The organism is Variovorax sp. GW821-FHT10D07 (assembly GCF_059415325.1).
Genome location: NZ_JBWKMZ010000011.1, coordinates 57,385 through 112,974, shown reverse-complemented (window position 1 = coordinate 112,974; position 55,590 = coordinate 57,385). Strand labels below are relative to the sequence as shown.

At 68.4% G+C, this 55,590-nt stretch carries 50 protein-coding genes (2 of these 50 cut by a window edge); 13 read left to right on the top strand and 37 right to left on the bottom strand.

The window, feature by feature from the left end; translation table 11 throughout:
• Positions 1-584, bottom strand: the 5' portion of a protein-coding gene (locus AC07PU_RS28185; RefSeq protein WP_495321709.1) for a TetR/AcrR family transcriptional regulator. The gene continues 43 nt to the left of window position 1, outside the view; 584 of the gene's 627 nt are visible here — the first part of the coding sequence; the start codon lies at positions 582-584; its stop codon lies off the left edge, out of view.
• Between the two features lie 384 nt (positions 585-968).
• On the opposite strand from AC07PU_RS28185, the gene AC07PU_RS28180 reads away from it, so the two are divergent.
• The gene (locus AC07PU_RS28180; protein ID WP_296783146.1) at positions 969-1,604 is read left to right on the top strand and encodes a TetR/AcrR family transcriptional regulator; all 636 of its coding nucleotides are present in this window, start codon (positions 969-971) and stop codon (positions 1,602-1,604) included.
• Positions 1,605-1,752: 148 nt separating this feature from the next.
• Positions 1,753-2,922, top strand: a complete 1,170-nt coding sequence (locus AC07PU_RS28175; RefSeq protein ID WP_495321708.1) for a calcium:cation antiporter — start codon at positions 1,753-1,755, stop codon at positions 2,920-2,922.
• A gap of 14 nt (positions 2,923-2,936) precedes the next feature.
• On the opposite strand, the gene AC07PU_RS28170 is transcribed toward AC07PU_RS28175, so the two are convergent.
• The 3 genes from AC07PU_RS28170 to AC07PU_RS28160 are packed head-to-tail and all read right to left on the bottom strand — an operon-like array spanning position 2,937 to position 5,313.
• Positions 2,937-3,929 carry a polysaccharide deacetylase family protein gene (locus tag AC07PU_RS28170; protein ID WP_495321707.1) on the bottom strand — a complete coding sequence of 331 codons (993 nt, stop codon included), beginning with the start codon at positions 3,927-3,929 and terminating at the stop codon, positions 2,937-2,939.
• 14 nt (positions 3,930-3,943) lie between these two features.
• Positions 3,944-4,330, bottom strand: a complete 387-nt coding sequence (locus tag AC07PU_RS28165; protein ID WP_495321706.1) for a 5-carboxymethyl-2-hydroxymuconate Delta-isomerase — start codon at positions 4,328-4,330, stop codon at positions 3,944-3,946.
• A gap of 11 nt (positions 4,331-4,341) precedes the next feature.
• Positions 4,342-5,313, bottom strand: a complete 972-nt coding sequence (locus AC07PU_RS28160) for a Bug family tripartite tricarboxylate transporter substrate binding protein (protein ID WP_495321705.1) — start codon at positions 5,311-5,313, stop codon at positions 4,342-4,344.
• A gap of 105 nt (positions 5,314-5,418) precedes the next feature.
• Between AC07PU_RS28160 and AC07PU_RS28155 the strand changes: the two genes are divergently transcribed.
• On the top strand, positions 5,419-6,381 hold the full coding sequence (locus tag AC07PU_RS28155; RefSeq protein WP_296783158.1) for a LysR family transcriptional regulator: 963 nt from the start codon (positions 5,419-5,421) through the stop codon (positions 6,379-6,381).
• Here AC07PU_RS28155 and arsH read toward each other — a convergent pair.
• From arsH to AC07PU_RS28135, 4 genes are read right to left on the bottom strand one after another with little or no spacing between them, the layout of a single operon-like run.
• Positions 6,378-7,097, bottom strand: a complete 720-nt coding sequence (gene arsH / locus AC07PU_RS28150) for an arsenical resistance protein ArsH (protein ID WP_495321704.1) — start codon at positions 7,095-7,097, stop codon at positions 6,378-6,380. The two genes, AC07PU_RS28155 and arsH, sit on opposite strands and share 4 nt — an antisense overlap.
• Entirely contained in the window at positions 7,081-7,512 is a 432-nt protein-coding gene (gene arsC / locus AC07PU_RS28145) for an arsenate reductase (glutaredoxin) (RefSeq protein ID WP_495321703.1), read from the bottom strand. The genes arsH and arsC overlap by 17 nt, the downstream gene beginning before the upstream one ends.
• Positions 7,513-7,545: 33 nt before the next feature.
• On the bottom strand, positions 7,546-8,832 hold the full coding sequence (locus AC07PU_RS28140; protein WP_495321702.1) for an arsenic transporter: 1,287 nt from the start codon (positions 8,830-8,832) through the stop codon (positions 7,546-7,548).
• Positions 8,833-8,861: 29 nt separating this feature from the next.
• Positions 8,862-9,188 carry an ArsR/SmtB family transcription factor gene (locus AC07PU_RS28135; protein ID WP_495321701.1) on the bottom strand — a complete coding sequence of 109 codons (327 nt, stop codon included), beginning with the start codon at positions 9,186-9,188 and terminating at the stop codon, positions 8,862-8,864.
• A gap of 205 nt (positions 9,189-9,393) precedes the next feature.
• Here AC07PU_RS28135 and AC07PU_RS28130 point away from each other — a divergent pair, with 205 nt between their 5' ends.
• Both AC07PU_RS28130 and groL read left to right on the top strand, forming a co-directional pair.
• Positions 9,394-9,684 carry a co-chaperone GroES gene (locus tag AC07PU_RS28130; protein ID WP_057597714.1) on the top strand — a complete coding sequence of 97 codons (291 nt, stop codon included), beginning with the start codon at positions 9,394-9,396 and terminating at the stop codon, positions 9,682-9,684.
• A 29-nt stretch (positions 9,685-9,713) separates the two neighbouring features.
• Positions 9,714-11,366, top strand: a complete 1,653-nt coding sequence (gene groL, locus AC07PU_RS28125) for a chaperonin GroEL (RefSeq protein ID WP_057597713.1) — start codon at positions 9,714-9,716, stop codon at positions 11,364-11,366.
• A 102-nt stretch (positions 11,367-11,468) separates the two neighbouring features.
• On the opposite strand, the gene AC07PU_RS28120 is transcribed toward groL, so the two are convergent.
• Positions 11,469-11,987 (bottom strand): Lrp/AsnC family transcriptional regulator, encoded by a 519-nt coding sequence (locus tag AC07PU_RS28120; protein ID WP_057597712.1) that lies wholly within the window; start codon positions 11,985-11,987, stop codon positions 11,469-11,471.
• A gap of 91 nt (positions 11,988-12,078) precedes the next feature.
• Here AC07PU_RS28120 and AC07PU_RS28115 point away from each other — a divergent pair, with 91 nt between their 5' ends.
• A complete protein-coding gene (locus tag AC07PU_RS28115; protein ID WP_495321700.1) occupies positions 12,079-15,741 on the top strand; it encodes an indolepyruvate ferredoxin oxidoreductase family protein in 3,663 nt (1,220 codons plus the stop codon).
• A 134-nt stretch (positions 15,742-15,875) separates the two neighbouring features.
• Here the strand turns inward: AC07PU_RS28115 and xylB are convergent, their stop codons facing one another.
• The 11 genes from xylB to AC07PU_RS28060 form a co-directional block, all read right to left on the bottom strand.
• Positions 15,876-17,333 (bottom strand): xylulokinase, encoded by a 1,458-nt coding sequence (xylB, locus tag AC07PU_RS28110; RefSeq protein ID WP_495321699.1) that lies wholly within the window; start codon positions 17,331-17,333, stop codon positions 15,876-15,878.
• Positions 17,334-17,369: 36 nt separating this feature from the next.
• Positions 17,370-18,323, bottom strand: a complete 954-nt coding sequence (locus tag AC07PU_RS28105) for an AraC family transcriptional regulator (RefSeq protein ID WP_057594072.1) — start codon at positions 18,321-18,323, stop codon at positions 17,370-17,372.
• Between the two features lie 47 nt (positions 18,324-18,370).
• Positions 18,371-19,321 carry a carbohydrate kinase family protein gene (locus AC07PU_RS28100; RefSeq protein ID WP_495321698.1) on the bottom strand — a complete coding sequence of 317 codons (951 nt, stop codon included), beginning with the start codon at positions 19,319-19,321 and terminating at the stop codon, positions 18,371-18,373.
• 23 nt (positions 19,322-19,344) lie between these two features.
• A complete protein-coding gene (locus tag AC07PU_RS28095) occupies positions 19,345-20,016 on the bottom strand; it encodes a transaldolase family protein (protein WP_495321697.1) in 672 nt (223 codons plus the stop codon).
• Positions 20,017-20,129: 113 nt separating this feature from the next.
• A complete protein-coding gene (locus AC07PU_RS28090; RefSeq protein ID WP_057594075.1) occupies positions 20,130-20,918 on the bottom strand; it encodes an L-iditol 2-dehydrogenase in 789 nt (262 codons plus the stop codon).
• Positions 20,915-22,297 (bottom strand): D-arabinitol 4-dehydrogenase, encoded by a 1,383-nt coding sequence (dalD, locus tag AC07PU_RS28085; RefSeq protein WP_495321831.1) that lies wholly within the window; start codon positions 22,295-22,297, stop codon positions 20,915-20,917. Before dalD ends, AC07PU_RS28090 begins: the two co-directional genes overlap by 4 nt.
• 88 nt (positions 22,298-22,385) lie before the next feature.
• Positions 22,386-23,426 (bottom strand): ABC transporter ATP-binding protein, encoded by a 1,041-nt coding sequence (locus tag AC07PU_RS28080; protein ID WP_495321696.1) that lies wholly within the window; start codon positions 23,424-23,426, stop codon positions 22,386-22,388.
• Between the two features lie 17 nt (positions 23,427-23,443).
• The gene (locus AC07PU_RS28075) at positions 23,444-24,277 is read right to left on the bottom strand and encodes a carbohydrate ABC transporter permease (RefSeq protein WP_093352143.1); all 834 of its coding nucleotides are present in this window, start codon (positions 24,275-24,277) and stop codon (positions 23,444-23,446) included.
• A 149-nt stretch (positions 24,278-24,426) separates the two neighbouring features.
• Positions 24,427-25,284: a carbohydrate ABC transporter permease gene (locus AC07PU_RS28070; protein ID WP_093352146.1), complete on the bottom strand. Its 858-nt coding sequence runs from the start codon at positions 25,282-25,284 to the stop codon at positions 24,427-24,429.
• Between the two features lie 151 nt (positions 25,285-25,435).
• On the bottom strand, positions 25,436-26,746 hold the full coding sequence (locus AC07PU_RS28065; protein ID WP_296783187.1) for an ABC transporter substrate-binding protein: 1,311 nt from the start codon (positions 26,744-26,746) through the stop codon (positions 25,436-25,438).
• A 174-nt stretch (positions 26,747-26,920) separates the two neighbouring features.
• Positions 26,921-27,856 (bottom strand): LysR family transcriptional regulator, encoded by a 936-nt coding sequence (locus tag AC07PU_RS28060; protein WP_256222905.1) that lies wholly within the window; start codon positions 27,854-27,856, stop codon positions 26,921-26,923.
• Positions 27,857-27,981: 125 nt separating this feature from the next.
• On the opposite strand from AC07PU_RS28060, the gene AC07PU_RS28055 reads away from it, so the two are divergent.
• Both AC07PU_RS28055 and AC07PU_RS28050 read left to right on the top strand, forming a co-directional pair.
• Positions 27,982-28,971, top strand: coding sequence for a Bug family tripartite tricarboxylate transporter substrate binding protein (locus AC07PU_RS28055; RefSeq protein ID WP_495321695.1), 990 nt, complete (start codon positions 27,982-27,984; stop codon positions 28,969-28,971).
• Positions 28,972-29,006: 35 nt separating this feature from the next.
• Positions 29,007-30,065 carry a 4-hydroxythreonine-4-phosphate dehydrogenase PdxA gene (locus tag AC07PU_RS28050; protein ID WP_495321694.1) on the top strand — a complete coding sequence of 353 codons (1,059 nt, stop codon included), beginning with the start codon at positions 29,007-29,009 and terminating at the stop codon, positions 30,063-30,065.
• Positions 30,066-30,138: 73 nt separating this feature from the next.
• Here AC07PU_RS28050 and AC07PU_RS28045 read toward each other — a convergent pair whose 3' ends face one another.
• The 3 genes from AC07PU_RS28045 to tal all read right to left on the bottom strand — a co-directional run bounded on the left by AC07PU_RS28045 (position 30,139) and on the right by tal (position 33,102).
• Positions 30,139-30,471, bottom strand: coding sequence for a DUF805 domain-containing protein (locus AC07PU_RS28045; RefSeq protein WP_093352153.1), 333 nt, complete (start codon positions 30,469-30,471; stop codon positions 30,139-30,141).
• Positions 30,472-30,577: 106 nt separating this feature from the next.
• Positions 30,578-32,143 carry a glucose-6-phosphate isomerase gene (gene pgi, locus AC07PU_RS28040; RefSeq protein WP_495321693.1) on the bottom strand — a complete coding sequence of 522 codons (1,566 nt, stop codon included), beginning with the start codon at positions 32,141-32,143 and terminating at the stop codon, positions 30,578-30,580.
• 2 nt (positions 32,144-32,145) lie between these two features.
• Complete coding sequence (tal, locus tag AC07PU_RS28035) at positions 32,146-33,102, bottom strand: transaldolase (protein ID WP_398501015.1); 957 nt, start codon at positions 33,100-33,102, stop codon at positions 32,146-32,148.
• Between the two features lie 265 nt (positions 33,103-33,367).
• Here tal and AC07PU_RS28030 point away from each other — a divergent pair, with 265 nt between their 5' ends.
• Positions 33,368-34,039: a lipocalin family protein gene (locus AC07PU_RS28030; RefSeq protein ID WP_398501017.1), complete on the top strand. Its 672-nt coding sequence runs from the start codon at positions 33,368-33,370 to the stop codon at positions 34,037-34,039.
• On the opposite strand, the gene AC07PU_RS28025 is transcribed toward AC07PU_RS28030, so the two are convergent.
• Genes AC07PU_RS28025 through AC07PU_RS28010 form a run of 4 tightly spaced genes read right to left on the bottom strand, consistent with a single transcriptional unit; the run spans position 33,985 to position 39,013 of the window.
• Positions 33,985-34,647 (bottom strand): HAD family hydrolase, encoded by a 663-nt coding sequence (locus AC07PU_RS28025; protein ID WP_495321692.1) that lies wholly within the window; start codon positions 34,645-34,647, stop codon positions 33,985-33,987. The genes AC07PU_RS28030 and AC07PU_RS28025 overlap by 55 nt on opposite strands.
• Positions 34,648-34,670: 23 nt before the next feature.
• Positions 34,671-35,717 (bottom strand): ABC transporter ATP-binding protein, encoded by a 1,047-nt coding sequence (locus AC07PU_RS28020; RefSeq protein ID WP_495321691.1) that lies wholly within the window; start codon positions 35,715-35,717, stop codon positions 34,671-34,673.
• Positions 35,714-37,999, bottom strand: a complete 2,286-nt coding sequence (locus tag AC07PU_RS28015) for an ABC transporter permease (protein WP_495321690.1) — start codon at positions 37,997-37,999, stop codon at positions 35,714-35,716. Before AC07PU_RS28015 ends, AC07PU_RS28020 begins: the two co-directional genes overlap by 4 nt.
• Positions 38,000-39,013, bottom strand: a complete 1,014-nt coding sequence (locus AC07PU_RS28010) for an ABC transporter substrate-binding protein (RefSeq protein WP_495321689.1) — start codon at positions 39,011-39,013, stop codon at positions 38,000-38,002. It abuts the gene before it with no gap.
• A 152-nt stretch (positions 39,014-39,165) separates the two neighbouring features.
• On the opposite strand from AC07PU_RS28010, the gene zwf reads away from it, so the two are divergent.
• The gene (gene zwf / locus AC07PU_RS28005) at positions 39,166-40,635 is read left to right on the top strand and encodes a glucose-6-phosphate dehydrogenase (RefSeq protein ID WP_296783216.1); all 1,470 of its coding nucleotides are present in this window, start codon (positions 39,166-39,168) and stop codon (positions 40,633-40,635) included.
• A gap of 1 nt (position 40,636) precedes the next feature.
• Here the strand turns inward: zwf and ygiD are convergent, their stop codons facing one another.
• The 8 genes from ygiD to AC07PU_RS27965 form a co-directional block, all read right to left on the bottom strand.
• Entirely contained in the window at positions 40,637-41,563 is a 927-nt protein-coding gene (ygiD, locus tag AC07PU_RS28000) for a 4,5-DOPA-extradiol-dioxygenase (protein ID WP_495321688.1), read from the bottom strand.
• A 103-nt stretch (positions 41,564-41,666) separates the two neighbouring features.
• Positions 41,667-42,695 (bottom strand): ABC transporter ATP-binding protein, encoded by a 1,029-nt coding sequence (locus tag AC07PU_RS27995; protein ID WP_495321687.1) that lies wholly within the window; start codon positions 42,693-42,695, stop codon positions 41,667-41,669.
• Positions 42,692-43,762 carry an ABC transporter ATP-binding protein gene (locus AC07PU_RS27990; RefSeq protein WP_093355490.1) on the bottom strand — a complete coding sequence of 357 codons (1,071 nt, stop codon included), beginning with the start codon at positions 43,760-43,762 and terminating at the stop codon, positions 42,692-42,694. The genes AC07PU_RS27995 and AC07PU_RS27990 overlap by 4 nt, the downstream gene beginning before the upstream one ends.
• An 18-nt stretch (positions 43,763-43,780) precedes the next feature.
• A complete protein-coding gene (locus AC07PU_RS27985) occupies positions 43,781-44,692 on the bottom strand; it encodes an ABC transporter permease (RefSeq protein ID WP_093355487.1) in 912 nt (303 codons plus the stop codon).
• A gap of 72 nt (positions 44,693-44,764) precedes the next feature.
• A complete protein-coding gene (locus AC07PU_RS27980; RefSeq protein ID WP_093355484.1) occupies positions 44,765-46,348 on the bottom strand; it encodes an ABC transporter substrate-binding protein in 1,584 nt (527 codons plus the stop codon).
• A 32-nt stretch (positions 46,349-46,380) separates the two neighbouring features.
• Positions 46,381-47,691 carry a M20 aminoacylase family protein gene (locus AC07PU_RS27975; protein WP_256223084.1) on the bottom strand — a complete coding sequence of 437 codons (1,311 nt, stop codon included), beginning with the start codon at positions 47,689-47,691 and terminating at the stop codon, positions 46,381-46,383.
• Position 47,692: 1 nt separating this feature from the next.
• Entirely contained in the window at positions 47,693-48,673 is a 981-nt protein-coding gene (locus AC07PU_RS27970; RefSeq protein ID WP_093355481.1) for an ABC transporter permease, read from the bottom strand.
• Positions 48,674-48,895: 222 nt separating this feature from the next.
• Positions 48,896-50,176 (bottom strand): porin, encoded by a 1,281-nt coding sequence (locus AC07PU_RS27965; protein WP_093355478.1) that lies wholly within the window; start codon positions 50,174-50,176, stop codon positions 48,896-48,898.
• Between the two features lie 280 nt (positions 50,177-50,456).
• On the opposite strand from AC07PU_RS27965, the gene coq7 reads away from it, so the two are divergent.
• Complete coding sequence (gene coq7, locus AC07PU_RS27960; protein ID WP_495321686.1) at positions 50,457-51,086, top strand: 2-polyprenyl-3-methyl-6-methoxy-1,4-benzoquinone monooxygenase; 630 nt, start codon at positions 50,457-50,459, stop codon at positions 51,084-51,086.
• A 12-nt stretch (positions 51,087-51,098) separates the two neighbouring features.
• On the opposite strand, the gene AC07PU_RS27955 is transcribed toward coq7, so the two are convergent.
• Positions 51,099-51,548 carry an OsmC family protein gene (locus tag AC07PU_RS27955; RefSeq protein ID WP_495321685.1) on the bottom strand — a complete coding sequence of 150 codons (450 nt, stop codon included), beginning with the start codon at positions 51,546-51,548 and terminating at the stop codon, positions 51,099-51,101.
• A 276-nt stretch (positions 51,549-51,824) separates the two neighbouring features.
• On the opposite strand from AC07PU_RS27955, the gene AC07PU_RS27950 reads away from it, so the two are divergent.
• Positions 51,825-53,114, top strand: coding sequence for a porin (locus AC07PU_RS27950; protein WP_495321829.1), 1,290 nt, complete (start codon positions 51,825-51,827; stop codon positions 53,112-53,114).
• A 205-nt stretch (positions 53,115-53,319) separates the two neighbouring features.
• On the opposite strand, the gene AC07PU_RS27945 is transcribed toward AC07PU_RS27950, so the two are convergent.
• Entirely contained in the window at positions 53,320-54,450 is a 1,131-nt protein-coding gene (locus AC07PU_RS27945; protein ID WP_490876587.1) for a hypothetical protein, read from the bottom strand.
• A 70-nt stretch (positions 54,451-54,520) separates the two neighbouring features.
• Between AC07PU_RS27945 and ilvA the strand changes: the two genes are divergently transcribed.
• On the top strand, positions 54,521-55,590 hold the 5' portion of the coding sequence (gene ilvA / locus AC07PU_RS27940; RefSeq protein ID WP_093355467.1) for a threonine ammonia-lyase, biosynthetic. Its footprint extends 523 nt past the window's final position; only the first 1,070 of its 1,593 coding nucleotides appear in the window; its start codon is at positions 54,521-54,523; its stop codon lies off the right edge, out of view.

The window sequence follows — 55,590 nt, the reverse complement described above, 5'->3', positions numbered from 1 at the left end:
GGGACCAGCTCGGCCACGAAGCGCCGGACGCTTTCGCGGACCACATCGAGGTCCATGTCAGGCTCGCGCGACGCGCGCAGCACCACGCCTTCGACGAAGCATTGCAACGCAAACACCCGGCCGCGAATCTCCGCCTCGGGCAAGGAGCGGTTGGCCTGGCGCAGGCGGGCCTGCAACAGGGCGACGAGCGCCTGGCGTTCGCGAATCACGGCCTGCGCGTTGGCGCCGGCCACGCGTGCCCGGCGTGTGCCCTCCGCGACCGCTTCCAGCATGAATGCCGCGTTCGCCGCGCCGGTGGCGCGCCAGCAGCGCATCCGGTCGCAAACGAAGTCCGCCACGGCCTCGGGGGTGAGCTCCGTCAGGCTGCCGAGCCCCAGCCCCTGCAGACGGTCGAGCAAGGCCAGCACGATGTCGTCCTTGGTCGCGAAGTGGCGACGAATCTCGTCAGGACTCGTTTCGGCCGCATCGCAGATGCAGACCATCGATACGGCCCGGATGCCACGCTGCGCGAAGCACGTGGCCGCCACCGAAAGAATGCGGTTGCGCGATGAACTTTCATCATGCGCACCGCCCGCTTGCTTCATCCCTGTTTCCTGTACCACTTGAATCCTTTCGACGCATGCTGAACAGACAGAATCTGTTGCATTGAAGAGAGTGAATATTCATTTTTTCTTAGGTTAACCTACTGGCTCTTTCTGGAGGGCCCAGTCCGCCCGATTCCTAGGGGAAAGCAACAACATTCACGCGAAAAACCGGAACTAGTTCTCGATACTTTGCTTCTGCGTCATCAAATTGTCGGCAACGTCCCTCTTCGTGAAAGATGGCTTGGTCCGGTGCTGGGAATGGCGCCAATCCCCCTTGTCAGCGGCCGGCACCCCTCACAACATGAATGAATGTTTATACTTTCAAGACTTTCATGAACGTCGACGCCACCCTCTCATGCAACACCACCCTCAAGGAATTCCCGAGTGAATAGCACGACCAAGCGCTCGTCCCCCAAGAGCGAACTGCGGGCGGAGTCGCAGCGACAGAGGATCCTGAAGGCCGCCAGGGAGTGCTTCATCGAGGACGGGCTGCATGCGGGCACCATCGCCCGCATCAGCGAAGCGGCGCAGATGAGCCCGGGGCTGATCTATCGCTACTTCGCGAGCAAGGAAGAGATCGTTCTCGCGCTCATGCACCAGCAGATCAGCACCGGCAACGGGGTGAACCTGGTGGGCCTGCCGCCGAAGGTCGTGACCACGCGCATCTGCGAATACCTGCGCCGCTGGCTGGCGGGCGATCCCGACGTGCCGAGCGCCACGCTGATCCTCGAGATGAGCGCCGAGAGCACGCGCAACGAAGCGATCGCGCAGCAGATCACCAAGGTGGACGGAGAAGCCAGGACATCGCTGGCGGCCTGGCTGAGCGACCTCCTCGGCAAGTCCGGCGCGGCCTTGGGCGAGCAGGAGATCGGGATCAGAGTCCTCACGCTCGAATGCTTCGTCGAGGGCCTGTTGATTCGCGCGGTGCGCGAGCCGAAGCTCGACATGGAACGCGTCGAGAAGAGCCTGGACGGCCTCATGGCCACCCTGGTGCAGCCTGCGCTCGGCAACGCAACTTGATGGCGTTGGGCCGCGGACGGTGCACCTTTCACCCGGTGTTGCCTGTGATAGAGTGCCTCCAGCGCGCCTGCCGCGCTCGCCTTTGGGGACGACTCCAAGACGCGATCACCGTTCGGGGACGACCCTGCGCTTCTGCTGAAGTTCAACCATGGTCACTCCTCGCAAACTGCCGCCTCCGGGCGCTGCCCTCCGACCTTCCGTTCCGCCGTCGACCTGGCTGCTGCTGATCGCCGCCTGGGCCGTCGTCGGCGCGTTCACCGTCTTCGGCGCCGGCTGGCTCGGCCCCTCGATGACACCGGTCACGGCGGGCATCGCGTTCGCCGGGCTGTTCGTCACGATCCTGGCCGCGTCCTTCGGCGTGGTGAAGGAGGCCGACCATCTCGCGCATGCGCTGGGCGAGCCCTACGGCACCCTGATCCTCACGCTGTCGATCGTGCTGATCGAGGTGGTGCTGATCGCCTCCGTGCTGCTGGGGCCGGGCGACTTCCCCACCATCGGCCGCGACTCGATCTTCGCCGTCATGATGATCATCATGAACCTCGTGATGGGCCTGTGCCTGATCGCGGGCTACGGCCGCAACGGCCATCAGGCCTACAACGCGCAGGGCACCGCCTCGTACCTGTCGATGGTGGTGCTGCTCGCCAGCATCGCGCTGGTGCTGCCGAAGTACCTGAGCGGCGCGGGCGAGTTCACGACCTTCCAGGCCATCGGCATCACGGCGGTCACGGCCGTGGTCTACGCGGCCTTCCTCGGCCTGCAGATGCGAAGCCATCGCAAGCTCTACATGGAGCCCGCACCGGGCCTCGATGCCGACCTGGCCCGCCATGCCGTCGGCCTGCTGCCCCAGCCCGCGCGGACGGACACGAAGTTCCTCGTGCTGCGCTCGGCCCTGCTGATCGCGCTGATCCTGCCGATCGTGCTGCTCGCCCACCATCTCGCGGTGGTCACCGACTACGGCATCGCGGCGGCGGGCGCGCCCACCGCCCTGGGCGGTGTCCTGATCGCCATCATCGTGTTCACGCCCGAGTCCATCACGGCCGTGAAGGCCGCGATGAACAACGAGATGCAGCGCGCCATCAACCTGTGCCTCGGTGCCTTCGTCTCCACCGTGGGACTGACGGTGCCGGCCGTGCTCGTGATCGGCCTCGTGACCGGCAAGCAGGTGATCATGGGCATCTCGAACATGGAGACGGTGCTCTACATCGCCACCGTGGCGCTGGGCATGCTGAGCTTCAACGGCCAGAAGACCTCGGCGGTCCAGGGCTGGATGCACCTGGCGCTGTTCGCGATCTTCGGGCTGCTCCTCTTCAGTCCCTGAGCCGGGGCTCCCGCTCAGTAGGTGCGGCTCGGCACGCCCGACATCGACAGTGCCCACTGCGCGATCCGGTCCTTGCGTTCGAAGGCCACGCCCGGGTGCTTGTTCGCATAGGCCAGGAACTCGCCCAGCGCCTTCACGCGCGCGGGCGTGCCGCCGATGCGGTCGTGGGTGGAGATCGACATCATCCGCCGGCGGCCGGCCGCCTCGGCATAGAGCTGGTCGAACTCGTCCTTGAGCTCCTGGCCGAAGGCCGCGGCCGTGAGCGGCCCCTCCGCGCCGAAGCGGGCGATGTCGTTCATGCGCAGCGTGTAGGGCACGACCGCGAAGGGCTTGCCGTTGACCTGCGTGGTCATCGGCTCGTCGGCCGAGAGGTCGTCGATGTGGTACGTGAAGCCCAGTTCCTGCAGGATGCCGAGCGTGCGTGGCGTGCCGCGCAGCCAGAACGCGTTGTAGCCCGCGGGACGGGTGCCGGTGGCCTTCAGTAGCGCATCGATGTTGGCCTGGTAGGAGGCGCGCTCCTGCTCGGGCGAAATGTCCCAGTGCGGGGTCCAGGTCTGGCCATGCGCGGCGGCTTCGTGGCCGCGCTGCACGATCTCGCGCGCGAGCTGCGGGTTGCGCTCCACGGCCTGGCCGGTCATGTGCGAAGTCACCTTCACGCCATGCCGGTCCCACAGGTCGAGCAGCCGCGGGATGCCTTCGCGCACGCCGTATTCGAACCAGGTGCGCGCCGGCAGGTCCGGGTACTTCGCATCCATCGGCGGAAACGGCGAGCCGTTCTCGTGCTCGCTCTGCGCGCCCGACTCGAACTGCATCGACACCGAGATCACGAGCCGCGCACCGTTCGGCCAGTGGCGGCCGGTGCCGGCCGTGGCGGCGGCCTTCGGCCGCGCCTGGGCCCGCGCTTGGCCAGCCGCGAGGCCGGACAGCGCGGCGGCCGCCACCGTGCCCGCGCCGCCGCGCAGGATGTTGCGGCGCTCGAGGCTGCCGATGGAGGGGTTGGCGTTCATCTGGAGGATCCCTTTCATGGATGGTGGGGGTTCGACGGCGGGTTCCACTGCTGCTTCCAGTAGTTCGCCTTGGGGTGCTCGCGCAGGAACACGCAGCACTGAACCCACTGGCCGGGCGACAGTGCCTCGACCGCGCGGGACAGCACCGTGAACGCGGTGTCGGCCATCCGCTGGCTCACCTCGCTCGCACGCGGATTCGTGAGCACCAGCGTGGCGATCAGTTGCTGCGCGCCGGGCTCGTCGCCGCAGAGCTCGGCCACGATGGGTTGCACGCGCGATTTCAGATCGCCGAGCGCGGCCGATCCGCTGTCCGCGAGCGCGCGGTGCAGCGTCCGCAGGGTCCGCGGCCAATCGATGGCCGCGAGCAGAAGAGGCGATGCCTCGACAACGATGTGGGGCATGGCGCGCGACCTCAATCCAGCTTGATGCCGGCCTCGCGGATCAGTTGCTGCCAGCGGATGCGCTCGCCGGCCATCATCCGCGCGAAGGACTGCGGCGAGCTGTCGACGGCGATCGATCCCAGTTCCGCGAGCTTGTCGCGCGTGTTCTTCTGCGCCAGCGCGCGGCCCATGTGCTCGACCAGCCAGGCCTGGCGTTCGCTCGGCGTGGCCGTGGGCGCAACGAAGCCGTACCAGCCGCCGATCTGCGCATCGACGCCGCTCTCCTTGAGCGTCGGGACCTCGGGCAGCGCGGGGATGCGCGCGGGGCTGGTCACGGCGAGCGCCTTGAGCCGGCCCGACACGATGTGCTGCAGCACCGCCGGCGTGGCCTCGAACAGCAGTTGCACGGTGCCGCCCATCAGATCGTTGAGCGCCGGCGCCGAGCCACGGTACGGCACGTGCAGGATCGACACCTGCGCCTCGCGCTTGAAGAGCTCGGCCGCCAGGTGCTGCGGCGTGCCGTTGCCCGCCGAGGCGTAGGAGTAGCGGCCCGGCGCCTTGCGCAGCACCTCGAGCGCCGCGCGCAGGTTCGGCGCGGGGAACGAGGGATGCGCCACCATCACCAGCGGCACCGACGCGGCCCAGGCCAGCGGCGCGAAGTCCTTGGCCGCGTCGTAGTTGAGCTTGGGATAGAGCGCCGCATTCGCCGCCATCGGGCCGAGCGCGGCGAGCAGCAGCGTGTGGCCGTCGGCCTCGCCGCGCGCCACGGCTTCGGTGCCGATGTTGCCGCCCGCGCCGCCGCGGTTGTCCACGAGCACCGTGGCGCCGCTCTCCGTCTGCAGCGCATGCGCCATCAGGCGCGAGATCGCGTCGGTGGTGGCGCCGGCCGGGTACGGGCAGACGATGCGGATCGGCTTGGAGGGAAAGGCCTGTGCGTGCGATGCGCCGGCAAGGCCGGGGATCGCAAGGGCCGCGCTGGCCTGGAGGAAATTTCGTCGCTGCATGAATCGGTGCTTCCTGATGTCTCGTGTTGGGAAGCAGTTTCAGAGCATGCGCCGGCCGCGGCAAATCGCATTTTTCGGCACACCCCATCGGATAATCCGATCGCCATGACCGCACGCCCCAGCAGCCGCGCCCAGCGCGCACGCGATCCCCTCGAGCTCGTTTCGCTGCGGCAGCTGCGCTACTTCAGCGCCGCGATGCGCGCGCCCAGCTTCAACGAGGCGGCGCGCGAATGCTCGATCTCGCAGCCCGCGTTGTCGGAACAGATCGCGCTGCTCGAACAGGTGCTGGGCGTGCCGCTGTTCGACCGCACCGGCGGCCGCGCGGTCCCCACGCTGTCGGGGCACGAACTCGAACGCCGCATCGCGGGCAGCCTGCTCGAACTGCAGTCGGCCTTGCGCGAAGTGCCCGAGCGGGCCGACACCATCTCGGGCCTGGTGCGCGTGGGACTCGTGCAGTCCTACGGCGCCTGCTGGGTGGTGCCGGTGATGCGCGCGGCTCAGGCGCGCTGGCCCGCGCTGTCCGTGGCGCTGCGGCGGCGCACCGCGCACGCGCTCGAGGAAGGCGTGCTGCGCGGCGACTTCGAGTTCGCGGTGAGCTTCGATCCGCATCCCCATGCCGACCTCGAGATCGCGCAGTGCTTCGTCGAGCGGGCCGTCGCCGTCGGCGCCCTGCCGCGGCGCGCGCGGCGTCTCACGCTGGCGCAGCTCGCGCCCTGCAGGCTCGCGCTGCTGCCGAGCGAATACATGATGCGCCGCGAGCTCGACGCGGCCTTCGCCTCGCAGGGCCTCAAGCCGCAGGTCCGGCTCGAATCGGATGCGCTCGAAGACCTGGTGGCGGCCGCGCGCGAGAGCGGCATGGTCGCGATCCTCAACGCCGCGGCCGCATCGAGCCTGGCGGTGCACGACGCGGTGCCGATCGACTGCGTCGAACTGCAGCGCAAGGCCTGCCTCGTGCGTTCACGCACGCGCCATCACACGAACGCGTCGCGCCATCTCTGGGATGCGCTGGTCGCGGGCGCGCCGGCCCTGCCGTCGGGCTGGACCGCGCCCGGCAAGGCACGGCGCTAGATGCTTCGCAGGTTCACGCGCCGCGACAGGGCCTCGGCGCTCTCGCGCCGCTCGCTGTAGCGATCGACCAGATGGCCGGCGCAGTCGCGCGTCAGCAGCGTGAACTTGACCAGTTCCTCCATGACGTCGACCACGCGTTCGTAGTACGGCGAGGGCTTCATGCGCCCGGCTTCGTCGAACTCGAGGTAGGCCTTGGCGACCGAGGACTGGTTCGGGATGGTGATCATGCGCATCCAGCGTCCGAGCACGCGCAGCTGGTTCACCGCATTGAAGGACTGCGAGCCGCCCGAGACCTCCATCACGGCCAGCGTCTTGCCCTGCGTCGGCCGCACGGAGCCGACCGACAGCGGGATCCAGTCGAGCTGCGCCTTCATGATGCCGGTCATCGCGCCATGGCGTTCCGGCGAGCACCAGACCATGCCTTCGGACCACTGCGCGAGCGCACGCAGCTCCTGCACCTTCGGATGCTCCTCGGGTTCGCTGTCGGGCAGCGGCAGGCCGCGCGGATCGAAGACGCGGGTCTGCGCGCCCAGCGCGCGCAGCAGCCGCTCGGCCTCTTCGGTCAGCAGGCGACTGTACGAACGCTCGCGGACCGAGCCATAGAGCAGCAGGATGCGCGGCGCATGCGTCGAGCGCTCGGCGGGCCACAGGTGCCGTGGCTCCGGCAGCCGGAAGGCCTCCGCATCCAGGTTCGGCAGGTCAGGGCTTGGCGACACGCTGGCCTTTCGCCTCGATGACGGGCTCGCCGTCTTCCTTCGAGAACGCGCCGCGCTGGGCGTGCGGCAGCAGGTCGAGCACGGCCTCCGATGGCCGGCACAGGCGCGTGCCCAACGGCGTGACGACGATCGGGCGGTTGATGAGGATCGGGTGCGCGAGCATGAAGCCGATCAGTTCCGCATCGGTCCACTTCGCGTCGGCCAGCCCGAGCTCGTCGTGGGGCGTGCCCTTCTGGCGCAGCAGGTCGCGCACGCCGATGCCCATGTCGGCGACCAGTTGCTCGAGCGTTGCGCGGCTCGGCGGATGCTTGAGGTACTCGATGACGGTCGGCTCCTCGCCGCTGTTGCGGATCAGCGCGAGCACGTTGCGCGACGTGCCGCAGTCGGGGTTGTGATAGATCGTGATGTCGCTCATGGAAGGGAGGGATGTCGCTGGTGAGAAAGCAGATCAGCCGAAGCTCAGGCGCAGTGCGAGCGCAGCGAGGGTCAGGGCGAGCACGGGCACCGTCATGACGACGCCCACCTTGAAGTAGCAGCCCCAGCCGATGGTGGTGCCCTTCTTCGCGAGCACGTGCAGCCACAGCAGGGTGGCGAGGCTGCCGATCGGCGTGATCTTCGGGCCCAGGTCGCAGCCGATGACGTTGGCGTAGACCATCGCCTCCTTCACCACGCCGGTGGCGCCCGAGGCATCGATGGAGAGCGCGCCGATCAGCACCGTCGGCATGTTGTTCATCACGGAAGACAGCGCGGCCGCCAGGAAGCCCGTGCCCAGGGCCGCGCCCCAGATACCGCCTTGCGCGAACACGTCGAGCAGCGTCGATATCTGCTCGGTCAGGCCGGCATTGCGCAGACCGTAGACCACCAGGTACATGCCCAGCGAGAACACGACGATCTGCCAGGGCGCGCCGCGCAGCACCTTGCGCGTGGCGATGACCTCGCCGCGGGCCGCCACGGCCAGCAGCAGCAGCGCGCCAACGGCCGCCACGGCGCTGACCGGCACGCCCAATGGCTCGAGGCCGAAGAAGCCGACGAGCAGCAGCACCAGCACGACCCAGCCCGCGCGAAAGGTGGCCGGGTCGCGGATGGCATCGGCCGGGCGCTTCAAGCGGCTGGCGTCGTAGCGCGCGGGAATGTCGCGACGGAAATAAAGGAGCAAGGCCAGCAGGCTGGCGACCACCGCCGCGAGGTTGACCGGCACCATCACCGCCGCATAGGCGTTGAAGCCGATCCCGAAGAAGTCGGCCGAGACGATGTTGACGAGGTTCGACACGATCAGCGGCAGGCTCGCGGTGTCGGCGATGAAGCCGGCCGCCATCACGAAGGCCAGGGTGGTGGCCGGCGTGAAGCCCAGCGCCACCAGCATGGCCATCACGATCGGCGTGAGGATCAGCGCGGCGCCGTCGTTGGCGAACAGCGCCGAGACGGCCGCGCCGAGCAGCACGATGAAGGCGAACAGCCGGCCGCCGCTGCCGCCGCCCCAGCGCGCGACGTGCAGCGCGGCCCATTCGAAGAAGCCGGCCTCGTCGAGCAGCAGGCTGATGACGATCACGGCGATGAAGGTCCCGGTGGCATTCCAGACGATCTGCCAGACCCGCACGACGTCGGGCAGATGCACCACGCCGAGCGCCAGGGCCACCAGCGCGCCCAGCGCGGCGCTCCATCCGATGCCGAGGCCGCGCGGCTGCCAGATGACGAGCACCAGGGTCGCGAGAAAGATGAGAGCGGCGGTGAGCATGGGGCGAGGAAACGATGCGGCGCCGACCGTCAGCAGTCGCAGGACGCGGCTTGCGCATCGACTTCGCAGGGCTGCCCCTGGCAGCAGTTCTCGCTCAGATAGGCCAGCAGCCCGTTCATCTGGTCGAACGAGGCGCGGTAGATCAGGTGGCGCCCCTGCCGCTCCTGCGACACCAGGCCCGCACGGCCCAGCTCCTTGAGATGGAACGACAGGCCCGTGGCCGGAACGCCCAGCGTTTCGGTCAGCGCGCCGGGCGTCATGCCCTGCGGGCCGGCCACGACCAGCGCGCGAAACACGCGCAGGCGCACGCTCTGGGCGAGGGCCATGAGGGAACGGATGACGGCTTCTTCTTCCATATTTCAATCATCGTTGAAATATTGAATCGTGGCAACCGACTTCCCGCGCAACCCGCCCCGGCGCTTGAAACCCCGGCGATTGCCCTTATGATTAGCACTCGCTGTGGTTGAGTGCTAACAAGCCTCGCCTCCAGTCGACGGGCAACCGGTCCTGCAGGATGGGCGCCCAAAAAACCACCACCCAGTTTCTTATCCAGGAGATGCAATGAAACTTCGTCCTTTGGCCGATCGCGTGATCGTCAAGCGTATCGACAGCGAAACCAAGACTGCCTCGGGCATCGTCATCCCCGACGCCGCCGCCGAGAAGCCCGATCAGGGTGAAGTCCTGGCCGTGGGCCCGGGCAAGCGCAATGACAAGGGCGACCTGTCGGCCCTGACCGTGAAGGTCGGCGACCGCGTCCTGTTCGGCAAGTACAGCGGCCAGACCGTCAAGGTCGATGGCGACGAGCTGCTCGTCATGAAGGAAGACGACCTGTTCGCGGTCGTCGAGAAGTAATCCACCCATCCCATTCGGAGTAAACAAACATGGCAGCAAAAGACGTCGTCTTCGGCGGAGAAGCCCGCGCACGCATGGTCGAGGGTGTGAACATCCTGGCCAACGCGGTCAAAGTGACCCTGGGCCCCAAGGGCCGCAACGTGGTGCTCGAACGCTCGTTCGGCGCCCCCACCGTGACCAAGGACGGTGTGTCGGTCGCCAAGGAAATCGAACTCAAGGACAAGCTGCAGAACATGGGCGCCCAGCTCGTGAAGGAAGTGGCTTCCAAGACTTCGGACAACGCCGGTGACGGCACCACCACCGCGACCGTGCTGGCGCAAGCCATCGTTCGCGAAGGCTTCAAGTACGTGGCCGCCGGCATCAACCCGATGGACCTGAAGCGCGGCATCGACAAGGCCGTGACGGCCCTGGTCGAAGAGCTGAAGAAGGCTTCGAAGCCCACCACCACGTCGAAGGAAATCGCTCAAGTCGGCTCGATCTCGGCCAACAGCGACGAAACCATCGGCAAGCTCATCGCCGACGCGATGGACAAGGTCGGCAAGGAAGGCGTGATCACCGTCGAAGACGGCAAGTCGCTGGACAGCGAACTGGACGTCGTCGAAGGCATGCAATTCGACCGCGGCTACCTGTCGCCCTACTTCATCAACAACCCCGAGAAGCAATCGGCGCTGCTCGACAACCCCTTCGTGCTGCTGTTCGACAAGAAGATCAGCAACATCCGTGACCTGCTCCCCACGCTGGAACAAGTCGCCAAGGCCGGTCGTCCGCTGCTGATCATTGCCGAAGAAGTCGAGGGCGAAGCCCTGGCGACGCTGGTCGTGAACACGATCCGCGGCATCCTGAAGGTCGTGGCCGTCAAGGCGCCTGGCTTCGGCGACCGCCGCAAGGCCATGCTCGAAGACATCGCCATCCTGACGGGCGGCAAGGTCATCGCCGAAGAAGTCGGCCTGACCCTCGAGAAGGTGACGCTGGCCGACCTGGGTCAAGCCAAGCGCATCGAAGTGGGCAAGGAAAACACCATCATCATCGACGGTTCGGGCGCTGCTGCCGACATCGAAGCCCGCGTGAAGCAAGTGCGCGTGCAGATCGAGGAAGCGACCAGCGACTACGACCGTGAAAAGCTGCAAGAGCGCGTGGCCAAGCTGGCCGGCGGCGTTGCAGTGATCAAGGTCGGCGCTGCCACCGAAGTCGAGATGAAGGAAAAGAAGGCTCGCGTCGAAGACGCCCTGCACGCCACCCGCGCTGCAGTGGAAGAAGGCGTGGTTGCCGGTGGTGGCGTGGCCCTGCTGCGCGCCAAGCAAGCCGTGGGCGACCGCGTGAAGGGCGACAACGCCGACCAGGACGCCGGCATCAAGCTGGTCCTGAAGGCCATCGAAGCCCCCCTGCGCGAAATCGTGAACAACGCCGGCGGCGAAGCCTCGGTGGTGGTGAACGCGGTGCTGGCCGGCAAGGGCAACTACGGCTTCAATGCCGCCAACGACTCGTACGGCGACATGCTCGAGCTGGGCATCCTGGACCCGACCAAGGTGACCCGCACCGCGCTGCAGAACGCCGCTTCGGTGGCCTCGCTGCTGCTGACGACCGAAGCCATGGTGGCTGACGCTCCGAAGGACGACGCTCCTGCCGGCGGCGGCATGCCCGACATGGGCGGCATGGGTGGCATGGGCGGCATGGGCATGTAATTGCCTCTCGCCCGGTGAGCGCTACGGCGTTCGACGGGCGGGTCGTTCAGACACGACGGAAGGCCGGGGTTCGCCCCGGCCTTTTTCTTTGGGCGCGCCGCTTCAGCCGCGCGCCCTGCGCCGCGGCCCCGCCGCGGTCGACGCCATGTCGATCGGCAGCGGCGCGTCGGCCTTGACCTCGCGCAGCACGATCGCCGAGCGCACGTGCGTCACGCCGGCCTGCTCGAACAGCGTGGTGTGCAGGAACTGCTCGTAATGCTTGATGTCGGGCACCAGCACCGTGAGGATGTAGTCGGCCGGCCCGGTGGCCGAGGCGCAGCGCACCACCTGTGGACTCGCGGCCACGGCACGCTCGAAGTCGCGCACCTTGGCCTCGCTGTGGCGGTCGAGGTTCACCTCCGTCACGGCCGCGAGGTTCAGTCCCACCTTCTCGCGGTCGACGATCACCGTGTAGCCGCGGATCACGCCGCTGGCCTCCATGTCCTTGATGCGGCGCCAGCACGGCGTGGGCGACAGCCCCACCGCGTCGGCGATCTGCTGCACGGTCTGGCGCGCGTCGCGCTGCAGTTCGTCGAGGATGCGCAGCGAATGATGGTCGAGAGGGATGAATTCGTCGTTCATGGCGATTTTCGAGATGGATATTCCTGATTCCAGGGTCACCCTGTAGTGATTCAAGAGAATATTCCTCCTGAGCGAGAACAACAATCTCGCAATGATTTCGAATGACCTCTCTTCGGCCGCAGCCCCCACCCGCGCCGCCGAAACCGCCGCCACGACCACCCTCGCCCGTCCGGGCTACCAGCTTGCCGACAACCTCTGGGCGAGCTCGGGCGTGGTCTTCCTCACCGGTACGCAGGCGCTGGTGCGCCTCTTGTGCATGCAGCGCCAGCGCGATGCCGCGCGCGGCCTCGACAGCCGCGGCTTCGTCAGCGGCTACCGCGGCTCGCCGCTCGGCATGGTCGACCAGGCGATCTGGAAGGCCGGCAGCCGCTTCGAGCAGGAAGGCGTGCGCTTCGTGCCCGCCATCAATGAGGAACTGGCCGCCACCCAGGTGCTCGGCACCCAGCGCGTGGAGTCCGACCCCGAGCGCGAGGTCGAGGCCGTGTTCGGCATGTGGTACGGCAAGGGCCCGGGCGTGGACCGCGCGGGCGACGCGATCAAGCACGGCAACGCCTACGGCGCCTCGCCCAACGGCGGCGTGCTGGTGGTGGCGGGCGACGACCACGGCTGCGTGTCCTCGTCGATGCCGCACCAGTCCGACCAGGCCTTCGCGGCCTGGGGCATGCCGGTGGTGCAGCCGGCCAACGTGGCCGAGCTGGTGGAGTTCGGGCTCTACGGCTATGCGCTCTCGCGCTATTCGGGCACCTGGGTCGGCATGCCGGCGCTGTCGGAGGTGGTCGAGAGCTCGAGCACGGTCGACCTCGACCTGATCCTCGCGCGCAGCGCCGCCTGGCTCGATGCCGACGGCGTGCGCGAAGCCACCGGCCACCGCGCGCCGGCCGACGGCCTGCACTACCGCTGGCCCGACCTGCCCTCGCTGCGCATCGAGTCGCGGCTGGCCGACAAGCACGAGGCGGTGGCCGCGTTCGCGCGCGTCAACAGCATCGACCGCGTGGCGGTCGAGAGCCCCGAGGCCCGGGTCGGCATCGTGACCTGCGGCAAGGCCCACTACGACCTGATGGAGGTGCTGCGCCGGCTCGAGATCTCGACCGAGCGCCTGGCCGCGGCCGGCGTGCGAATCTACAAGGTGGGCCTGAGCTTCCCGCTCGAGCAGACGCGCATGCGCGCCTTCACCGCGGGCCTGGCCGAGGTGCTGGTGATCGAGGAGAAAGGCGCCTTCGTCGAGAGCCAGCTGCGCGACATGTTCTACAACGCGCCGGCCGACGCACGCCCGGCGCTGGTCGGCAAGCACGACCGCGACGGCCGCCCCTTCATCTCGGCGCTCGGCGAACTGCGGCCCTCGCGGCTGATCGAGCGCGTGGCCGAATGGCTCGAGCGCCACGTCGGCGGCGCCGACGGCATCGGCCGCCCGACCGAGCGCGTGCGCGACTTCACGCCGCCCGACCTGCTGGCCAACGCCAGCGATGCGGTCAAGCGCCTGCCCTACTTCTGCGCCGGCTGCCCGCACAACACCAGCACCAAGGTGCCCGAGGGCTCGACCGCGCGCGCCGGCATCGGCTGCCACTTCATGGCCAGCTGGATGGAGCGCGGCACCGCGGGCCTGGTGCAGATGGGCGGCGAAGGCGTGGACTGGATCTCGCATTCCAAGTTCACGCGCGTGCCGCACGTGTTCCAGAACCTCGGCGACGGCACCTACTACCACTCGGGCTACCTGGCGATCCGCCAGGCGGTGGCGGCCAAGGCCACCATGACCTACAAGATCCTGTTCAACGACGCGGTCGCGATGACCGGCGGCCAGCCAGTGGACGGCGTGATCTCCGTCGACGCGATCGCGCGCCAGGTCGAATCGGAAGGCGTGGCGCGCGTGGTGGTGGTCAGCGACGACATCCGCAAGTACGACGGCCAGAAGGACCGCTTCCCGGCCGGCACCGGCTTCTACGACCGCAGCCTGCTCGACACGGTGCAGCGCGAGCTGCGCGAGGTGGCGGGCGTCACCGTGCTGATCTACGAGCAGACCTGTGCCGCCGAGAAGCGCCGCCGGCGCAAGAAGGGCGAACTGGCCGATCCGCCCAAGCGCCTGTTCATCAACCAGGCGGTGTGCGAAGGCTGCGGCGACTGCACGGTGCAGAGCAACTGCGTGGCCGTGGTGCCGCACGAGACGCCGCTGGGCCGCAAGCGCCAGATCGACCAGACCCACTGCAACAAGGACTATTCCTGCGCCCAGGGCTTCTGCCCGAGCTTCGTGGGCGTGACCGGCGCCTCGCTGCGCCGCAAGGCCGGCGCGCTGCAGCGCGAGAAGGACGCCGTGCTGGCGCGCGCCGCCGCGCTGCCGCAGCCCCCGGGCCACGACTGGGACAACGCGCCCTACGACCTGCTGGTCACCGGCGTCGGCGGCACCGGCGTGGTGACCGTGGGCGCGCTGGTCGCGATGGCGGCGCACCTCGAGGGCAAGGCCGCGAGCGTGCTCGACTTCATGGGCTTCGCGCAGAAGGGCGGCTCGGTGCTGAGCTTCGTGCGCATGGCCAGCCATCCCGAGCGCCTGAACCAGGCCCGCATCGACACCCAGCAGGCCGATGCCGTGCTGGCCTGCGACCTCGTCGTCGGTGCCTCGCCCGAGGCGCTGCAGGCGGTGCGCCACGGCCGCACGCGCATCCTCGCGAACCTGCACGAGATCCCGGTCGCCGAGTCGCTGCGCAATCCCGACGCCGAGCTGCACATCGACCTGCTGCTCGAGAAGCTGCAGTTCGCGGCCGGCGAGGAGCAGGTGAAGACCTTCGACGCGCAGGCGCTGGCCGAGGAGTTCATCGGCGACACGCTGGCCGCCAACATCCTCGCCGTGGGTTACGCATGGCAGCTCGGCCTGGTGCCGCTGGGCTTCGAGGCGCTGATGCGCGCCATCGAGCTCAACGGCGTGGCGGTCGCCGCCAATCGCCTGGCCTTCGCGCTGGGTCGCATGGCCGCGGCCGATCCCGAAGGGCTCAAGCGCCTGGGCGACACGCTGCAGCCCGCGTCGGCGATGGACCTCGCCCACGCGGCCGACGGCAACGACCTCGAGGCCATCGTCGCGCGCGGCGTGGCCCATCTCTCGGGCTACCAGAACGCCGCCTGGGCGCGGCGCTTCGAGACCCGCATCCGCGCGCTGCAGCAGCGCGAATCGGCGCTCGGCGGCGATGCCTCGCTGCCCTTCACGCGCAACGCGGCGCGCAGCCTGCTCAAGCTCATGAGCTACAAGGACGAGTACGAGGTGGCGCGCCTGTACACCGACGGCAGCTTCCAGCGCAGCCTGATGGAGCAGTTCGAGGGCGAGAAGATCAAGCTCGAGTTCCACATGGCGCCGCCCTTCCTCGCACCGCCGAAGAACGGCCAGGCACCGCGCAAGATCCGCTTCGGCGCCTGGATGCTGCCGGCGATGCGCGTGCTCGCGCACGGCAAGGCGCTGCGCCACACGCCCTTCGATCCCTTCGGCCGTACGCAGGAGCGGCGGCTGGAGCGCGAGCTGATCGCCCACTTCGAGGCCCGGCTCGACGAACTGGCGCAGGACATGGCGGCCGCCGACCAGAAGCTGCTGGCCGACATCGCCGCGCTGCCGATGACGATTCGCGGCTACGGCCACGTGAAGATCGGCAACCTCGCGCTGGCGCGTGCGCGCGAAGCCGAGCTGCTGCACCGGCTGCGGCCGCAGCGCTATCCGGCGCCGGCCTCGACCAAGGCCGCGGGGCAGATCAAGGGCATCGCGATCGTCGCGGCGCACTGAACGCTCCGGCTCCCTCTCCCTCTGGGAGAGGGCCGGGGTGAGGGCTCTGGGCGACGGATACCGTCAGGGCCATGGTGAGGCCCGGTGCCCTCACCCTGACCCTCTCCCAGAGGGAGAGGGAAAAGACCAGGCGCTCAGGCCTCGAACGACGCGCGCAGCAGCGGATAGAGCTTGCGAAAGCGCGCGTGCCGCGCGCGGTGCCCCGCCGCGGCCTCGGCCTTCGGATCGAAGCGCTGCCGCACCGCGGGCGCGGTGCATACCGCGGCGATCGCGCCGCCATCGGCCAGCCAGGCCAGCCGTGCCGCGCCCAGCGCGCCGCCGGCCTCGCCACCCTCGGCCAGCGTCAGCGGCACCTCGAGGATGTCGGCCAGCAGTTGTGCCCACCAGGCGCTGCGCGCGCCACCGCCCACCAGCGCCAGCGCGCCCGAGGGCCGCGCCAGCGTGTCGAGCCCGTCGCGCAATCCGAAGCTCACGCCCTCGACCACCGCATAGGCGATGTCGTCGGCGCCATGCGCCTGCGTGAGTCCGAACAGCACGCCCTGCGCGTTCGCGTTGTTGTGCGGCGAGCGTTCGCCCGACAGGTAGGGCAGGAAGATCGGCGCGCGCGCGCGCGCCGCGTCGTCGAGCCGCGCGGCCGCCGCCAGCAGCGTGGCCTCGTCGCCGAAGCCCAGGTGCCGCGAGGCCCAGCTCACGGCGCTCGCAGCCGAGAGCATCACCGACATCTGGTGCCAGCGGCCCGGCAGCGCATGGCAGAAGGCATGCACCGCCTGCGCGGGATTCGGTTCGAAGCGGCTCGAGGCCACGAAGATCACGCCCGAGGTGCCGAGCGAGACGAAGCCCTGCCCCGGCTCCACGATGCCCATGCCGACCGCGCTGGCGGCGTTGTCGCCCGCGCCGCCCGCGATCTTCACGTCCGCGCCCAGGCCCCAGCGTTCGGCGAGCGCGGGCTTCAGCGTGGCCGAGACCTCGCTGCCTTCCACCAGCCGCGGCATCTGCGCACGCGTGAGGCCGGTGGCCGCGAGCAGTTCGTCGGACCAGTCGCGCGCACCGACGTCGAGCCACAGCGTGCCCGCCGCATCGGACATCTCGCCGACCGCCTCGCCGCTGAGCATGAAGCGCAGCCAGTCCTTGGGCAGCAGCACGCGCGCCACGCGCGCGAAGAGCTCGGGCTCGTGCTCGCGCACCCACAGCAGCTTGGGCGCCGTGAAGCCCGGCATCGCGAGGTTGCCCGCGATCTCGCCCAGCCGCGGCACCGCGCGCGTCAGCGCCTCGCACTGCGCGCCGCTGCGGCCGTCGTTCCAGAGGATGGCCGGGCGCAGCACCTCGCCGGCCGCGTCGAGCAGGGTGGCGCCGTGCATCTGGCCCGACAGCCCGAGGGCGCGCACCTGCGCGAGCGCCACCGGCTGGTCGGCGCGCAGCTGCGCCATCACCTGCTCGAGCGCCTGCCACCATTGCGCGGGCGATTGTTCGGACCACAGCGGATGCGGCCGGTCCACGGTCAGCGATGCGCGCGCCACGCCGACGATGCGGTGATCGTCGGCGAGCAGCAGCGCCTTGAGCTCGGACGTGCCGAGGTCGAGTCCCAGATACAAGAGAAGCTCCCGGTGGGTTTGGATGAAAGGCGGCGCTCAGGCCATGCCGTTGCCGAAGCGGGTGTCGGCCTGGCGGCGGAACTCGCTGGGCGTCATGCCCTTGATCTCGAGAAAGCGCCGGTTGAAGTTCGCCACGTTGTTGAAGCCGACCTGGTAGCAGATGTCGGTCACGTAGTGGTCGGTCTGCATCAGCAGGTGGCAGGCGCTGTTGATGCGCACGCGGTTGACGAAGTCGGTGAAGCTGTTGCCGGTGGAGCGCCGGAAGAAGCGGCTGAAGCGGCTCTCGCTCATGCCGAGCTCGGCGGCCAGGTCGGCCATCGAGAGCTGCTCGGTCATGTTGTTGGTGATGCGGTTGACGATGCCGTTGATCTGGTCGACCTGCGCATCGCCGTCGGCGCCCTGCGCGCCCTGCATCTGCACGCTCGACAGCAGCCGGTAGTCGGTGCACTGCGCGAGGTCGGCCAGGAAGCCCAGGAACAGCCCGAGCCGGCGCACGCCGCGCGCGGCCTTGATGTCGTCCCAGTGCTGCTGCGCCTGCTGCGAGAGGCCGAAGAACTCGATGCCGTGGCGCGCGCGCTCGAGCAGCTGCATGACCTCGCGCAGCTCGGGAATCTGGGCCGCGGCCTGCTCGATCGGCTCGTGCCGGAACTGGATCACGCGGTCGCGCCCGGCGGCGCCGCCCTCGGGCACGTCGAGCGAGATCCAGTTGTGCGGCAGCCGCGGGCCGCACAGCACCAGGTGGCCGGGCTGGAACGGTCCGATCCAGTCGCCGATGAAGGCCTTGCCCGAGGTCTCGGTGATCAGGTGCAGCTCGTAGTCCTCGTGGAAGTGCCAGCGCACCAGCGGGCTCGGGAAGCCGTGCGCCAGGCATCGCACCAGGCCGGTCTCCTCGGGCGCCTCGTAGCCCAGCGAGGGCGAACGCGCGAAGTCGCGCTCCAGCTCGGGCTGGCGCTGGCGGGGAATCGAACGCTTGCGTGTGGTGGTGGTCATGGCTGCATGCTCGCTGGCGGTCCGCGCCCGCTGCCAATGCAAGGGTGCTAGAGATTGTCTCCCCGCGCCAGCGCCGCCTGCACGGCCGCCAGCACCGGCGGATCGGCACCCTCGCGGGTGCAGTTCAGGGCCGCGGCTGTGGCGGCGAAGCGCATCACCGCGCGCCAGCCGTCGTCGCCGAGCGCCGCGAGCTGGTCGCGGTGCTCCACGCCCTGGTCGAGCAGCGCGACCGACAGGCCGGCCGTGAAGGTGTCGCCGGCGCCGATGGTGTCGACCACCTGCACGCGCGGCGCGGCCACCGACAGCGGCGCCTTGCCCGCGCGCCAGAGCGTGGCGCCCTCGCCGCCGCGCGTGACGATGACGGCGCGCGCGCCCGCGGCCAGGATCTCGGCGGCCAGCGCATCGACCGGGCGGTCCGGCGCCAGCAGCGCCGCATCCTCGTCGCTGAGCTTCACCAGGTCGGCCATCGCGAACCAGTTGGCGACACGCAGGCGATAGGCCGCGAGGTCGGGGATCAGGCTGGGCCGCACATTGGGATCGAACACGATCACGCAGCGGCCCGCGTTGGCGCTCACCAAGTCGGCGATGCGCGTCGCGGCCGGCTCCTGAAGCAGCGAGATCGAGCCGAAATGCAGGAAGCGGCAGTCGGCCGGCAGTTGCGGCAGCGGCTCGGGCGCCCAGGTCGCGTCGGCGCTGCCGTGTGTGTAGAAGGCATAGCGGTTGGTCTGCGGCGTGCGCTCGACGAAGGCCAGGGTCGAGGGCGCGCTGCTGCGCAGGATGAAGCCGGTGTCGACGCCGTTGCGTTCGAGGAAGGCCATCAGCCGCTCGCCGAACAGGTCGGTCGACAGCTGCGTGAAGAAGCCGGTGTGCTGGCCCAGCCGCGCGCAGGCCACGGCCGTGTTGAGCGGCGAGCCGCCCTCGTGGCCGAGGAAGGCCAGCGTGCCGGCCTCGCTGGCGGTGAAATCGATCAGGGCTTCGCCCGTGAGTGCAATGCGCATGGTGAGGACAGGATTTTCTTCGGTCAGTTCAGGGCGCGGGCGTCGTCCAGGAAGCCGCGTTCGGCGGCCAAGGTGGCGGGATGGTCGAGCAGTTCGGCGAACAGGCGCGGCGGGATCGTGATGGCGCCGACGCCCAGCGCGAGCAGCGACAGGTAGGCCTCGCGCGAGCGGATGCTCGCCACCAGCAGCCGCGTGCCCGACGCGGGCCGTTGCGCGACCAGCGACTGCATGCGCGCGATCAGCGCGAGCCCGTCCTGGCCGGCATCCTCGAGCCGCCCGAGGTAAGGCGCCGCATAGGCTGCGCCGAGCTGCGCCGCGAAGTGCGCCTGCTCGGGCGCGTAGACGGCGGTCCAGGTCACGGGCACGCCCTGCGCGATCAGCCGCGCGCCGGCCACCAGGCCCTGGCGCGTGGCGGGAATCTTGATGACGAGCTGGCCGGCGTCGAACTTCGGCAGCAGCGCCTGCGCGTCCTCGAGCATGCCGTCGGCCTCGCTCGAATACACCTGCGCCTGCACCTGGCGCGCGCCCAGTTCGATGCAGCGCTGCAGCAGGCCCGGCACTTCGGCGCGGCCGACACCGGCGCGCCTGAGCAAGGTCGGGTTGGTCGTCACGCCATGGACGACCGGATGCGGCAGGCAGGCCCGCAGCGCCGCGAGGTCGGCGCTGTCGAGGTAGAGGTGGAAATCGTCGTTCATGGATCGCGTGCGGCGGAGGCTGGCTATCTTCTCACCGGGCGGCCCGCGCTTCACCGCAGTGAAGGCAAGCGCTCCGATACTTTCCTGACTTCGCTGCAGCAGGCATCGCCATCTCAGCTCATGACGTTGCCGCCATCGACGTTCAGGGTCTGCGCCGTGATGTAGCGCGCCTCGTCGCTGGCCAGGAACACGGCCGCGCCCGCGATGTCGCCCGGCAGGCCCATGCGGCCCAGCGGCACCTCGAGCCCCACGCGCCGCTTCTTCTCGCCGAGGGCCAGTCCCTCGGCCCTGGCGAACAGGCTGTCGACCTGGTCCCACATCGGCGTGTCGACCACGCCGGGCGCGATGCCGTTGACGCGGATGCCGTGCGGTGCCATCGCGAGCGCCGCGCTCTGGGTGTAGCTGATCACGGCCGCCTTGGTGGCGCAGTAGTGCGACACCAGCGCCTCGCCGCGGCGCCCCGCCTGCGAGGCCATGTTGATGACCGAGGCGCCGCGGGTGCCGGCCTCGACCATGTGGCGCAGCACGGCCTGCATGACGAAGAACATGCCCTTCACGTTGACGGCGAACAGGCGGTCGAACGAAGCCTCGTCGCTGTCGAGCAGTGGCGCGAGATCGAACACGGCGGCATTGTTGAAGAGCACGTGGATCGGCCCGAAGGCCACCTGCGCCTCGACCAGCAGGCGCGCGATGGCCTGCATGTCGGTCACGTCGGCCGCGATGTAGGCCAGGCGATCGGGATGGCGCTGCTGCAGCGCGCGCACCGCCTCGGAAGGCGCGGCCGCGCGATCGACCACGCTGCAGCGCGCCCCCTCGGCGATGCAGGCTTCGGCAACCGCCAGGCCGATGCCGCCGCCGGCGCCGGTCAACAGCACATGGCGATCCTGCAGCCGCGTGCTCATGCCTTCGCGCCCACGAAGTCCGCGACACGCCCGCTCGCGCGGCGCACCGCATCGACCAGCCGCGCATCGCCCGCGATCGGGCCCCACAGGCCCGCGTCCGCGCACAGCGCGGCGACCGGGTCGGCCGCGTCGCAGATGGCATGCGCCACGGCTTCGTCCATGCCCTGGTCCTGGTAGGCATAGGGCAAGGTGCCGCGGTGCCAGCGCTGCAGGAAGGCCAGGAACAGCGCGGGCAGCATCGCCACGCTGTCGATGGGCTGGCCCGCGGCCAGCCGCTCGCGCACGGTCGGCGCGATGAAGCCCGGGATCTTCGAGAAACCGTCGGCGGCCACGCGCTGGTTGGTGTCGCGGATGGCGGGGTTGCCGAAGCGGTCGAGCACCACGTCGCGGTAGGCCGCGAGGTCGATCGGGCTCGGGCTCAGGCAGGGAATGACGTCGTCGCTCACGTAGTCGAAGGCCATCTTGCGGATGGCGGCGTCGTGCGTGCCCTCGTGGATGAAGCCGAGGCCCACCAGCGTGCCGGCCCAGGCGATGCAGCTGTGGGTGGCATTGAGGATGCGGATCTTGGCTTCCTCGTAGGGCTGTACCGAGTCGACCAGTTCGACCCCCACGCGCGCCCAGTCGGGGCGGCCGGCTGCGAAGTCGTCCTCGATGACCCACTGGATGAAGCTCTCGCCGGTGATCGCGGCCGCGTCGTCGCGACCGGTGGCGGCCTTCACGCGCGCGCGCAGCTCGGGCGGCGGGCGCGGCGTGATGCGGTCGACCATGGCATTGGGGCAGCGCGTGTTCGCCTTCGTCCAGGCCAGCAGCTCGGCATCGCCCGCGCGCTCGATGAACTCGAGCAGGCCGGCGCGGAAGCGCTCGCCGTTGTGGCGCAGGTTGTCGCAGTTCAGCAGCGTGAGCGGCCCTGCGTCGGCGGCCTTGCGCGCGCGCAGGATCGCGCAGACGGCACCGTAGATGGTCACGCCCTCGCCGCCCGCCTCGCCCTTGGCGGCACGCGCGATGTCGGCCACCAGGTCGGCGAAGGACAGGTCGAGCCGGCCCTTGGTGTCGAGGTAGTAGCCGGCCTCGGTGACGGTGAAGGAGACGATGCGCGTCGACGGCGCGGCGCCGCGCGCGATCGGGCCGGCGAGCGAGGGCTCGTAGGGCAGCACCTCGCGGATGGCCTCGATCTGCTCGTAGCGGTACTCGCCCGCGGGCGAGACGGTCTCGAGCGTGTAGCGGCCGCCCTGGGCGCGCAGCGCCTCGACGACCTCGGCCATGTCGGGCCGGATGTTGGCGCCAGAGATCGACCAGCGCGTGTCGCCCGCGTCGATCAGCCGCTGCAGGTAGACCGCCTGGTGCGCCCGGTGGAAGGACCCGAGGCCGAGGTGGAGCACCGTGAACTCCGAGGGAGCGGGTGGAAGGGGCGCTGCTGCGAGAGTCACGAAGAATGTCCCGGAAGAGGAATGAAACGAGAGAAGAGGTTCAGGCCGCGACCGCGCGCCCGTCGCGCGTGAACAGGTGCAGCACCGAGGGATCGAGCTCGACCGCCACGTCGTCGCCGGCCTGCAGCGGCGTGCGGTCGTTCTGGCGCGCCACCAGCGGCACGCCGCCCACGTCGACGTGGATCAGCGTGTCGGCGCCCAGCGCCTCGATCAGCTCGACGCGGCCCTGCACTTCGGACACCGGTGCGCCGGCCTTCGCATGCACGCGCAGGCCCTCGGGCCGCACGCCGAGGAAGCCGTCGCTCGGCAGCCGGCCGCCGGTGGCGGCCGAGAAGCTCGGGATGGCGCTGGCCGCCACCATGTTCATCGACGGCATGCCGATGAACTGCGCGACGAACTGGTTGGCCGGGCGGTCGTAGAGCTCGAGCGGCGTGCCGACCTGCTCGATCAGCCCGTCCTTGAGCACCACCACGCGGTCGGCCAGGGTCATGGCCTCGACCTGGTCGTGCGTGACGTAGATGGTGGTCGCACCGAGCGCGCGGTGCAGCTTGTGGATCTCCACGCGCGTGTTGCCGCGCAGCGCGGCATCGAGGTTGGACAACGGCTCGTCGAACAGGAACACCTTGGGCGCGCGCACGATGGCGCGGCCGATGGCCACGCGCTGGCGCTGGCCGCCCGAGAGGTCCTTGGGCAGGCGGTCGAGGTACTGCGTGAGGTTCAGCGTCTTCGCCGCATGCTCGACCTTGGTCTTGATCTCGGACTTGCTCGTGCCCGCGAGCTTGAGCGCGAAGGACATGTTGTCGTACACGCTCATGTGCGGATAGAGCGCATAGCTCTGGAACACCATCGCGAGGTCGCGCTTGCCCGAGGGCGCCCAGGTGATGTCCTTGCCGTCGAGCAGCAGGTTGCCGCTGCTGATGGGCTCGAGCCCCGCGATCAGCCGCAGCAGGGTCGACTTGCCGCAGCCCGAGGGACCGACGAAGACGATGAACTCGCCTTTCTGGATCTCGAGGTCGACGCCCTTGATGATGTCGACTTCGCCGAAGCTCTTCTTGATGTTCTTCAGTTGGAGGTAGGCCATGGGGTGTCTCCCTTTCTTTACTTGACGGCGCCGAAGGTCAGGCCTTGCACCAGTTGCTTCTGGCTGAACCAGCCGAACACGACGATGGGCGCGATGGCCATGAGCGAGGCCGCCGACAACTTGGCCCAGAACAGGCCCTCGGGGCTCGAGTACGAGGCGATCAGCGTGGCCAGCGTGCCGGCCTTGGCGGAGGTGAGGTTGAGCGCCCAGAAGGCCTCGTTCCAGCTCAGCACCAGGCACAGCAGGCCGGTGGAGGCGAGGCCGCCGACCGACAGCGGCAGCACGACATGGCGGAACTCGGTCCACAGGCTCGCGCCGTCCATGCGCGCGGCCTCGAGGATCTCGTTCGGGATGTCCTTGTAGGCGCTGTAGAGCATCCAGACCATGATCGGCAGGTTCGACAGCGTGAACACGATGGTCAGCGCGCTCAGCGAATCCAGCAGGCCCGCGGTCTGCGCGAGCACGTAGATCGGCACCAACGCGCCCACGGCCGGCATCATCTTGGTCGAGAGCATCCACATCAGGATGTCGCGCGTCTTCTTGGTGCGGAAGAAGGCCATCGAGTACGCGGCCGGCGCCGCGATCAGCAGGCCGAGGATGGTCGAGCCCAGGCTGGTGATCAGCGAGTTGCGCGCGTACAGCAGGTAGTCGCTGCGCCGCTGCACCTCGCCGAAGTTGTCGAGTGTGGGCTCGAAGATGAACAGCGGCGGCACGTGGATCGCCTGCAGCTCGGTCTTGAAGGCCGTGAGGAACAGCCAGCCGAGCGGGAAGAACAGCAGCAGCGCGACGGCCCAGGCGCCGACGGTGCGCAGCAGTTGCGGCAGGAAGTTGCTGGGAGCTTGTTGTTGCATGGTTCAGCTACTCCATCGTGCGGTGGGCAAGACACGGCCCATTCCAGGAACACCACGGAACCGGCTTTGCCGGGCCGTTGGTGTTGCCCCCTGCAAGGGGGTTGGCGAAGCGACACGAAGTGCGCGAAGACTGGGGGTGTGCAACATGACTAATCCAGGTTCTTGCCGATGATGCGGATCAGGAACACGGCCACGATGTTGGCCAGCACCACCGCGAACAGCGCGCCGGCCGAGGCCACGCCCACGTCGAAGTTCATGAGCGACTGCTTGAAGATCATGTAGGTCATGTTCGTGCTCTCGTTGCCCGGGCCGCCGTTGGTGGTGATGGCGATCTCGGCGAACACGCTGAGCAGGAAGATCATCTCGATCATGATCACCACCGCCATCGGGCGCGCGAGGTGCGGCACGGTGAGATAGAAGAAGCGCTGGAACGCGCTCGCGCCGTCCATGCGCGCGGCCTCCATCTGCTCGCGGTCGAGCGACTGCAGCGAGGTGATGAAGATCAGGCAGGCGAACGGCAGCCATTGCCAGGCCACCATGATGATCACCGACAGCAGGGGCACGTCGGTGAGCCAGTCGATCGGCTGGGCGCCGAAGGCGCGCCACACGTCGGCCAGGATGCCGTAGATCGGGTTCATCATCATGTGCTTCCACAGCAGCGCGTTGACCGCGGGCATGACGAAGAAGGGCGAGATCAAGAGCACACGCACGATGCCGCGGCCCGGGAAGGGTTCGTTGACCAGCAGCGCGAGCAGCACACCGAGCACCACGGTGATGCCGATCACGCTGCCGATCAGCAGCAGCGTGTTCCAGGTCGCGGGCCAGAAGTCCGGGTCGGTGACGAAGTACTCGAAGTTGGCGAGGCCCGCGAAGGGATGGTCGCCGGGCTGCATGAGGTTGTAGTTCACGAACGAGAAGTACAACGTCATCGCGAGCGGCACGATCATCCAGAGGAAGAGCGTGAGCACGGCCGGCGCCATGAGTGCGCGGGGCAGGAGTCTTTTCATGGGTGGTCCCTTCTCTCTTCTGTCTGGCTCCTTCCCCCTCTGGGGGAAGGTGGGGATGGGGGCTGCTGCGATCGAGCGCGGCAACGAACGACGCGCCGTGCGTGCCCCCACCCCGACCCTCCCCCGGAGGGGAGGGAGCAAGCCACGAGGCTTACTTGTAGTAGCCGGCCTTCTTCATCTCACGCTCGGCCGTGGTCTGCGAAGTCTTCAGCGCCTGGTCGACCGTGACCTTGCCCGCGAGTGCCGCGCTCATCTGCTGGCCCACTGCCACGCCGATGGCCTGGAACTCGGGGATGGCCGCGTACTGCACGCCGACGTAGGGCGACTTCGGCAACGTGCTGTCGCTGAGGTTGGCGCCGTCGATGGCCTTCTTCTCGGCGGCGGCGAACTTCGCGACCTTCTGGAACTCGGGGTTCGCGTAGGTCGACTTGCGCGTGCCGGTGGGCACCGCGCCCCAGCCGTGCTCCTTGGCGACGAGGTTGACGTAGTCCTTCGAGGTGGCCCACTTCACGAAGGTCTGGGCGGCGGCGGCCTTGGTCGAGCTGGCGGGGATCGCCAGGTTCCAGGTCCACAGCCAGTTGGCGCCCTTGGGCGTGACAGCAACGGGTGCTTGCGCGAAAGCCACCTTGTCGGCCACCTTCGACTGCTTGGGATCGCTGATGAACGAGGCCGCGATGGTCGCATCGACCCACATGCCGCACTTGCCTTCGTTGAACAGCGCGAGGTTCTCGTTGAAGCTGTTGGCCGAGGCGCCCGGCGGGCCGTAGGCCTTCATCAGGTCGACGTAGAAGCCGATCGCGTCCTTCCAGGGCTTGGTGTCGATCTGCGGCTTCCACTGCATGTCGAACCACTGGCCGCCGTTGGTGTTGACCAGCGTGGTCAGGAAGGCCATGTTGTCGCCCCAGCCCGGCTTGCCGCGCAGGCACATGCCGTAGACGCCGGCCTTCGGGTCGTGGATCTTGCCGGCCAGTTCCTTCACCTGGTTCCAGGTTGGCTGCTCGGGCATCTGGAAGCCGACCTTGTCGGCCAGGTCCTTGCGGTACATGAGCATCGAGCTCTCGCCGTAGAACGGCGCGGCGTAGAGCTTGCCCTGGTACGACAGGCCGTCGCGGATCGCGGGCAGCAGGTCGTCGGCGTCGTAGGCGGCATCGGTGGCGATGGGCTGCAGCCAGCCCTTCTTCGACCAGATCGGCGCTTCGTACAGGCCGATGGTCATCACGTCGAACTGGCCGCCCTTGGTGGCGATGTCGGTGGTCACGCGCTGGCGCAGCGTGCCCTCTTCCAGCGTGACCCACTTGAGCTTGATGTCGGGATTGGCCTTCTCGAAGAAGGGCGTGAGCTTCTGCATCTCGATCATGTGGCCGTTGTTGACGGTCGCGATCACGAGTTCGGTGGCAGCCTGGGCGACGAGCCCGGTGCCGGCGAGTGCGAGGACGAGGCCCGCTTTCAGAAAACGCTGCATGTTGTCTCCTAGAGGGTGAGCGACGCCCCCTCGGGTCGCCGTGCCCGGATTCTGGATAAACATGCTTGCGGTTTTGGTACTTCGAATGTCAACGACGGTACTTTCATGCACCGATTGGCTAGTGAATTCCCTAGTCAACGCAATACAGCATGTGCCACAGGCAATCCAAAGCGTTCAGCCGGTGCCCAGCAGCTGCCGTCGGAACTGGGCCGCCGCGGGCGAGAGCGCCCGCCCCTCGCGAGTGACCAGGCAGATCGGCGGCACGCGCACCGGCAGCTCGATCGGCACCACCCGCAGCAGGCCCAGCCGCGCGTAGTGCCGGGCCTGCGAGGCGGGCATGACGGCCGCCATGTCGGAGCTCTCGAGCAGCGCGGTGATGGCGATCGGCGAGGCAGTCTCGAGGATGTCGAGCCGCGCCTGCACGCCGGCCTCGCGCATCGCGGCCTCGAAGCGCCCGCGCTGCGGCGAGCCCGGCGGCTGCAGCACCCATTGCCAGGCCGCCAGGTCGGCCAGCGTGAGGCCCTCGCGCTCGAAGGCCGGATGGCCGCCGCGCACCACCACCACCTGCGATTCGCCGAGCAGCGGCACGCTGGCGTAGCGCGATTCGTCGTGCCCGTCGGTGAGCCGGCCCAGCACCAGGTCGACGTCGCCCTGCTCGAGCTGGGCCTGCATCACGTCGCTGGTCTCGACCACCACCGACACCGCCACCTGCGGATGGCGCCGGCGGTACTCGACCAGCGCCGGCGCCAGCAGCTCGGGCACGGCGCCCGGCACGCTGCCCACGCGCAGCGCACCGCTGAGGCCGGAGCGCAGCGCCAGCATCTCCTCGCGCGCGCTGCCGAAGTCGCTGACCACGCGGTGGGCGTAGCGCACCAGGATCTCGCCGTAGGCGGTGGGCTCCATGCCGCGCGCCAGCCGCTCGAACAGCTTCTCACCGAGCGAATCCTCGAGCTGCTGCAGCAGCTTGGTGGCCGCGGGCTGGCTGATGTTCATGGCCTCGGCCGCGCGGCCCAGGTGGCGGTGGGCGTCGAGGCGCACCAGCAGCAGCAGCTGGCGCGGTCGCACCTGCAGCATCAGCGAGGCATCGGGCGAGGTTTTCTGGACGGTCATCACCAAAAGTATATGAAGCCCGCGGCAATTTCGATTGGATTGCGAGGAGCGAACGGCCTACCCTGCGGCTTCGCCATGCATGGAAAGCAATGGCGCTCAAGACCAACAAGCAGGAGACAACCCCGATGCGCCCCTTTTCCCTGGCCTTCCGGCAGCGATGCGCCTTCGCCGCCGCGCTCACGCTGGCCACCGGCCTCGCCTCAGCCCAGACCGCGCCCGCCTACCCCGACAAGCCGCTGCGCATCATGGTCGGCGCCTCGCCGGGCGGCGGCACCGACATCCTGGCGCGCGTGCTGGCCGACAAGCTCTCGCCCGCGCTCAAGCAGCCGGTGGTGGTCGAGAACCGGCCCGGCGCCTCCAACACCATCGCGGGCGAGCTCACGGCGCGCGCGCCGGCCGACGGCGCCACGCTGCTCCTGGCCACCAACACCGCGCAGGCGGTGGCGCCGCACATCCTCAAGCTCAAGTACGACCCGCTCAAGGACCTGCAGCCGCTGGGCCTGGTGGCCGTGATGCCCAACGTGCTGGTGGTGTCGGCCAGCTCGCCCTACAAGTCGGTGAAGGACCTGCTGGCCGCGATGGCCGCCCGGCCCGGCGGCTTCAAGTACGCCTCCTCGGGCATCGGCAGCACGCAGCACGTGGGCGGCGAGGCCTTCAACCTGGCCACCGGCATGAAGTCGGTGCACGTGCCCTACAAGGGCAGCTCGCAGGCGCACATCGACATCATCTCGGGCGAGGTCGAGATGATGTTCGACAGCACCTCCTCGGCCATGGGCCAGATCAAGGCCGGCAAGTTCCGCGCGCTGGCCGTGAGCGCACCGCAGCGCTCGCCCGAACTGCCCGACGTGCCCACGCTGGCCGAACAGGGCGTCAAGGGCGCCGACGTCTCGACCTGGTACGGCCTCTACGTGACGGCCGGCACGCCGCGCCCGGCCGTCGAGCGCCTGAGCGCCGAGCTCGCGCGGAGCCTGCAGCTGCCCGACGTGCAGGCCCGCATCAAGGCCCTGGGCGGCGCGCCCGGCAACCTGATCGGCGAGCCCTTCGCCGCCATGAACCGGCAGGAGTTCGAGCACTACGGCCAGCTCGTGCGCGCCGCCAACATCAAGGCCGAATGAGGCCGTTCCCCGCTTTTTCTCCACCGACGATCGCCATGTCCACTCCTTCGAAGATTCCGACCGTGACCTCCGCCAAGCCCCGCATCGCCGTGCTGCTCGGCGACCCCAGCGGGGTCGGCCCCGAGATGGCGGTCAAGCTGCTCGCGCGCCAGCGCAACCTCGACGCCGCGCGCGTGCTGCTGATCGCCGACCCGGTGGTGCTGGCCGCGGGCGAGCGCATCGCCGGCGCCAGGCTCGATCCGCTCGCGGCCGAGAGCCTCGACACGCTGCGCTTCGAGGACGGCCGGCCCTCGCTGCTGGCCTGCGACTGGATGGGGGGCGCCGAGCCGGTGCTCGGCGAGTCGAACGAGGCCTCGGGCCGCGCCTCATTCCAGGCGCTCGAGCTCGCGACCGCGGCCGTGCGCCGCGGCCAGGTCGACGCGATCCTGTTCGCGCCGCTCAACAAGCATTCGCTGCGCCTGGGCGGCCTGGTGCACGAGGACGAGCTGCGCTACATGCAGGCGCGCTTCGCGGTGCCGGGCTTCGTCTGCGAGTTCAATCTCACGGGCGCGCTGTGGACCTCGCGCGTGACCTCGCACATTCCGCTCAAGGACGTGGCGAGCCACATCACGGGCGAAGGCGTGCGCGACGCGGTGAAGATCATCGCCGCGGCACTGCGCCAGTCGGGCGTAGCGCAGCCGCGCATCGCGGTCTCGGGGCTCAACCCGCATGCCGGCGACGGCGGCTCGATCGGCATGGAGGAGATCGAGATCATCGGCCCGGCCATCGAGAAGTTGCGCGCCGAGGGCTACGACGCGCGTGGCCCGTTCTCGCCCGACACGGTGTTCATCGGCGCGCGGCGCGGCGACGTCGACGCGGTGGTCTCGATGTACCACGACCAGGGCCAGATCGCGATGAAGCTCATGGGCTTCGAGCAGGGTGTGACCCTGCACGGCGGCCTGCCCGTGCCCGTGGCCACCTCGGCCAGCGGCAGCGCCTTCGACATCGCGGGCCAGGGCATCGCGCAGATCGAGGGCCTGCAGCAGGCCTTCGACCTGTGCCTGCGCATGGCCAGCGGTGCGCCGGTGCGCGCGGCCGCGACGGCCGAGGCCTGAATCGGCGGCGGGCAGAAAAAAGGGCCGCATGTGCGGCCCTGTCGAATCGTTGTTCTGCGGGTGTCCGTGGTCTTCAGGCGCCTTGCGGCTGGCCGTAGGCGTTGGACTCGGGCTGGCTGGGCTGGACGAAGAAATAGATCAGCACCAGGTTGATCAGCGGAATGATCATCAGCAGCTGGAACCAGCCGCTCTTGCCGATGTCGTGCAGGCGGCGCGAGCCCACGGCCAGCACGGGCAGCAGGAAGCCGAGCGCGGCGACCAGGTAGACGATCTGGTGGATGAAGCTGGCGACGATCAGAACGACCACCTCGGCCAATATGAACCACCAGAACTCGGAGCGCGAGGCGCGCCCACTGAAATCCGTGTACTTCTGAAAGCAGGTCTTGACCGCTGTTTGAAAATCCATTTGATCGGCTCCTCTTGAGGTCCCCGGGAAATTTCCCGGGGCCATCATATCGGCGCCTTCTTCAACGGCAATGGCAACGAATGGCGTACTTCGAATGGCCAAGCGCTCACTGCGCGGGCGGGCTCAGCCGCTGCAGCAGGCCCGCGGTCGAGGCATCGAGGCCCGTGACGTCGCCCGAGGCGAGCCGCGGCTCGATGTCCTTCGCGAGCACCTTGCCGAGCTCCACGCCCCACTGATCGAAGCTGTTGATGCCCCACAGCGCGCCGCTGGTGAACACGCGGTGCTCGTACAGCGCGATGAAGGCGCCGAGCGCCTCGGGCGTGAGCTTCTCGAACACGAAGAAGCTGCTGGGCCGATTGCCCGGGAAGTTCTTGTGCCCGCCCGCGTCGAGCTTGCCCACCATCAGCGCCTGCGCCTGCGCGAGCGCGTTGGCCAGCAGCTTCGGGTGGTGGCCCTCGAGGTCGTGCGAGGCATCGCGCACCGCGAGGAACTCCAGCGGGATCACGTCGGTGCCCTGGTGCAGCATCTGGAAGTAGGCATGCTGGCCGTTGGTGCCCGGCTCGCCCCACAGCACGGGCGAGGTGCCCAGACCCGGCGGCAGCGCGGCACCGGTCGCGTCGACCTGCTTGCCGTTGCTCTCCATCTCGAGCTGCTGCAGATAGGCCGGCAGCCGCTTCAATGCGCTGTGATAGGGCGCGATGCTGCGACTCGTGAAGCGGTGGAAGTTGCGATACCAGACGTCGAGCAGGCCGAGGCGCATCGGCAGGTTCTGCGCCAGCGGCGCGGTGCGGAAGTGCTCGTCCATCGCATGCGCGCCCGCCAGCAGCCGGCGGAAGCCCTCGGCGCCGATGGCCAGCGCGATCGGCAGGCCGATGGCCGACCACAGCGAATAGCGCCCGCCCACCCAGTCCCAGAAGCCGAAGGTGGTCTCGATGCCGAACTTGTTGGCCGCTTCCACGTTGGTGGTGAGCGCCGCGAAGTGGCCCGCGATGTCGTTGCCGCCCGACTGTTCGTACCAGCGCTTGGCGGACTGCGCGTTGGTCATCGTCTCGGCCGTGGTGAAGGTCTTCGAGGCGATCAGGAACAGCGTGTGCTCGGGCGCGAGGCCCTCGAGCACGCCGTCGAGCTCGTGGCCGTCGACGTTCGAGACGAAATGGAAGTGCTTGCCCGGCGCCGCGAATTCCGCGAGCGCGAGCACCGCCATCTGCGGACCGAGGTCGGAACCGCCGATGCCGATGTTGACCACGTCGGTGATGGTGTGGTCGCCGCGCACCTTCTCGGCGTAGGCCAGCATGGCGTCGAGCGTTTCGTGCACCTCGCGCAATTGCGGCGCGGTCTTGCCGACCTTGGCATCGGCCGGCGCGCGCAGCAGCGTGTGCAGCACCGCGCGGTCTTCCGTGTTGTTGATGTGCTCGCCCGCGAACATCGCGTCGCGGTGCGCCTCGAGGCCGCACTCGCGCGCGAGCGCGAACAGCAGCGCTTCCACGCGCGCATCGATCAGGTTCTTCGACAGGTCGACGAACAGGTACGGCGCCTCCTGGCTGAAGTGCGCGAAGCGGCCGGCGTCGTCGACGAAGGCATGGCGCAGATCGAACTGGCGGCCCGCGGTCTCGAAGTACGACTGCAGCTGCGCCCAGGCCGGTGCGCGGTCGCAGCGAAGCGGGGTCGCCATGATCAGCGGCCGCTTTCCTGCATCAGCTTCTCGAGCTTGATCGCATCGGCCGCGAAGGCGCGGATGCCCTCGGCGAGCTTCTCGGTGGCCATCGCGTCCTCGTTGAGCGCGAAGCGGAAGCCGGCTTCGTCGTAGGCGATCTTCTCGGCCTTGCCCTGGGCGGCGGCCTTGGCATCGAGCGCGTGCTCGAGCGGCTCGTTGCTCGCGGCCAGTTCGGCCAGCAGTTCGGGGCTGATGGTCAGCAGGTCGCAGCCCGCGAGTGCCTGGATCTGGCCCACGTTGCGGAAGCTCGCGCCCATCACCTCGGTCTTGATGCCGTTGGCCTTGTAGTACTCGAAGATCTGGCGCACCGACTTCACGCCCGGGTCGTTGGCGCCGGCGTTGGCGGCCTCGTCCCACTTGGCGCCCGCGGACTTCTTGTACCAGTCGTAGATGCGGCCGACGAAGGGCGAGATCAACTGCACGCCGGCCGCGCCGCAAGCCACGGCCTGCGCGAACGAGAACAGCAGCGTGAGGTTGGTGCGGATGCCTTTCTGCTCGAGCTGGCGCGCGGCCTCGATGCCTTCCCAGGTGGAGGCGACCTTGATCAGCAGGCGCTTCTCGGTGTCGATGCCCTCGGCCTTGTAGAGCGCCGTGATGCGCTCGCCGCGCGCCACGGTGGCGGCGGTGTCGAAGGACAGGCGCGCATCGACCTCGGTCGAGACGCGGCCCGGGATGATCGAGAGGATCTCGGTGCCGAAGCGCACCAGCAGGCGGTCGATGACCTCGTCGAGCGGCTTGCCCGCGTGCTTCTTCACGCCCTCGTCGAGCAGCGGACGGTACTCGGGCTTCTGCACCGCCTTGAGGATCAGCGACGGATTGGTGGTCGCGTCCTGCGGCTTGGAGGCGCTGAGCTGCTTGAAGTCGCCGGTGTCGGCGACCACGGTGGTCCATTGACGGAGTGCATCGAGTTGGTTCATGGCAATGATTATGTTGCGGTGATGGCGACGGGGCCTGCACGCTGTTGCATGCGGGCCGATGCTTTCATGCGCACCGTAGCACGGCTTGGCACCCTGTTCCATGACGACGCGAACAACATGCGGCCAGCAGGGTTTCGGCCCCATGCCGCCCTACAGGCGCTGTGGTCCACGGCTGACGGCGCCGGCCCGCGGGCGCGTCTAGGCTGAAGAATCCTTTCCTTTGCGAATCGCCGGATTCGCCGTCCCGACCCCAGGAGCCCCCTACATGCAGCGCAGACTTCCTCCCGCAGCCTCCACCGACCTCGCCTCCTTCGACGACCGCCGCACCAGCGCCGCCATCGGCACGCTGGCCACGGCCTTCGTGATCGGCGGCGCGGCGGCCTGGCTCGCGCTGGATGCCGCGCGCCGCTCGCGCGTGCGGCTGGCTGGCCCGGCCGATGGCGCCCCGCTGATGCGCGCGCCGCTGCAGGTGGTGGCGCCGGTGGACCTGCACCGCTATGCCGGCCTCTGGCACGAACAGGCGCGGCTGCCCAACCGCTTCCAGAAATCCTGCGCCGGCCCGGTCACGGCCAATTACACGCCGCGGCCCGACGGCACGATCGAGGTGCTCAACCGCTGCGAACGCGCCGACGGCAATTTCGAGGAATCGCTGGGCACCGCGCGCGTGGTGCCGGTGGCGGGCCAGCCCGGCGCGGGCCGGCTCGAGGTGCGCTTCGCGCCCTCGTGGCTGGCCTGGCTGCCAGTGGTGTGGGGCGACTACTGGATCCTGAAGCTGGACCGCGACTACCAGGTGGCGCTGGTCGGCACGCCGAACCGCGAGTACCTGTGGGTGCTGTCGCGCGCCCCCTGCCTGGACGACGCGACCCTGCAGGCCGAACTCGACTACGCGGGCAGCCTGGGCTTCGACATCGACAAGGTCGAGCGCACCGGCAGGTAACGCGAGAGCTGGGTCGCGAGCGCGGCCGGCGCGGTGCAGTGGATCGCGTGCCAGCCGAAGGCGCGCGCGGCTTCCACGTTGGGGGCCGAATCGTCGATGAACACCGTCTGCTCCGCCGCCAGTGCATGGCGCACCGCGAGCAGTTCGTAGATCTCGCGATGGGGCTTCAGGAACTTCACGTCGCCCGAGAACACGCCACCGTCGAAACGCCGCATGAAGCCATGGCGCGCCATGATCGCGCGCGCATAGGGCGCGGGCATGTTCGAGAGGTAGTAGAGCTTCAGCGGCTCGCCGGCCTCGCGGCGCTCGAATAGCTCCTCGAGCAGCGCCACCGTGACATCGATCGGCGCGAGGCGTTCGCCGAGTCCGTCGAGCATGGCCAGCAGGCGGTCGGCCGGCAGCGCGAGACGCGCCGCCATGCGGGCGACGGATTCCTCGAGCGTGCGGGTGCCGCAATCGAAGCTGGTCCAGTCGTCATGATGGAAAAGCGCGCGGCCCAGGGCCGCGGCGGCGGATTCAGTAGGGGCATGCTCCGCCAGATGGGCCTGGACCAGCCGTGTGGGCTCCCAGGTGAAGAGCACGGCGCCAAGATCGAAAACCACGTTCATGGCGCCATTGTTCCATGGGCGCGCTACACCACGCTGACGCCATGCGCCCCCAGGGAGAGCCGGGTCTGCGCACCCGCGGCCAGCGGGTTCGACAGGTCGGTCGAGACCACGAAGACCGCGCCCAGCGGCGTGTCGAAACCGTACTCGTAGAAGCTGCCGAGGTAGGCCACCTTCCGCAGCGTGGCCGGCAGGCCGGCGTCGGCCGCCGAGGCCTCGCCGATGCGCCAGGCCTCGGGCCGCACCGCGACCTTGACCGCGCCCGGCGGCACCGCATGGCGCGGCCGCAGCCGCAGCGGCCCGAGCGTGACGTCGCCGTCGACACCGGCCACGGCCGGGAACACCATCGCCTCGCCCATGAAGCCCGCGACGAACTCGCTCTCGGGCCGGCCGTAGAGCTGCTCGGGCGTGCCGCGCTGGGCGATCACGCCGTGGTCCATCACGATGATCTGGTCGCTCACGGCCAGCGCCTCGCTCTGGTCGTGCGTGACGTAGGCCACCGTGAGCTTGAGACGCTGCTGCAGCGAGCGGATCTCCTCGCGCATCTCGCGCCGCAGCCGCGCGTCGAGGTTCGACAGCGGCTCGTCGAACAGCAGCACCGCGGGCTCGAGCACCAGCGCGCGCGCCAGCGCCACGCGCTGCTGCTGGCCGCCCGAGAGCTCGCTCGGCAGCCGCTGGTCGAAGCCGACCAGGCCCACGCCGCGCAGCGCCTCGCGCGCACGCGCCGTGGCCTCGTCCTTCTTCACGCCGCTCATGCGCAGGCCGTAGCCCACGTTGCCGATCACGTCCATGTGCGGGAACAGCGCATAGCTCTGGAACATCATGCTGACGTTGCGCTCGGCCGGCCCGAGTGTGGTGACATCGCGCCCGCCCATGAAGATCGCGCCCGAGGTCGGCGACTCGAGCCCTGCGATCATGCGCAGGGTGGTGGTCTTGCCGCAGCCCGAGGGGCCGAGGATGGTGGTCAGCGTGCCCTCGGGCACCTCGAAGCTGATGCCCTTGACCGCCAGCGGCGCGTTCCTGTCGGCGCCATAGCGCTTGGTGACGTCGCGAAATTCGATCCCCGTGTTCATGCCAGCCCCTCCATCTTGTGATGCCCCTGGTGCCCCGGCGCCGTGCCGCGCCGGCCCAGCCTGCGTTCGCCCACCACCCATTGCACCAGCGCGATCGCGAGCGACATCAGGATCATCAGCACCGTGCAGTAGGCCAGCGCGATGCCGTAGTCGCCGTTGCCGACGCGACCGATGATGTAGGTGGTGGCCAGTTCGTTCTCGGCCGTGACCAGGAAGATCACCGCGCTCACGGTCGTCATCGCGCGCACGAAGCTGTAGACCAGCGCCGCCACCAGCGCCGGCTTGAGCAGCGGCAGCACCACCTTGAACAGCGTCTGCGAGGTCGAGGCGCGCAGCATCAGCGAGGCCTCGTCGAGCGAGCGGTCGAGTTGCTTGAAGGCCGCGGTGCCCGCGCGCACGCCCACCGGCAGGTTGCGGAACATGAAGCACAGCACGATGATGAGCCCGGTGCCCGTGAGCTCGAACGGCGGCACGTTGAAGGCCAGGATGTAGCTCACGCCGAGCACCGTGCCCGGGATCGCGAAGGCCAGCAGCGCGCCGAACTCGAAGGCGCCCTGCCCCTTGAACTCGTTGCGCGCCAGCAGCCAGGCGATCAGCAGGCCCAGCGCCGCGGTGATCGGCGCCGAGATGCCCGCGAGCTTGAGCGTGGTGAGCAGCGAGTTCCAGGCCGTGCCGGCCCACACCAGCCCGAACTGGCCCCACTCGAGCGCGAACGCGGTCTTGAAATGCTGCAAGGTGAAGCTGTAGTCGCGCCCCCAGGTCTGCACGAAGCCGCCCGCGAAGGCGAACAGGTAGACCACGGCCGTGAAGGCGATCCACGGCAGCGCGATGCAGTGGATGGTGCGGCGCACGCCGTCGGGCAGCGCCATCGGGATGCCGGCATCGCCCTTGCCGCTGACGGTGGTGTAGTTCTGCCTGCCGAGCAGGCCGCGCTGCAGCGCGAACACGCCGAGCGCGAACAAGGTCAGCACCCAGGCCAGCGAGGCCGCGCGGCCCTGGTCGTACTGCGCGCCGACGATGGCGAAGAAGATGTCGGTCGACAGCACCGAGAACTGGCCGCCCACCACCACCGGGTTGCCGAAGTCGGCGATGCTCTCGATGAAGCCCACCAGGAAGGCATTGGCCAGCCCGGGCTTGAGCAGCGGCAGCGTGATGGTGAAGAAGGCACGGCGCCGGTCGGCGCGCAGCATCTGCGCGGCCTCCTCGAGGCTGGGCGCGATGCCCTGCACCACGCCGCGCATGATCATGAAGGCGATGGGCGTGAAGGCGAACAGCTGCGCCACCAGCACGCCGGGCATGCCGTAGAACCAGCGCGTGGGCTCGATGCCGAACAGGTTCTCGAGCAGCTGGTTGACGATGCCGGCGCGGCCGAACAGCAGGATCAGGCCGAGGCCCACCACGAAGGGCGGCGTGATGATCGGCAGCAGCGCCAGCACCCGCAGCGCGCCCTGCCCGCGCCGGCTGCCGCGCTCGGCCATCAGCGCCATCAGCGTGCCGAGGAAGGTGGTGCCCGCGGCCGTCAACAGCGCCAGCACCAGCGTGTTCCAGGCCACGCCGCAGCGCACCCCGCCCGCGAGGCAGCCCAGGCCCCAGATGCGCTCGGTGAAGACGCGCGCGAGGAAGGCGGCCATCGACACGCGGCCGTCCTCGTCGAGGAAGGCGCCCGACAGCGCGCGGCTCACGGGGTAGGCGATGAACAGCGCCATCAGCACGCCGCAGCCGAGCACCGAGGCGGCCACGAACAGGTCGCCCTTGAAGCGGCCGAGCCGCGCGATGCCGAAGGCCGCGAGCAGCACCAGCGCGCAGAGCGCCACGAAGCCGCCGGCGCCGACGCCGAACTGGTTGACCCCGAGCTCGCCGAAGCGCGCCTCGAGCGCCGCGAAGGCCCAGCCGCGCGCGCCGATCGCGAAGCCCGCGAGCGCGAGCCCCAGGGCACCGCCCGCGCCACCGGCCAACAACCAGCGGCCCTGCGCGCGGCCCAGCGGCAACCAGGCGCCGACGGCGCAGACCAGCAGGCCCGCCAGCCCGACGAACAGCCACACGCGCCCCTGCGTGGCGGCCTGCATCAGGCCATTGGCGCCCTCGGCGCCGCCGAAGACCTGCGGAACGGCCTCGTACCAGGTCGTATCCTGGATCGCATACCAGGGCAGCAGCAGGTAGGCCGCGAGGCCCAGCAAGACCCAGGCGCGGATCCAGCGCTGGGTGCGCCGCGCCGCGGCCTCCGAGGCCGGATTGCGCGGGACCGCCGCGCGGGGCAAGGCCCCGATGGAACGCGCTTCCACTTAACGCGGCAGCGAGTTGACGTCCTTCTCCCAGCGCGCGATCAGGCGGCGGCGCTCGGCGCTGGCGCCGTACTTGGCGTAGTCGTAGTCGATGAACTTGATCTTCTTGAAGTCGGGGATGCGCGGATCGAGCTTGGCGGCGGCATTGCTCGGCAGCTGGAACTGCTTGTTGGCGGCGCCGAGCTCCTGCGCGGCCGGCGTGAGCGCCCATTCGTAGAACTTCTTCGCGGCCTCGAGGTTGCGCGCGCCCTTGATGATGCTCATGGAGCCGATCTCGGCGCCGGTGCCGTCGCTCGGCGTGATGGTCTCGACCGGGAAGCCCTGCATCTTCTCGCCCGGGCCGTCGTGCACGAAGCTGATCGACACCGCGGTCTCGCCACGCGCCACGGCCTTGATCGGGCCGGTGCCCGAGCGCGTGTACTGGCCGACGTTCCTGTGCAGCGCCTTGAGGTAGTCGAAGGCCTTGTCCTCGCCCATGAGCTGCACTAGCGTGGCGATCATGGTGTAGGCCGTGCCGCTCGAGGCGGGGTTGGCCACCTGGATGTCGCCCTTGTACTCGGGCTTGAGCAGGTCGGCCCAGGTCCTGGGCACGGGCAGCTTCTTCTTGGCCAGCAGCTCGGGGTTGTAGCCGAAGCCCAGCGGGCCCGAGTAGATGCCCACGGTCCTGTAGCCCGACTGCTTCGCCTGCTGCTGGGCCCAGGCATGCAGCTGCGGCAGCGAGGGCGACTTGTACTCGAGCGTCAGGCCCTGCTCGGCCGCCTGCAGGTGTGGGTCGCCGGTGCCGCCGAACCAGACATCGGTCTTGGGGTTGTCCTTCTCGGCGATGAGCTGGGCCAGCGCCTCGCCCGAGCCCTTGAGCGCCATGTTGATGCGGGTGCCGGTGGTGCGCGCATACACGGTCGAGATCACGCTGCACCACTCGGCCTGCACCGAGCAGATCACGTTGACCGTGCCCTGGGCCGATGCCATCGCCGATCCACCCAGCAGCGCCGCCGCAACAAAAAGCTTCTTCATGGAGTTCTCCGCTTCGTTCAATAAAAAAAGGCCTCCCGGCCATGGGTTCAGCGTAGCTTTAGTACAAGTGCGAGGAATTGGTACAAGTACCATCGCGATTGGCGGGCCGGCGCATTGCCTGCTCGCCCCCAGACCCAAGGAAAGTGTTCCCCATGAGCTTTGATCTCGTTCTGTTCGGCGGCACCGGCGATCTCGCATGGCGCAAGCTGATGCCCGCTCTGTTCCAGGCCTTCCGGCACGGGAGCCTGCCGAAGGATGGGCGCATCGTCGGCGTGGCGCGGGACAACCTGTCGGACGACCAGTACCGCGAGCTGATCCAGTCGCGCTTCAATGCCGTCGAAGGCGCCAAGCGGCCCTCGCCCGAGGAGTTCGAGAAGTTCGCCTCGATGCTGCACTACCTGCGCATGGACCTGTCGAAGCCCGACGACTATGCGCGCCTGTCCGACCTGCTCAAGCAGCGCGATGCCGACACGGTCGTGATGTATGTCGCCACCGCGCCGGGCCTGTTCACGCAGGTGGTCGAGCAGATCGCGGCCGCCGGCCTCAACGGCGCGCGCACCCGCATCGTGCTCGAGAAGCCGCTGGGCCACGACCTGGCCTCCAACCGCGCGATCAACGCCGCGGTGGGCAAGGTGCTCGAGGAGAAGCAGGTCTTCCGCATCGACCACTACCTCGGCAAGCCCTCGGTGCAGAACCTGTTCGCGATGCGCTTCGGCAACGCGCTGTTCGAGCCCATCTGGCGCCGCGAGCACATCGCCAACATCCAGATCACCATCGCCGAGGACCTGGGCGTGGAAAAGCGCGGTGCCTTCTACGACCAGACCGGCGCGCTGCGCGACATGGTGCAGAACCATGCGCTGCAGCTGCTGTGCGCCATCGGCATGGAGCCGCCGATCAACTCGCACGCCGACGCGATCCGCGACGAGAAGTTGAAGGTGCTGCGCGCCCTCAAGCCCTGGACGCCCGAGACGCTGGGCCTGCACACGGTGCGCGGCCAGTACACGGCCGGCACGGCCTACGGCGAGCGCGTGCCCGGCTACCGCGACGAACCCGGTGTCGACCGCGAGAGCCGCACCGAGACCTTCGTCGCGCTGCGCACCGAGATCGCCAACTGGCGCTGGGCCGGCGTGCCCTTCTACATCCGCACCGGCAAGCGGCTGGCCTCGCGCGATGCGCGCATCGAGGTCAACTTCCGCCCGACGCCGCACGCGATCTTCCGCGCACCGTCCGGCAGCGCGAACAAGTTCGTGATCAACCTGCAGCCCAAGGACGGGCTCGAGCTGCACATGCTCGCGCAGGCGCAGGACAACCGCCGCAGCAACGGCCGCCAGGACAGCGCGCCGCAGCTCGCGCCGGTGCAGCTGGACCTCGACTTCGACAAGCGCTTCGGTTCCGAGCGCGTGGGTGCCTACGAACGGCTGCTGCTCGACGTGATCGACGGCCGGCTCAACCTGTTCGTGCGCAGCGACGAGCAGGAAGAGGCATGGCGCTGGGTCGAGCCGCTGATCGACAGCTGGGCCAGCGACGGCGGACCGCGCCCCTATGCGGCCGGCACCTGGGGTCCGAGCGCGTCGAGCGCGATGATCGCGCGCGACGGGTTCTCGTGGGGCGAGGAGCAGTAACTCAGCCGAACTGCACGCAGCGCATGCCGAGCGTGCCCGACTGGAAGCCCTCGTAGACCGTCTTCGCGCGCTCGCCCGCCCCCGCGGCGCCGAGCGCGTAGAGAAACGGAAAGTAGTGATCGGGCGTGGCCACCGCGGTCGATGCGCCCGCGAGCCTTTCATAGCCGATCAGCGCGCGGTCGTCGCGGCCGGCCAGCGCGGCCTTCACGGCATCGTCGAAGGACTGGGCCCAGGGCCGGCTCGCCGCCGGGCCGTCGGGCGTGCCGCGGTCGGTGGCGCGCAGGTTGTGCACCACGTTGCCGCTGCCCATCACCAGCACGCCCTTGTCGCGCAGCGCGGCGAGGTCGCGCCCCACCGCGTAGTGGAAGGCCGCGGGCTTGTCGTAGTCGATGCTGAGCTGGAACACCGGCACGTCGGCCTTCGGATAGAGATGCCTGAGCACGGTCCAGGTGCCGTGGTCCAGGCCCCATTGCTCGGTGGCGACCACCGGTGACTGCTTCACCGCCGCGGCCGCGTCGCGCGCGAGCGCGGGATGGCCGGGCGCCGGGTAGTCGATGTCGTGCAGCGCCTGCGGAAAGCCGCCGAAGTCGTGGATGGTCCGGGGCCTGGCCTGCACGCCGACGCCGGTCGCGCCGCTGCTGAGCCAGTGCGCCGAGACGCTGAGGATGGCCGTGGGCCGCGGCAGTTCGCGGCCCCAGGCGGCGAGCCGGCGCGTGAAGGCGTTGTCGGCCAGCGCATTCATCGGCGAGCCGTGGCCAATGAAGATCACCGGCATGCGCCGCACGGGCGTACCGCCGGCGGCCGACACCGCCTGAGAGACCGAGGCCAGCGTGCCCAGCACGGCGGTCGCGCCGAGCGCCGAGCCCATGAGGAAGCCGCGGCGGCCGAGCGCGCGCAGCGCGCCGGCGTCGGAAGGAAGAGGTGTCATCGGAAGGGGCATGGCGCGGTGCAAAAGAGGCCGCGCCACTGTGCCGCGATGCGGCGCGCCCGGCTGTGCCTTTGCGCACATCTTCGTGCGCCCCACCCGATCTTCAGATTCGCCCCTCCTCCGCCGCATGGCAAGCCACCTGCACGCCACGGATGCTCTGGAGCTTCGGCCGCTCGGCCGAGCAGCGCGCATTGGCATGCGGGCAGCGCGGATGAAAGGCGCAGCCCGCGGGCGGATTCAGCGGATTCGGCACCTCGCCCTGCACCGGCGTGCGCGCGCGCCCCGTGTGCTTCATCTGCGGGATCGCGTCGAGCAGCATGCGCGTGTACGGATGCTGCGGCGTCGCGAACAGCTTCTGCTTGTCCGCCACCTCCACCAGCCGCCCCAGGTACATCACGCCCACCTCGTCGGCCACGTGGCGCACCACCGCGAGGTTGTGCGAGATGAACAGGTAGGTCAGGCCCTGCTCGCGCTGCAGGTCCTTCATGATGTTGAGCACCTGCGCCTGCACGCTCACGTCGAGCGCCGAGGTGGGCTCGTCGCAGACCAGGAACTCGGGCTGCGTGGCCAGCGCGCGCGCGATCGAGATGCGCTGGCGCTGGCCGCCCGAGAACTGGTGCGGGTACTTGCTCATGTCCAGCGGCGACAGGCCCACCGACTGCAGCAGCTGGCCCACGCGCTCGCGCAGCTGGGCCTTGTCGCTGAGGATGCCGTGCTCGCGCAGCGGCTCGCCGATGATGTCCTCGACGATCCAGCGCGGGTTGAGGCTCGCGTAGGGGTCCTGGAAGATCATCTGGATGCGGCGGCGCAGCTTGCGGCCCTCGGCGGTCTTGAAGGCCGCGTGCGCGTCCTGGCCGTCGAACTGCAACCCGCCGCGCGTGGGCGCATACAGCCCCACGAGCAGCCGTGCGACCGTGCTCTTGCCGCAGCCCGATTCGCCGACCAGCGCGAGCGTCTTGCCGCGCTCGATCGAGAAGCTCACGCCGTCGACCGCATGCAGCAGCACGCGCGGCTTGCGCTCGAGCACGCGGTTGAGCCAGGGCGGCGAGACGTCGAAGGTGCGTGCGAGGTCGTGGGCCACCACGAGCGGTTCGCCGCCGGTGGTCTTGCCGGGTTCGATCACGGCGCTCATCGCGTCACCTCCACGATCGGTTCGGCCGCCTCGGGCGTGGCGCGTTCGCCGGCCGCGAGCGCATCGTGATGCTTCGCCGCGATCTCGGCCTGGCCGGTGTGCGGATCGGTGGCGTCGTGCAGCCAGCAGGCGGCACGCGTGGCGCCCGCGTGCATCAGCTCGGGCCGCTCCTCGAGGCAGCGCGCGAAAGTGCGCGGGCAGCGCGGGTTGTAGGCGCAGCCCTTGGGGATCGCGTTGAGCCGCGGCATCGCGCCGTCGATCTGGTTCAGGCGCTCGCGGTCGCTCGCCATGTCGGGGATCGAGGCCATGAGGCCCGCGGTGTAGGGATGCGCCGCCTGGTGGATGACCTCGTGCACCGGGCCGATCTCGGCGATGCGGCCCGCATACATCACGGCCACGCGATCGCAGGTCTCGGCGATCACGCCCATGTCGTGCGTGATCAGCATCACGGCCGCGCCGCGGTCCTTGCAGATGCGCTTGAGCAACTGGATGATCTGCGCCTGGATCGACACGTCGAGCGCGGTGGTCGGCTCGTCGGCCACGATCAGCTTGGGCTCAGCCGCGAGCGCGAGCGCGATCACCACGCGCTGGCGCATGCCGCCCGAGAACTGGTGCGGGAAGTGGTCGATGCGCTGCTCGGCGGCGGGAATGCCGGTGTCCTGCAGCAGGCCGATGGCGCGCTTGCGCGCTTCCGATTCGGTCACCGGCAGGTGGGTGCGGATGGTCTCGATGAGCTGCCGGCCCACCGTGTAGAGCGGGTTCAGCGAGGTCAGCGGGTCCTGGAAGATCGCGCCGATCTTGCGGCCGCGGATCGGCCGCATGGCATCGAAGCCGAGGTTGTCGATGCGCTGGCCCTCGAGCAGGATCTGGCCGCCGGCCACGCGACCCGGCGGCTCGAGCAGGCCGATGATCGAGGCGCCCGTGAGCGACTTGCCGGCACCCGATTCGCCGACCACGCCGAGGATCTCGCCGGGCGCGATGTCGAAGGAGATGTCGTCGAGCGCGCGCAGCGTGCCGCGGCGGTTCGGAAATTCGACGACGAGGTTCTTGACCTGGAGCAGTGTCATGGCGTGTCTCCCGCTTCTTCAGCGCAGCCGCGGGTTGAGCGCATCGCGCAGCCAGTCGCCCAGCAGGTTCACGCTGAGCGCGATCAGCACCAGCATCGCGCCGGGGAACACGGTGATCCACCATTCGCCCGAGAACAGGTACTGGTTGCCGATGCTGATGAGCGTGCCCAGCGAGGGCGAGGTCGGCGGCACGCCGACGCCGAGGAAGGACAGCGTGGCCTCGGTGATGATCGCGGTCGCGACCTGGATCGTGGCCAGCACCATCACCGGCCCGAGCACGTTGGGCAGCACGTGGCGCAGCATGATGCGGATCGGCGCGACGCCGGTGACGCGCGCGGCCTGCACGTACTCCTTGCTGCGCTCCACCAGCGTGGAGCCACGCACGGTGCGCGCGTACTGCACCCAGCCGGTCAGCGAGATGGAGATGATGAGCACGCCGAAGGCCAGCGAATCGTTGGCATGCGGGAACAGCGCACGGCCCACGCCGGCGATCAGCAGCGCGACCAGGATCGGCGGGAACGAGAGCATCACGTCGCACAGGCGCATGAGGAAGGTGTCGAGCCAGCCGCCGAAGAAGCCGGCCAAGAGGCCCAGCACGACGCCGACGAAGACCGACAGCACCACCGACACCACGCCGACGATCAGCGAGATGCGTGCGCCATAGATCACGGCCGAGAGGATGTCGCGGCCCTGGTCGTCGGTGCCCAGCAGGTATTTGGCCGAACCGTCCGTGGTCCAGGCCGGCGGCAGGCGCGCATCGCCGAGTTCGAGCGACGCGAGATCGAAGGGGTTGTGCGGCGACACCCAGCCGGCGAAGGCCGCGCAGAACAGGCAGGTCAGCGCGATCAGCGCCGCGACGATCGCCACCGGCGAGGTGCGGAAGCTGTAGCCGACATCGCTGTCGAACCAGCGGGCTATGGTTTTTTTCATCGTGGAAGCAAAAGGAATGGGCCCGCAAGAAGCGGGCCCATGGTCAGGCCGCAAGAGCAGCGAAGGGCCCCATCAGGGCTTGACGCTCATCCACTTGAAATACATGAAGTTGTCGGCCAGCTGCACCAGCTCGACCTTCTTGCTCACGCCCCAGGCCAGCGACTGCTGATGCAGCGGCAGCGTGCCGACGTCGTCCGCATGGATCTTGAAGGCTTCCTTGATCAGCTCGTTGCGCTTGGCCTTGTCGCTCTCGGACTGGATCTTCTTCGTGACCTCGTCGAGCTTGGGATTGCAGTAGGCGCCCAGGTTGAACTGGCCCGTGCCCTTGTCGTCGGGGCAGGAGGTCAGCGAGCTCAGCGCGTTGTGCGAGTCGTAGGTGGTCGGGGTCCAGCCCAGCATGTAGAAGCTGGTGTCGCGGCGCAGGATCTTCGGGAAGTAGGTGCCCTTGGTCTCGGCCACGAGGTTGATCTTGACGCCGATCTTCGCGAGATTGGCGGCCACGCTCTGGCAGATCTGGCCGTCGTTGACGTAGCGGTCGTTCGGGCAGTTGAGCGAGACCTCGAAGCCGTTCGGATAGCCGGCTTCGGTCAGCAGCTTCTTGGCGGCTTCGACGTCGAAGGGCAGGCGCTTGTCCTGCTCCGCGGTCCAGCCGTTGATGCCGGGGCCGACCAGCAGGCCGGTGGGCCGGGAGGCGCCGCGCATCACGGTGCGCTGGATGCCGGCGATGTCGATGGCCTGGTAGAAGGCCTGGCGAACGCGCTTGTCCTTGAACGGGTTCTTGCCCTTGATGTTCGAGTACTGCAGCTCGTCGCGCTTCTGGTCCATGCCCAGGAAGATGGTGCGCAGCTCGGGGCCGGTGATCACGCGCGCGTTGGGCGCGGCGTTGATGCGTGCGATGTCCTGCACGGGCACCGGTTCCATCACGTCGACCTCGCCCGAGACCAGCGCCGCCACGCGGGTGGCGGGGTTGGCGATCGGCGTGAAGACGATCTCCTGCGCGTTGCCTTCGATCTTGCCCCAGTAGGTGCCGTTGCGCGTGAACACGGTGCGCACGTTCGGCTGGCGCTCGCGCACGCGGAACGGACCGGTGCCGTTGGCCTTGAACGAGGCGGTGTTCTCGATGCCCTTGCGACGATCGACCGGCTTGGTGGCCTGGTTCTCCTCGCACCACTTCTTGCTCATGATCATCGTCAGCGAGATCACGTCGGGCAGGATCGGGAACGGTCCGTTGGTCTCGATCTCGACGGCGAGTTCGCCGACCTTGCGCACGGCCTTGATCTCGCTGAGCGTGGCCTTCATGTCGGAGCCGTCGCCCTGCGCGCGCGCGAAGCTGAACACCACGTCGTCGGCCGTGAACGGCGTGCCGTCGTGGAACACCACGCCCTTGCGCAGTTCGAAGCGCCAGACGTCGGGCGAGGTCTGCTTCCAGCTGGTGGCCAGGAGCGGCGCGAGGCTCAGGTCCTTGTTGCGGCCCACGAGGGTTTCGTAGACGTTCGCCGTCACGCTGAGCTGCAGCGATTCGTTGAGCGAGTGCGGATCGAGCGACAGCGCGTCGCCCTGGTTGGCGATGCGGATGGTCTGCGCGCCGGCGACCATGCTGACGGCGCCCAGGGCGCACACGACCGCGGCCGCGGCCACATTTCTTCTGAGACTCATGGGAAACACTCCTCGGGTTGGGATCAAAACAATCAAGGCGCCGCGGTGGCGGCAGCTCTCTCGGGCTGCCCGCCGCGGGTCGCGGCGAGCGGCATGCCCTGCTCGATCAGGCCGGCGTGCAACGCGGCGCCGAGCGGCAGGATCTCATCGTTGAAGTCGTAGCGGCTGTTGTGCAGGAAGGCGCCGCGGCGCGCGTCCTGGCCGATGCGCAGGTAGGCTCCGGCCTTTTTCTGCAGCATGAAGGAGAAGTCCTCGGCGCCCATGCTGGGCTCCATGTTGCGATCGACGTTGGAGGCGCCGACCAGCGACTCGGCCACGTCGGCCGCGAACATGGCCTCGGGCGTGGTGTTGATGGTGGCCGGGTAGATGCGCTCGTACTTGATGCTGGCGGTGGCGCCGAAGCCCGCGGCGATCGAAGTGCACAGCTCGCCCAGGCGCTGCTCGACCTGCGCCTGCACGCGCGCGCTGAAGGTGCGCACGGTGCCGACCAGCGTGGCCTCGCCGGGCACCACGCTCATCGCGCCGAGGTCGCCGGCCTGCATCGCGCAGATGCTGACGACGGCGGCGTCGATGGGCCGCACATTGCGCGACACGATGGTCTGCGCGGCCGTGATGATGTGGGCGGCGGCGATCACCGGATCGACCGTGAGGTAGGCATGCGCGCCATGACCGCCCTTGCCCTTGATCTCGATCGTGATGCGGTCGGCCGCGGCCATCATCGCGCCGCGGTTGATGCCGACGGTGCCGGCCGGCATCGCGGGCCAGTTGTGCATGGCATAGACCGACTGCACCGGGAAACGGTCGAACAGGCCGTCCTCGATCATCACGCGCGCGCCGGCGTAGCCTTCCTCGCCGGGCTGGAAGATCAGCACCGCGGTGCCGTCGAAGTTGCGCGTTTCGGCCAGGTAGCGTGCCGCGCCCACGAGCATGGCCGTGTGGCCGTCGTGGCCGCAGCCGTGCATCAGGCCCTCGGTGGCGGAGCGCCAGCCGAAGTCGTTGTCCTCGCGCATCGGCAGCGCATCCATGTCGGCGCGCAGGCCGATCATGCGGCCGCTGGCGGTGGAACGGCCGCGGATCACGCCGACCAGGCCGGTCTTGCCGATGCCCTCGTGGATCTCGTCGACACCGCAGGCACGCAGCGCCTCGCGCACGCGGCCCGAGGTGTAGACCTCCTCGAAGCCGAGTTCGGGATGCGCGTGGAGGTCGCGCCGGAAGGCCTCGATCTCGGGATAGAAGCTCGCGATGTGGGCGAAGGCGCGGCCGTTGGCCTGCAGGCGCGCGGCGGGCGCGGGGGGCGGCGCGGGTGCGGGCCGCGTTGCGCTCGTCTTCGAGGTGGCGCTCATGTCAGTGTCCTCCCGCCTTGCCGATGCGCAGCCGCGGATCTACCACGAAATACAGCAGGTCCACGATGAGGTTGATGGTGACGAAGATCAGCGCGATCAGGCACAGGTAGGCGGCCATCACGGGGATGTCGGCGAAGGTCACGGCCTGGATGAACAGCAGGCCCATGCCGGGCCACTGGAACACCGACTCGGTGATGATCGCGAAGGCGATGAGGCCGCCGAGCTGCAGGCCGGTGATGGTCATCACGGGCACCAGCGTGTTCTTGAGCGCGTGGCCGAAATGGATGGCCCGGTTCGACAGGCCGCGTGCGCGCGCGAACTTGATGTAGTCGGTGCGCAGCACCTCGAGCATCTCGGCGCGCACCAGCCGCATGATCAGCGTGAGCTGGAAGATCGCGAGCGTGATCGCCGGCAGCACGATGTGCATCCAGCCGTCGGACTTGAGCAGACCGGTGGACCACCAGCCGAGCTGCACGGTGTCGCCGCGGCCGAAGCTCGGGAACCAGCCCAGCGTGACGGCGAAGACCAGGATCAGCAGGATGCCGATCAGGAAGGTGGGCAGCGACACGCCGAGCAGCGAGACGGTCATGAAGACCTGGCTCATGAAGGTGCCGCGGCGCAGCGCGGTGTACACGCCCATCGGGATGCCGACCAGCAACGCGAGCAACGCGGCGACCAGGGCCAGCTCGAGCGTGGCCGGAAAGCGCTCGCCGATCAGGCGCGAGACCTTGGCGCCCTGGCGCAGGCTCAGGCCGAATTCACCCTGCGCGGCATTCACCAGGAAATGCCAGAACTGCACGAAGAAGGGACGGTCGAGCCCCAGCGCGGAGCGCATTTCGCGGATCTGCTCGGGCCGGGCGTCCTGCCCCAGCAGGAACACGACCGGGTCACCCACGTATTGGAAGAGAAGGAAGGCGATGAACGCGACCGCGACCATCACGATCACGGCCTGGATCAGGCGGCGCAGTACGAAGGCAATCATTCAGTTCTGAAAAAGAGCAGGCATGCTAGCAGTGCAAACTGCGTGCCCGCACGGGGGTTCCCCCGGGGTGCACGCGCTTGGTGCGCGTACTCTTTCGAGAGCGGCGCGAGGGTAACTCGACGGACCCGGTGCCGATGGAAAGCCCATGAAAAAAAGCCGCTCGACTTGCGTCGAGCGGCTTCTTGATCTTTCGATTCGAAGCTGGCTTGCGCCAGCGTCAAATTAGAAAGCGTGACGGATACCGAAGTCGTAGCCGGTAGCGCTCTTCGGAGCGTACGTTTGGCCAGCGATCGTGCCGTAGCCAGGCGAGCCACCGGTGGTGATGCCCATGATGCTGTTGTTCTGACCGTTCTTGATGCTGATGCGCGACAGCGTAGCGTACAGAGCCGTACGCTTCGACAGGTTGTGCACGTAGCCCACAGCGAACTGGCTGGCGCGAGCGCTGCCGTCGTTGTAGAAGTTCAGCGGAACCAGAGCGCTGTCAGGCTTGAACTTGACTTGCGAGTACGAAGCGCGGATCAGGCCAGGACCGACGGGGACCGTCGCGCCGAGCAGAACGCCGTTGTACTTGTCCGACAGGCCTTGGGTGTAGATGAACGGCAGGCCCAGCAGCGTCAGCGACTGGCTGCGGTCATACGCATCCTTGACTTGCGAGATTTCGCCGAACAGCTTGACCGGACCGAAGTCGTACGAAGCGCCCAGGTTGAAGGTCTTCAGCTGGTCCTTCGAGTAGCCCGAAGCCAGGCCAGGCAGAGGAGCGCCGTCCTTGGTGTCGATGCCGTAGGCGGCAGCGACGTCCAGGGGACCGTTGGCGTAGCCGAAGCGGCCGCCGACGTAACGACCGCGCTTGCTCGGGCTGTTCAGGACTTCGTCCGACTTGACGTTCTCATGCAGAGCGTACTGGAACTGACCGTAGAAACCGCCCAGGTTCGGGGGCAGGAAGTAGGCGATCGCGTTGCTGGTACGGACATAGCTGTCCGAGCCGGCTGCACCGTTCGGTGCGCCACCGTGGACCGAAGCCAGGTTCACGTTGGTACGGAAGATCGCGCTGGAGCCCACGCCGTTGGTGCCGAAGGGGTCGAACACGGTGTCGTTCCAGAACGTGGCGGTGTAGTCACGACCCAGACGAATTTCACCGAAACCACCCGACAGGCTCACGGTCGAGCGGCGAGCGAAGTTGGAGATACCACCCTTGCCGTCGTCGTTCGTGATCGGGGCTTCGAGCCAGAAGCTGGCTGCCAGGCCACCACCGAGGTCTTCCGTACCACGGAAGCCGATGCGGCTGGAGTTGTAGCCCGAGTTCGACAGGGCGGTCTGGCTGCGCTTCAGCGAGCCGGGAACGCCGAACGGGGGGATCGCGAACGGGTTGGCGACGATCAGATTGCTCTTGGTCGAATAGCCGCTGACTGCAGCGTCAACCACGCCGAACAGCGTCACGGACGATTGAGCCGAGGCAACACCGGCAACAGCCAGGGCAGCCAGAGCAACTAGAGATTTTTTCATTGCAAGTTTCTCCAAGGTTAAACATAGGGCTCCGGCGCGAAGGGCTCACCGTGACTGGCACTTCTGTGCTCCCACCGGACCCCGGGCCAACCTCCTTTTGGGAAGTTGTCGCTATTGCACCAGAGCCGCTGCGGCAGGGCAAAACAATTCAGCCGAAATCTCCTACCCCCGCCGCGTTTCGTTGCAGTGATGCAACAGAGGGCTTAGGGTCTTTTGATCTCACGATATGAAACAAACTCACCAGGATCGGTGCTTTGGCAAGTTGCGTTCCAATCCCTTCATGACGACTTCGCTCGACCCCCTGCTGACCGCCGCCGATTCCGCGCTCCGGACGCTCTTCGCCCGTCCGCATGCCACCCGCGCCACCCCCGTCCCGAGCCAGGCGCCGGGGGCATTGAGCGACGTGGAGCGACGGGAAGCCGGCGCGCTGATGCGCGTCAACCATGTCGGGGAAGTCTGCGCGCAAGCGCTCTATACGGCGCAGGCCGCCGTGGCGCGCGATCCCGTGCTGCGCGCGCAGTTGCTCGAGGCGGCACACGAGGAAACGGACCACCTGGCCTGGACGCGCGAGCGCCTGGACGCGCTCGGCGCGCGGCCTTCGGTACTCAATCCGCTCTGGTACGCGGGTGCATTCGGCCTGGGACTGGTCGCCGGACGGCTCGGCGACCCGCTGAGCCTGGGCTTCGTGGCGGAAACCGAGCGCCAGGTCGAAGCACACCTCGACAGTCACCTGGACCGGCTGCCGGCAGCGGACAGCGCCTCGCGCGCCGTGGTCGAACAGATGAAGGCCGATGAGGCCCGGCATGCCGAGAATGCCGTGGCGGCGGGTGCCGCAGAGCTGCCGCCGCCCGCGAAGGCCCTGATGCGCGTCACCTCACGGGTGATGACGACCGTGGCGCACCGGATCTGACCTCGGGAAGGATCAGGCTTCGATCAGGTCGAAGCTGGTCGTGATTTCGGCGGTCTTGGCCAGCATGATGCTGGCGGAGCAGTAGGTCTCGTGGCTGAGAGCGATCGCTCGCTCCACCGCGGAGGCCGGAATTCCCTTGCCGGCCACCGTGAAGTGCATATGGATCTTGGTGAACACCTTGGGATCCTTCTCGGCCCGCTCGCTGGTCAGCTTGACGCTGCAGCGCTCGACCTGGTGGCGGCCGCGCTTGAGGATCAGCACCACGTCGTAGGCCGTGCAGCCGCCAGTGCCGGCCAGCACCGTTTCCATGGGGCGCGCCGCCAGGTTCTGGCCGCCGTTCTCGGGTTTCGCCGCGTCGGGCGCACCGTCCATCATCAGGACGTGGCCGCTGCCCGTCTCGGCCACGAATCCCATGGACGAGCGCGTACCCGCATTGCCGGTCCAACTTACAGTGCATTCCATCTTTTTCTGAACTCCGGTTCCGGATGTCTGGCAAAAATCACACCCGACATCGTTATCTGTGTGGGAAAAGCATCACTCGCTTGTTGCATCGCAACAAACAACCGATATACTTTATTTCATTGCGCACCCCGGTGCGTGCAAGTTGTCTCCTCCACCCTTCCAATTGGTGGATTTAGCCCCGAGCCGCAAGGCTTGGGGCTTTTTTCTTGGCGGCGCCGGCCACTCTAGTCATCCGAGGCCGACCACTCTAGCCAATCGCCTCGAAGGGCAGCTGCTCTGGCTGCCCTGGCTGTTGCCGGTGTTGCCTCGGCCCAGTCTTCCGTCACGTTGTTCGGTGTGGTCGATGCCGCAATCAGCAACTATTCGACGAAGAGCACCTACTACAGCCCGCTCGCGAACCCCTTCCTCGTGGCACCCGTCGGTGTGAAGCAAAGCCAGACCGCGCTCTCGCGTTCGGGCTACAACTCCAGTCGCCTGGGCTTCCGCGGCACCGAAGACCTCGGCGGCGGCCTGGCTGCCAGCTTCTGGCTCGAAGCGCCCATCAGCAACGACGACGGCTCCAAGGGCGTCGCCGACTTCAGCCGCCGCTCGACCGTGAGCCTGTCGGGTGGCTTCGGTGAAGTCCGCCTGGGTCGCGACTACACCTCGACCTTCTGGAACGACACCGTGTTCGATCCGTTCGGCACCAATGGCGTCGGCACCAACCTCATCGCCACGATCAACAGCAACCTGTCGACCTCGTCCGGCCCCGGCTCTGCCGTGGACAAGACCGACAACTACTACCGCGCCAGCAACAGCATCGGCTACTTCCTGCCCCCGAACCTGGGCGGCTTCTACGGCCAGGTCCAGTACGCGCTGCACGAACAGGTGAAGTCGAGCGGCCTGCCCGAAAGCCCGTCGACCAAGGGTCGCTACGTCGGCGGTCGCTTCGGCTACGCCAACGGCCCGATCGACGTGGCTGCCGCCTATGGGCAGAGCACCGCGGCCGACAGCGTGACCCTCAGCAACCTGTCGCTCATCACCGGCTCGCAGGATCGCAAGATCAGCACCTTCAACCTCGGCGCTTCGTACGACTTCGGTCCGGTCAAGCTCTTCGGCGAGATGTCCCGCGTGAAGGACAAGAACGAAACGGGCGCGAGCTCGAGCTTCGTGAACCCCCTCACGCTGCAATCGGTCCCCTACTTCGCCACCACCTCGCAGAGCGACAAGTACAACGGCTACCTGCTGGGCGTGACGGTGCCGGTCGGCCCGGGCCTGATTCGCGCTTCGTACTCGACCGTCAAGTTCAAGAACGGCGCACCGCTGAGCGTCACGGAAGCGCTCTTCGGCGGCAACCGCGATGCTTCGGCAAACAAGCTCGCGATCGGCTACGTACACAACCTGTCGAAGCGCACGGCGCTGTACGCCACGGTGGCTCGCATCCGCATCAAGGACGGCCAGAACAACCCCGGCGTGATGGGCGCAACCGCGGGCGGTTCCCCGGCTTACCTGGATGCCACCAAGAACCTCGGCTGGGCTCCGCGCACGGCCACCGGCTACGACATCGGCATCCGTCACGCGTTCTAAGCTGACCTGAAAGAAGCCGATTCCGATGCTGGCTCTCGCCAGATCGAATCCTTCTCATGCCAAGCCGCCCGGTTCGCGCCGGGCGGCTTTTTGGTCGTATGTGCCGAGCGTTCCGTCGACGCCCTTTCTCTTCCCGAACCCGCCCTTCCCGCGCCTGCGGCACCGGCCTCGAGCCTCGAGGACCGGCGCGTTCATTGCAGCCCTCTTACACCGTGCGCCCCCGACGGCTTTGCAGCAGCCCCACATTCATCTCCCCATTGAGCACCGACGCATAGAAGCGCTCGACCATGTTGACGCTCGTTCGCGCATTGCGCGCCAGGGTCAGCATGTCGATGCCCTGGCCATAGAGCAAACGCAACGTGATGGCGGTATGGCGCAGGCAGTAGAGCGTGCGGTCCTGCCCCAGCGGCCCCTTCTCGATGCCTTCGACCTCGAGCACCCAGTGAAAGAGGAAGTTGAGCACCGCGAGCGCGTGCTCGCGGTTCTTGAGCTGCGGCAGGAAGATGTAGTCGTCCGCGCCATCGAAACCGTGCCGCGCACGATGGGCAACCAGCCGTTCGTAGACGCGCACCGCGGGCTGCAGGCTCACGATGGGCTGGCTGTGGCGCTTCGTCTCCGGCAGGTTCATGCGCAGGTAGACATGCTTCGCGCGCACGACCTCGATGTGCTTGTGCTTCATGAGCTTGATGTCGCTCGGCCGCACGAAGGTGTTGACCATCCAGCGGATCAGCCACGGCATCTCGTCGGGCATCACCAGCAGTTCGCGCGCGATCCAGAAGCGTTCGCCGGGCGCGAGTGCATCGAGCACGGGATGCGACCGTCCACGCAGTCTGCGCGCCGCGGCGATCAGCGCGCGGTACTCGGCCACGCTGAAGCTGCCGCGCGGCCGGCTGCGCACCTTCACCTTCGGAAACAGCGGCGCTTCGCGCAGCACGCCGATGTGCACGCCATGCATCACGACCTTGCGCAGCAGCACGAGGTACTGCGCGATCGTCGTGCTCGTGAAGCCCTCGTCGCCGAGTCGATCGATGAGCCGCTGCGCATCGCGCGTGGTGAAGGCCTGCGCGGGCAAGTCCCCCAGCAATGGAAGGACATGCGCGCGCAATCTGTTGCCCATCACCTGCCAGGTGGGCCGTCCGATCTCCCCACGTTGAACGCGCGCCGCCTCGGCGCGCATCAACTTTTCGGAAAGATCACTGACAGAAATTGATAACAGATTCTGTCCGTCCTTGAACTTTTCGGCGGCCGGTTGGACTGCGGGATAGGTGCGTCCAAAAAAACCGGAATCATTGGCGGCAGGCGCGTTGGGAAAGAGAGTTATGACATTTGTGTCCATGTCGTCTCCCGTATGCAATCCCGATGCCTCTTATCATTCGTTGTTAACAAAATTCTCCCCAGGAACAATCGTGCGCCATGCACCTCCGTCGGCACTGACACCTGCTGACTATCTCCGAAAAATTCTCAACGCCCGCGTGTACGACGTGGCGGTCGAATCGGCCCTCGAAAAAGCGCGCGCACTCAGCGAGCGTCTGGGCAACACCGTGCTGCTCAAGCGCGAGGATCAGCAGCCCGTCTTCAGCTTCAAGTTGCGCGGGGCGTACAACAAGATGGCACACCTGAGCGCCGAGCAACTCGCGAACGGCGTGATCTGCGCATCGGCGGGCAACCATGCGCAAGGCGTGGCGCTCGGCGCGCGCAAGCTCGGCGCGCGTGCGGTGGTGGTGATGCCGGTGACCACGCCCAAGCTCAAGATCGATGCGGTGCGCGGCTTCGGCGGCGAGGTCGTGCTGCATGGCGACAGCTATTCCGATGCCTACACGCGTGCGCTCGAACTGCAGGCCGAACAGAAGCTGACCTTCGTCCATCCCTTCGACGATCCCGAGGTGATCGCGGGCCAGGGCACGATCGCGATGGAGATCCTGCGGCAGCACCAGGGCCGGCTCGATGCGGTCTTCGTCGCGATCGGCGGCGGCGGCCTGATCTCGGGCGTGGCCAACTACATCAAGGCCGTGCGTCCCGAGATCAAGGTGATCGGCGTGCAGATGAACGACTCCGACGCAATGATGCGATCGGTCGCGGCGCGCGAGCGCGTGACGCTCACCGACGTGGGCCTGTTCGCCGACGGCACCGCGGTCAAGCTGGTGGGCGAGGAAACCTTCCGCGTCGCGAGCGACCTCGTCGACGACTACGTCCTGGTCGACACCGACGCGGTCTGCGCCGCGATCAAGGACGTGTTCGTCGACACGCGCAGCATCGTCGAGCCCTCGGGCGCGCTGGCGGTGGCGGCGATCAAGCAGTACGTCGCGCAGCATGGCCGCCACGGCGAGACCTACGCGGCCATCCTCAGCGGCGCGAACATGAACTTCGACCGCCTGCGCTTCGTGGCCGAACGCGCGGAAGTCGGCGAGGAGCGCGAAGCGCTGTTCGCGGTCACGATCCCCGAGGAGCGCGGCAGCTTCCGGCGCCTGTGCGAGCT

What these genes read in the sequence shown, in the direction of transcription:
- AC07PU_RS28175 (WP_495321708.1), top strand. Translation starts at nt 1,753, where the DNA reads ATGGTCACTCCTCGCAAACTGCCGCCTCCGGGCGCTGCCCTCCGACCT.
- AC07PU_RS28170 (WP_495321707.1), bottom strand. Translation starts at nt 3,929, where the DNA reads ATGAACGCCAACCCCTCCATCGGCAGCCTCGAGCGCCGCAACATCCTG.
- AC07PU_RS28165 (WP_495321706.1), bottom strand. Translation starts at nt 4,330, where the DNA reads ATGCCCCACATCGTTGTCGAGGCATCGCCTCTTCTGCTCGCGGCCATC.
- AC07PU_RS28160 (WP_495321705.1), bottom strand. Translation starts at nt 5,313, where the DNA reads ATGCAGCGACGAAATTTCCTCCAGGCCAGCGCGGCCCTTGCGATCCCC.
- AC07PU_RS28155 (WP_296783158.1), top strand. Translation starts at nt 5,419, where the DNA reads ATGACCGCACGCCCCAGCAGCCGCGCCCAGCGCGCACGCGATCCCCTC.
- arsC (WP_495321703.1), bottom strand. Translation starts at nt 7,512, where the DNA reads ATGAGCGACATCACGATCTATCACAACCCCGACTGCGGCACGTCGCGC.
- AC07PU_RS28140 (WP_495321702.1), bottom strand. Translation starts at nt 8,832, where the DNA reads ATGCTCACCGCCGCTCTCATCTTTCTCGCGACCCTGGTGCTCGTCATC.
- AC07PU_RS28135 (WP_495321701.1), bottom strand. Translation starts at nt 9,188, where the DNA reads ATGGAAGAAGAAGCCGTCATCCGTTCCCTCATGGCCCTCGCCCAGAGC.
- AC07PU_RS28130 (WP_057597714.1), top strand. Translation starts at nt 9,394, where the DNA reads ATGAAACTTCGTCCTTTGGCCGATCGCGTGATCGTCAAGCGTATCGAC.
- groL (WP_057597713.1), top strand. Translation starts at nt 9,714, where the DNA reads ATGGCAGCAAAAGACGTCGTCTTCGGCGGAGAAGCCCGCGCACGCATG.
- AC07PU_RS28120 (WP_057597712.1), bottom strand. Translation starts at nt 11,987, where the DNA reads ATGAACGACGAATTCATCCCTCTCGACCATCATTCGCTGCGCATCCTC.
- AC07PU_RS28115 (WP_495321700.1), top strand. Translation starts at nt 12,079, where the DNA reads ATGATTTCGAATGACCTCTCTTCGGCCGCAGCCCCCACCCGCGCCGCC.
- AC07PU_RS28105 (WP_057594072.1), bottom strand. Translation starts at nt 18,323, where the DNA reads ATGACCACCACCACACGCAAGCGTTCGATTCCCCGCCAGCGCCAGCCC.
- AC07PU_RS28100 (WP_495321698.1), bottom strand. Translation starts at nt 19,321, where the DNA reads ATGCGCATTGCACTCACGGGCGAAGCCCTGATCGATTTCACCGCCAGC.
- AC07PU_RS28095 (WP_495321697.1), bottom strand. Translation starts at nt 20,016, where the DNA reads ATGAACGACGATTTCCACCTCTACCTCGACAGCGCCGACCTCGCGGCG.
- AC07PU_RS28090 (WP_057594075.1), bottom strand. Translation starts at nt 20,918, where the DNA reads ATGAGCACGCGGCTGCAGGATCGCCATGTGCTGTTGACCGGCGCCGGC.
- AC07PU_RS28080 (WP_495321696.1), bottom strand. Translation starts at nt 23,426, where the DNA reads ATGGCCTACCTCCAACTGAAGAACATCAAGAAGAGCTTCGGCGAAGTC.
- AC07PU_RS28075 (WP_093352143.1), bottom strand. Translation starts at nt 24,277, where the DNA reads ATGCAACAACAAGCTCCCAGCAACTTCCTGCCGCAACTGCTGCGCACC.
- AC07PU_RS28070 (WP_093352146.1), bottom strand. Translation starts at nt 25,284, where the DNA reads ATGAAAAGACTCCTGCCCCGCGCACTCATGGCGCCGGCCGTGCTCACG.
- AC07PU_RS28065 (WP_296783187.1), bottom strand. Translation starts at nt 26,746, where the DNA reads ATGCAGCGTTTTCTGAAAGCGGGCCTCGTCCTCGCACTCGCCGGCACC.
- AC07PU_RS28060 (WP_256222905.1), bottom strand. Translation starts at nt 27,856, where the DNA reads ATGACCGTCCAGAAAACCTCGCCCGATGCCTCGCTGATGCTGCAGGTG.
- AC07PU_RS28055 (WP_495321695.1), top strand. Translation starts at nt 27,982, where the DNA reads ATGCGCCCCTTTTCCCTGGCCTTCCGGCAGCGATGCGCCTTCGCCGCC.
- AC07PU_RS28050 (WP_495321694.1), top strand. Translation starts at nt 29,007, where the DNA reads ATGTCCACTCCTTCGAAGATTCCGACCGTGACCTCCGCCAAGCCCCGC.
- AC07PU_RS28045 (WP_093352153.1), bottom strand. Translation starts at nt 30,471, where the DNA reads ATGGATTTTCAAACAGCGGTCAAGACCTGCTTTCAGAAGTACACGGAT.
- pgi (WP_495321693.1), bottom strand. Translation starts at nt 32,143, where the DNA reads ATGGCGACCCCGCTTCGCTGCGACCGCGCACCGGCCTGGGCGCAGCTG.
- tal (WP_398501015.1), bottom strand. Translation starts at nt 33,102, where the DNA reads ATGAACCAACTCGATGCACTCCGTCAATGGACCACCGTGGTCGCCGAC.
- AC07PU_RS28030 (WP_398501017.1), top strand. Translation starts at nt 33,368, where the DNA reads ATGCAGCGCAGACTTCCTCCCGCAGCCTCCACCGACCTCGCCTCCTTC.
- AC07PU_RS28025 (WP_495321692.1), bottom strand. Translation starts at nt 34,647, where the DNA reads ATGAACGTGGTTTTCGATCTTGGCGCCGTGCTCTTCACCTGGGAGCCC.
- AC07PU_RS28020 (WP_495321691.1), bottom strand. Translation starts at nt 35,717, where the DNA reads ATGAACACGGGGATCGAATTTCGCGACGTCACCAAGCGCTATGGCGCC.
- AC07PU_RS28010 (WP_495321689.1), bottom strand. Translation starts at nt 39,013, where the DNA reads ATGAAGAAGCTTTTTGTTGCGGCGGCGCTGCTGGGTGGATCGGCGATG.
- zwf (WP_296783216.1), top strand. Translation starts at nt 39,166, where the DNA reads ATGAGCTTTGATCTCGTTCTGTTCGGCGGCACCGGCGATCTCGCATGG.
- ygiD (WP_495321688.1), bottom strand. Translation starts at nt 41,563, where the DNA reads ATGACACCTCTTCCTTCCGACGCCGGCGCGCTGCGCGCGCTCGGCCGC.
- AC07PU_RS27995 (WP_495321687.1), bottom strand. Translation starts at nt 42,695, where the DNA reads ATGAGCGCCGTGATCGAACCCGGCAAGACCACCGGCGGCGAACCGCTC.
- AC07PU_RS27990 (WP_093355490.1), bottom strand. Translation starts at nt 43,762, where the DNA reads ATGACACTGCTCCAGGTCAAGAACCTCGTCGTCGAATTTCCGAACCGC.
- AC07PU_RS27985 (WP_093355487.1), bottom strand. Translation starts at nt 44,692, where the DNA reads ATGAAAAAAACCATAGCCCGCTGGTTCGACAGCGATGTCGGCTACAGC.
- AC07PU_RS27980 (WP_093355484.1), bottom strand. Translation starts at nt 46,348, where the DNA reads ATGAGTCTCAGAAGAAATGTGGCCGCGGCCGCGGTCGTGTGCGCCCTG.
- AC07PU_RS27975 (WP_256223084.1), bottom strand. Translation starts at nt 47,691, where the DNA reads ATGAGCGCCACCTCGAAGACGAGCGCAACGCGGCCCGCACCCGCGCCG.
- AC07PU_RS27970 (WP_093355481.1), bottom strand. Translation starts at nt 48,673, where the DNA reads ATGATTGCCTTCGTACTGCGCCGCCTGATCCAGGCCGTGATCGTGATG.
- AC07PU_RS27965 (WP_093355478.1), bottom strand. Translation starts at nt 50,176, where the DNA reads ATGAAAAAATCTCTAGTTGCTCTGGCTGCCCTGGCTGTTGCCGGTGTT.
- coq7 (WP_495321686.1), top strand. Translation starts at nt 50,457, where the DNA reads ATGACGACTTCGCTCGACCCCCTGCTGACCGCCGCCGATTCCGCGCTC.
- AC07PU_RS27955 (WP_495321685.1), bottom strand. Translation starts at nt 51,548, where the DNA reads ATGGAATGCACTGTAAGTTGGACCGGCAATGCGGGTACGCGCTCGTCC.
- AC07PU_RS27945 (WP_490876587.1), bottom strand. Translation starts at nt 54,450, where the DNA reads ATGGACACAAATGTCATAACTCTCTTTCCCAACGCGCCTGCCGCCAAT.